The 55,430-nt window shown below is 72.1% G+C and carries 54 protein-coding genes and 3 pseudogenes (1 of these 57 running past the window's edge); 25 read left to right on the top strand and 32 right to left on the bottom strand.

Features of this window, described 5'->3' with window-relative positions; translation table 11 throughout:
• A protein-coding gene (locus tag ACFV5H_RS00285) for a MerR family transcriptional regulator (protein WP_385045348.1) crosses the window boundary here: on the bottom strand, positions 1 to 161 show its beginning. It extends 232 nt beyond the left edge of the window; the window shows 161 of its 393 coding nt (coding positions 1–161); its start codon is at positions 159 to 161; its stop codon lies beyond the left edge, outside the window.
• Positions 162 to 564: 403 nt separating this feature from the next.
• On the opposite strand from ACFV5H_RS00285, the gene ACFV5H_RS00280 reads away from it, so the two are divergent.
• Entirely contained in the window at positions 565 to 2,070 is a 1,506-nt protein-coding gene (locus tag ACFV5H_RS00280) for a SulP family inorganic anion transporter (protein ID WP_385045346.1), read from the top strand.
• Between the two features lie 249 nt (positions 2,071 to 2,319).
• Here the strand turns inward: ACFV5H_RS00280 and ACFV5H_RS00275 are convergent, their stop codons facing one another.
• A complete protein-coding gene (locus ACFV5H_RS00275) occupies positions 2,320 to 2,688 on the bottom strand; it encodes a hypothetical protein (RefSeq protein ID WP_385045344.1) in 369 nt (122 codons plus the stop codon).
• A 98-nt stretch (positions 2,689 to 2,786) separates the two neighbouring features.
• Between ACFV5H_RS00275 and sigJ the strand changes: the two genes are divergently transcribed.
• The gene (gene sigJ / locus ACFV5H_RS00270; protein ID WP_385045342.1) at positions 2,787 to 3,704 is read left to right on the top strand and encodes an RNA polymerase sigma factor SigJ; all 918 of its coding nucleotides are present in this window, start codon (positions 2,787 to 2,789) and stop codon (positions 3,702 to 3,704) included.
• 94 nt (positions 3,705 to 3,798) lie between these two features.
• A complete protein-coding gene (locus tag ACFV5H_RS00265) occupies positions 3,799 to 3,978 on the top strand; it encodes a hypothetical protein (protein ID WP_385191887.1) in 180 nt (59 codons plus the stop codon).
• Between the two features lie 12 nt (positions 3,979 to 3,990).
• Here the strand turns inward: ACFV5H_RS00265 and ACFV5H_RS00260 are convergent, their stop codons facing one another.
• Complete coding sequence (locus ACFV5H_RS00260; protein ID WP_385191885.1) at positions 3,991 to 4,824, bottom strand: alpha/beta fold hydrolase; 834 nt, start codon at positions 4,822 to 4,824, stop codon at positions 3,991 to 3,993.
• Between the two features lie 62 nt (positions 4,825 to 4,886).
• Between ACFV5H_RS00260 and ACFV5H_RS00255 the strand changes: the two genes are divergently transcribed.
• Positions 4,887 to 5,342 carry a MarR family winged helix-turn-helix transcriptional regulator gene (locus tag ACFV5H_RS00255; protein ID WP_385191882.1) on the top strand — a complete coding sequence of 152 codons (456 nt, stop codon included), beginning with the start codon at positions 4,887 to 4,889 and terminating at the stop codon, positions 5,340 to 5,342.
• Positions 5,343 to 5,421: 79 nt separating this feature from the next.
• On the opposite strand, the gene ACFV5H_RS00250 is transcribed toward ACFV5H_RS00255, so the two are convergent.
• Together ACFV5H_RS00250 and ACFV5H_RS00245 are read right to left on the bottom strand one after the other, a co-directional pair.
• Complete coding sequence (locus tag ACFV5H_RS00250) at positions 5,422 to 7,680, bottom strand: heavy metal translocating P-type ATPase (RefSeq protein ID WP_385191880.1); 2,259 nt, start codon at positions 7,678 to 7,680, stop codon at positions 5,422 to 5,424.
• A gap of 86 nt (positions 7,681 to 7,766) precedes the next feature.
• Complete coding sequence (locus ACFV5H_RS00245) at positions 7,767 to 8,039, bottom strand: heavy-metal-associated domain-containing protein (RefSeq protein WP_385191877.1); 273 nt, start codon at positions 8,037 to 8,039, stop codon at positions 7,767 to 7,769.
• Between the two features lie 183 nt (positions 8,040 to 8,222).
• Here ACFV5H_RS00245 and ACFV5H_RS00240 point away from each other — a divergent pair, with 183 nt between their 5' ends.
• Positions 8,223 to 9,179 (top strand): hypothetical protein, encoded by a 957-nt coding sequence (locus ACFV5H_RS00240; RefSeq protein ID WP_385191874.1) that lies wholly within the window; start codon positions 8,223 to 8,225, stop codon positions 9,177 to 9,179.
• A gap of 253 nt (positions 9,180 to 9,432) precedes the next feature.
• Here ACFV5H_RS00240 and ACFV5H_RS00235 read toward each other — a convergent pair whose 3' ends face one another.
• The gene (locus ACFV5H_RS00235; RefSeq protein WP_385191871.1) at positions 9,433 to 9,780 is read right to left on the bottom strand and encodes a winged helix-turn-helix transcriptional regulator; all 348 of its coding nucleotides are present in this window, start codon (positions 9,778 to 9,780) and stop codon (positions 9,433 to 9,435) included.
• Between the two features lie 96 nt (positions 9,781 to 9,876).
• Between ACFV5H_RS00235 and ACFV5H_RS00230 the strand changes: the two genes are divergently transcribed.
• Complete coding sequence (locus ACFV5H_RS00230; RefSeq protein ID WP_385191868.1) at positions 9,877 to 10,758, top strand: NAD(P)-dependent oxidoreductase; 882 nt, start codon at positions 9,877 to 9,879, stop codon at positions 10,756 to 10,758.
• 187 nt (positions 10,759 to 10,945) lie between these two features.
• On the opposite strand, the gene ACFV5H_RS00225 is transcribed toward ACFV5H_RS00230, so the two are convergent.
• The 5 genes from ACFV5H_RS00225 to ACFV5H_RS00205 all read right to left on the bottom strand — a co-directional run bounded on the left by ACFV5H_RS00225 (position 10,946) and on the right by ACFV5H_RS00205 (position 16,510).
• On the bottom strand, positions 10,946 to 12,211 hold the full coding sequence (locus ACFV5H_RS00225; protein WP_385191865.1) for an ArgE/DapE family deacylase: 1,266 nt from the start codon (positions 12,209 to 12,211) through the stop codon (positions 10,946 to 10,948).
• Between the two features lie 360 nt (positions 12,212 to 12,571).
• Positions 12,572 to 14,008 (bottom strand): ATP-binding protein, encoded by a 1,437-nt coding sequence (locus tag ACFV5H_RS00220; protein WP_385054254.1) that lies wholly within the window; start codon positions 14,006 to 14,008, stop codon positions 12,572 to 12,574.
• The gene (locus tag ACFV5H_RS00215) at positions 14,009 to 14,737 is read right to left on the bottom strand and encodes a response regulator transcription factor (protein WP_385191862.1); all 729 of its coding nucleotides are present in this window, start codon (positions 14,735 to 14,737) and stop codon (positions 14,009 to 14,011) included.
• A 73-nt stretch (positions 14,738 to 14,810) separates the two neighbouring features.
• Complete coding sequence (locus ACFV5H_RS00210) at positions 14,811 to 15,419, bottom strand: FMN reductase (protein WP_385054248.1); 609 nt, start codon at positions 15,417 to 15,419, stop codon at positions 14,811 to 14,813.
• A complete protein-coding gene (locus ACFV5H_RS00205; protein WP_385191859.1) occupies positions 15,416 to 16,510 on the bottom strand; it encodes an LLM class flavin-dependent oxidoreductase in 1,095 nt (364 codons plus the stop codon). Before ACFV5H_RS00205 ends, ACFV5H_RS00210 begins: the two co-directional genes overlap by 4 nt.
• A gap of 164 nt (positions 16,511 to 16,674) precedes the next feature.
• On the opposite strand from ACFV5H_RS00205, the pseudogene ACFV5H_RS00200 reads away from it, so the two are divergent.
• The 4 genes and pseudogenes from ACFV5H_RS00200 to ACFV5H_RS00185 all read left to right on the top strand — a co-directional run.
• Positions 16,675 to 16,863: pseudogene (locus ACFV5H_RS00200) on the top strand (hypothetical protein); the annotation flags it as partial.
• Between the two features lie 110 nt (positions 16,864 to 16,973).
• Positions 16,974 to 17,750 (top strand): SDR family NAD(P)-dependent oxidoreductase, encoded by a 777-nt coding sequence (locus ACFV5H_RS00195; RefSeq protein WP_385191857.1) that lies wholly within the window; start codon positions 16,974 to 16,976, stop codon positions 17,748 to 17,750.
• Positions 17,750 to 17,890, top strand: a complete 141-nt coding sequence (locus tag ACFV5H_RS00190) for a hypothetical protein (protein ID WP_385054238.1) — start codon at positions 17,750 to 17,752, stop codon at positions 17,888 to 17,890. The genes ACFV5H_RS00195 and ACFV5H_RS00190 overlap by 1 nt, the downstream gene beginning before the upstream one ends.
• 195 nt (positions 17,891 to 18,085) lie before the next feature.
• Positions 18,086 to 18,913, top strand: coding sequence for an LAGLIDADG family homing endonuclease (locus ACFV5H_RS00185; protein ID WP_385191854.1), 828 nt, complete (start codon positions 18,086 to 18,088; stop codon positions 18,911 to 18,913).
• 46 nt (positions 18,914 to 18,959) lie between these two features.
• Here ACFV5H_RS00185 and ACFV5H_RS00180 read toward each other — a convergent pair whose 3' ends face one another.
• Positions 18,960 to 20,153 (bottom strand): RtcB family protein, encoded by a 1,194-nt coding sequence (locus ACFV5H_RS00180; protein WP_385191852.1) that lies wholly within the window; start codon positions 20,151 to 20,153, stop codon positions 18,960 to 18,962.
• A gap of 216 nt (positions 20,154 to 20,369) precedes the next feature.
• Here ACFV5H_RS00180 and ACFV5H_RS00175 point away from each other — a divergent pair, with 216 nt between their 5' ends.
• From ACFV5H_RS00175 to ACFV5H_RS00165, 3 genes are all read left to right on the top strand, one after another.
• Positions 20,370 to 21,176, top strand: a complete 807-nt coding sequence (locus tag ACFV5H_RS00175) for a DUF3558 domain-containing protein (protein WP_385191849.1) — start codon at positions 20,370 to 20,372, stop codon at positions 21,174 to 21,176.
• 120 nt (positions 21,177 to 21,296) lie between these two features.
• The gene (locus tag ACFV5H_RS00170; protein ID WP_385054227.1) at positions 21,297 to 22,166 is read left to right on the top strand and encodes a DUF3558 family protein; all 870 of its coding nucleotides are present in this window, start codon (positions 21,297 to 21,299) and stop codon (positions 22,164 to 22,166) included.
• Positions 22,167 to 22,256: 90 nt separating this feature from the next.
• Entirely contained in the window at positions 22,257 to 23,588 is a 1,332-nt protein-coding gene (locus ACFV5H_RS00165; protein WP_385191846.1) for a DUF2637 domain-containing protein, read from the top strand.
• 82 nt (positions 23,589 to 23,670) lie between these two features.
• Here the strand turns inward: ACFV5H_RS00165 and lysS are convergent, their stop codons facing one another.
• Complete coding sequence (gene lysS / locus ACFV5H_RS00160; protein WP_385191844.1) at positions 23,671 to 25,413, bottom strand: lysine--tRNA ligase; 1,743 nt, start codon at positions 25,411 to 25,413, stop codon at positions 23,671 to 23,673.
• Positions 25,414 to 25,659: 246 nt separating this feature from the next.
• Here lysS and argS point away from each other — a divergent pair, with 246 nt between their 5' ends.
• Entirely contained in the window at positions 25,660 to 27,414 is a 1,755-nt protein-coding gene (argS, locus tag ACFV5H_RS00155; protein WP_385191841.1) for an arginine--tRNA ligase, read from the top strand.
• Positions 27,415 to 27,696: 282 nt separating this feature from the next.
• Here argS and ACFV5H_RS00150 read toward each other — a convergent pair whose 3' ends face one another.
• From ACFV5H_RS00150 to ACFV5H_RS00135, 4 genes and pseudogenes are all read right to left on the bottom strand, one after another.
• A complete protein-coding gene (locus ACFV5H_RS00150; RefSeq protein WP_385191839.1) occupies positions 27,697 to 28,911 on the bottom strand; it encodes a PLP-dependent aminotransferase family protein in 1,215 nt (404 codons plus the stop codon).
• A gap of 153 nt (positions 28,912 to 29,064) precedes the next feature.
• Positions 29,065 to 29,409: pseudogene (locus ACFV5H_RS00145) on the bottom strand (SAM-dependent methyltransferase); the annotation flags it as partial.
• 82 nt (positions 29,410 to 29,491) lie between these two features.
• Positions 29,492 to 30,451: a hypothetical protein gene (locus ACFV5H_RS00140; protein ID WP_385192257.1), complete on the bottom strand. Its 960-nt coding sequence runs from the start codon at positions 30,449 to 30,451 to the stop codon at positions 29,492 to 29,494.
• Between the two features lie 588 nt (positions 30,452 to 31,039).
• Positions 31,040 to 31,117: pseudogene (locus ACFV5H_RS00135) on the bottom strand (hypothetical protein); the annotation flags it as partial.
• A gap of 291 nt (positions 31,118 to 31,408) precedes the next feature.
• On the opposite strand from ACFV5H_RS00135, the gene ACFV5H_RS00130 reads away from it, so the two are divergent.
• Entirely contained in the window at positions 31,409 to 32,128 is a 720-nt protein-coding gene (locus ACFV5H_RS00130) for a DUF4232 domain-containing protein (RefSeq protein WP_385054215.1), read from the top strand.
• A 2-nt stretch (positions 32,129 to 32,130) separates the two neighbouring features.
• Here ACFV5H_RS00130 and hemB read toward each other — a convergent pair whose 3' ends face one another.
• Complete coding sequence (hemB, locus tag ACFV5H_RS00125) at positions 32,131 to 33,132, bottom strand: porphobilinogen synthase (RefSeq protein WP_385054213.1); 1,002 nt, start codon at positions 33,130 to 33,132, stop codon at positions 32,131 to 32,133.
• A 129-nt stretch (positions 33,133 to 33,261) separates the two neighbouring features.
• Between hemB and ACFV5H_RS00120 the strand changes: the two genes are divergently transcribed.
• The 4 genes from ACFV5H_RS00120 (at position 33,262) to ACFV5H_RS00105 (ending at position 37,258) form a co-directional block, all read left to right on the top strand.
• A complete protein-coding gene (locus tag ACFV5H_RS00120; RefSeq protein ID WP_385191837.1) occupies positions 33,262 to 34,029 on the top strand; it encodes an alpha/beta fold hydrolase in 768 nt (255 codons plus the stop codon).
• Between the two features lie 65 nt (positions 34,030 to 34,094).
• A complete protein-coding gene (locus ACFV5H_RS00115; protein ID WP_385054207.1) occupies positions 34,095 to 35,054 on the top strand; it encodes a D-2-hydroxyacid dehydrogenase family protein in 960 nt (319 codons plus the stop codon).
• Between the two features lie 69 nt (positions 35,055 to 35,123).
• Positions 35,124 to 36,305: a hypothetical protein gene (locus tag ACFV5H_RS00110; protein ID WP_385054204.1), complete on the top strand. Its 1,182-nt coding sequence runs from the start codon at positions 35,124 to 35,126 to the stop codon at positions 36,303 to 36,305.
• 305 nt (positions 36,306 to 36,610) lie between these two features.
• On the top strand, positions 36,611 to 37,258 hold the full coding sequence (locus ACFV5H_RS00105) for a DUF4232 domain-containing protein (protein ID WP_385191834.1): 648 nt from the start codon (positions 36,611 to 36,613) through the stop codon (positions 37,256 to 37,258).
• A 27-nt stretch (positions 37,259 to 37,285) separates the two neighbouring features.
• Here ACFV5H_RS00105 and ACFV5H_RS00100 read toward each other — a convergent pair whose 3' ends face one another.
• The 6 genes from ACFV5H_RS00100 to ACFV5H_RS00075 form a co-directional block, all read right to left on the bottom strand.
• Positions 37,286 to 37,744, bottom strand: a complete 459-nt coding sequence (locus tag ACFV5H_RS00100) for a hypothetical protein (protein WP_385191832.1) — start codon at positions 37,742 to 37,744, stop codon at positions 37,286 to 37,288.
• Between the two features lie 40 nt (positions 37,745 to 37,784).
• Entirely contained in the window at positions 37,785 to 38,096 is a 312-nt protein-coding gene (locus tag ACFV5H_RS00095) for a peptidoglycan-binding protein (protein WP_385054198.1), read from the bottom strand.
• Between the two features lie 87 nt (positions 38,097 to 38,183).
• A complete protein-coding gene (locus ACFV5H_RS00090; RefSeq protein ID WP_385191830.1) occupies positions 38,184 to 38,612 on the bottom strand; it encodes an ATP-binding protein in 429 nt (142 codons plus the stop codon).
• 87 nt (positions 38,613 to 38,699) lie between these two features.
• Positions 38,700 to 39,902 (bottom strand): ATP-grasp peptide maturase system methyltransferase, encoded by a 1,203-nt coding sequence (tgmC, locus tag ACFV5H_RS00085; protein WP_385191828.1) that lies wholly within the window; start codon positions 39,900 to 39,902, stop codon positions 38,700 to 38,702.
• Positions 39,899 to 40,879 (bottom strand): ATP-grasp ribosomal peptide maturase, encoded by a 981-nt coding sequence (gene tgmB / locus ACFV5H_RS00080; protein ID WP_385191826.1) that lies wholly within the window; start codon positions 40,877 to 40,879, stop codon positions 39,899 to 39,901. Before tgmB ends, tgmC begins: the two co-directional genes overlap by 4 nt.
• A 3-nt stretch (positions 40,880 to 40,882) precedes the next feature.
• Positions 40,883 to 41,209 (bottom strand): putative ATP-grasp-modified RiPP, encoded by a 327-nt coding sequence (locus ACFV5H_RS00075; protein WP_385191824.1) that lies wholly within the window; start codon positions 41,207 to 41,209, stop codon positions 40,883 to 40,885.
• 145 nt (positions 41,210 to 41,354) lie between these two features.
• Between ACFV5H_RS00075 and ACFV5H_RS00070 the strand changes: the two genes are divergently transcribed.
• Entirely contained in the window at positions 41,355 to 42,188 is an 834-nt protein-coding gene (locus ACFV5H_RS00070; protein WP_385191821.1) for a helix-turn-helix domain-containing protein, read from the top strand.
• Positions 42,185 to 42,364 carry a DUF397 domain-containing protein gene (locus ACFV5H_RS00065; RefSeq protein WP_385054181.1) on the top strand — a complete coding sequence of 60 codons (180 nt, stop codon included), beginning with the start codon at positions 42,185 to 42,187 and terminating at the stop codon, positions 42,362 to 42,364. The genes ACFV5H_RS00070 and ACFV5H_RS00065 overlap by 4 nt, the downstream gene beginning before the upstream one ends.
• A gap of 62 nt (positions 42,365 to 42,426) precedes the next feature.
• Here the strand turns inward: ACFV5H_RS00065 and ACFV5H_RS00060 are convergent, their stop codons facing one another.
• From ACFV5H_RS00060 to ACFV5H_RS00050, 3 genes are all read right to left on the bottom strand, one after another.
• Positions 42,427 to 42,555, bottom strand: coding sequence for a hypothetical protein (locus ACFV5H_RS00060; protein WP_385054178.1), 129 nt, complete (start codon positions 42,553 to 42,555; stop codon positions 42,427 to 42,429).
• A 30-nt stretch (positions 42,556 to 42,585) separates the two neighbouring features.
• Positions 42,586 to 43,293 carry a class I SAM-dependent methyltransferase gene (locus ACFV5H_RS00055; RefSeq protein ID WP_385191819.1) on the bottom strand — a complete coding sequence of 236 codons (708 nt, stop codon included), beginning with the start codon at positions 43,291 to 43,293 and terminating at the stop codon, positions 42,586 to 42,588.
• Between the two features lie 99 nt (positions 43,294 to 43,392).
• Positions 43,393 to 43,860 carry a hypothetical protein gene (locus ACFV5H_RS00050; RefSeq protein ID WP_385054175.1) on the bottom strand — a complete coding sequence of 156 codons (468 nt, stop codon included), beginning with the start codon at positions 43,858 to 43,860 and terminating at the stop codon, positions 43,393 to 43,395.
• Between the two features lie 186 nt (positions 43,861 to 44,046).
• Between ACFV5H_RS00050 and ACFV5H_RS00045 the strand changes: the two genes are divergently transcribed.
• Entirely contained in the window at positions 44,047 to 45,336 is a 1,290-nt protein-coding gene (locus tag ACFV5H_RS00045; RefSeq protein WP_385054173.1) for a helix-turn-helix domain-containing protein, read from the top strand.
• A 167-nt stretch (positions 45,337 to 45,503) separates the two neighbouring features.
• On the opposite strand, the gene ACFV5H_RS00040 is transcribed toward ACFV5H_RS00045, so the two are convergent.
• From ACFV5H_RS00040 to ACFV5H_RS00020, 5 genes are all read right to left on the bottom strand, one after another.
• Positions 45,504 to 47,201, bottom strand: coding sequence for a uroporphyrinogen-III synthase (locus tag ACFV5H_RS00040; protein ID WP_385191817.1), 1,698 nt, complete (start codon positions 47,199 to 47,201; stop codon positions 45,504 to 45,506).
• Entirely contained in the window at positions 47,198 to 48,193 is a 996-nt protein-coding gene (gene hemC / locus ACFV5H_RS00035; RefSeq protein WP_385054167.1) for a hydroxymethylbilane synthase, read from the bottom strand. Before hemC ends, ACFV5H_RS00040 begins: the two co-directional genes overlap by 4 nt.
• Entirely contained in the window at positions 48,190 to 49,908 is a 1,719-nt protein-coding gene (locus tag ACFV5H_RS00030; RefSeq protein WP_385191814.1) for a glutamyl-tRNA reductase, read from the bottom strand. Before ACFV5H_RS00030 ends, hemC begins: the two co-directional genes overlap by 4 nt.
• The gene (locus ACFV5H_RS00025) at positions 49,905 to 50,669 is read right to left on the bottom strand and encodes a redox-sensing transcriptional repressor Rex (protein ID WP_385191812.1); all 765 of its coding nucleotides are present in this window, start codon (positions 50,667 to 50,669) and stop codon (positions 49,905 to 49,907) included. The genes ACFV5H_RS00030 and ACFV5H_RS00025 overlap by 4 nt, the downstream gene beginning before the upstream one ends.
• Before the next feature lie 301 nt (positions 50,670 to 50,970).
• Positions 50,971 to 51,258, bottom strand: a complete 288-nt coding sequence (locus ACFV5H_RS00020; protein WP_385054160.1) for a glutaredoxin family protein — start codon at positions 51,256 to 51,258, stop codon at positions 50,971 to 50,973.
• A 95-nt stretch (positions 51,259 to 51,353) separates the two neighbouring features.
• Between ACFV5H_RS00020 and ACFV5H_RS00015 the strand changes: the two genes are divergently transcribed.
• The 3 genes from ACFV5H_RS00015 (at position 51,354) to ACFV5H_RS00005 (ending at position 55,381) form a co-directional block, all read left to right on the top strand.
• Positions 51,354 to 52,265 (top strand): HAD family hydrolase, encoded by a 912-nt coding sequence (locus tag ACFV5H_RS00015; RefSeq protein WP_385054158.1) that lies wholly within the window; start codon positions 51,354 to 51,356, stop codon positions 52,263 to 52,265.
• A gap of 760 nt (positions 52,266 to 53,025) precedes the next feature.
• Complete coding sequence (locus tag ACFV5H_RS00010) at positions 53,026 to 53,877, top strand: ECF subfamily RNA polymerase sigma factor, BldN family (protein ID WP_385054156.1); 852 nt, start codon at positions 53,026 to 53,028, stop codon at positions 53,875 to 53,877.
• A 250-nt stretch (positions 53,878 to 54,127) separates the two neighbouring features.
• Entirely contained in the window at positions 54,128 to 55,381 is a 1,254-nt protein-coding gene (locus tag ACFV5H_RS00005) for a DUF5667 domain-containing protein (RefSeq protein WP_385054153.1), read from the top strand.
• Positions 55,382 to 55,430: the final 49 nt, after the last annotated feature.

The raw sequence follows: 55,430 nt of genomic DNA, 5'->3' as shown, positions 1-55,430 counted from the left end.
ACCATGAGCCGGGCGACATCGGTCTCGGTGTAGAGGCGGAACCCGCCCTGGGACCGGGCGGAAGGAATGACCAGGCCGGTCTCCTCGTAGTGCCGGATCGTGCGCAGGGACAGCTCGGTCCGCGCGGCGACCTCGCCGATCTGCATGTGCTTGTCGTCCACGCCGTTCTCCTGGCTCTTCCCGTCGTGGCGGGCCGCGTCCTGCGCGACCCCGCCGACCTCTACCCTAACGTTAGGGTAGAGTCGGTGATGGTGAGGGCGGTCCCGGCTGCCCCGCCACTGCCGTTCCGAGGCCGATGACGCCCCCGGCGAAGATCCGATACCCGCAGGAGAGAGCGTGCGCGAGCCCATGACGCCGATCGCCGCCGCCTGCCCGCCGTGACCCTTCGCCTCCGGATGTGAGCCGTCCGGCCCGCGTACCCGCGTCGGCCCCGCCTCGCCTCCTCCCCCTGACTTCCGGCCCGCCCCGCGGGTCGCCCGCGGGGTGCCGGCCCGGCCCCCGCGCTCCTTCCCGCACGCCCGGCCTGGCAGTGGGTGTGCCCGAGCACGACAGGTACACATCTCCTTGTCCTCCGCTGCTGTGACTCCCGCCGCGCGGCTGCGCGGCCTCAAGCCCGACTGGCTGAACGACCCGAAGGTCTGGCGCACCGAGATCCTGGCCGGCCTGGTCGTCGCCCTGGCCCTGATCCCCGAGGCGATCTCGTTCTCGATCATCGCCGGGGTCGATCCCGCGATCGGCCTGTTCGCCTCGTTCACCATGGCCGTGACGATCTCCGTCGTCGGCGGACGCCGCGCGATGATCTCCGCCGCCACCGGCGCCGTCGCGCTCGTCATCGCCCCCGTGAACCGCGAGCACGGCCTGGGCCACCTGGTCGCGACCGTCATCCTGGCCGGCGTCTTCCAGATCGTCCTGGGCGCGGTGGGCGTGGCCAAGCTCATGCGGTTCGTGCCCCGCTCGGTGATGACCGGCTTCGTCAACGCCCTCGCCGTCATGATCTTCATGGCGCAGGTGCCGGAGATGCACGACGTGCCCTGGCCGGTCTACCCGCTGACCATCGGCGGTCTGGCGCTGATGGTGTTCTTCCCCAAGGTCACCAAGGTGATCCCGGCACCCCTGGTGTCCATCGTCATCCTCACCGTGATCACCGTCGCCGCCGGGATCGCGGTGCCCACCGTCGGCGACAAGGGCGAACTGCCGTCCTCGCTGCCGGTGCCGGGCCTGCCCGACGTGCCCTTCACCCTCGACACCCTGACCACCGTCGCCCCCTACGCCCTCGCCATGGCGCTGGTCGGCCTGATGGAGTCGCTGATGACCGCCAAACTGGTCGACGAGATCACCGACACCCACTCCTCCAAGACCCGCGAGTCCGTCGGACAGGGCATCGCCAACATCGTCACCGGCTTCTTCGGCGGCATGGGCGGCTGCGCCATGATCGGCCAGACCATGATCAACGTGAAGGTCTCCGGCGCCCGCACCCGCGTCTCCACGTTCCTGGCGGGCCTGTTCCTGATGGTGCTGTGCATCGTCTTCGGGCCCGTCGTCTCCGACATCCCCATGGCCTCGCTGGTCGCCGTCATGGTCATGGTCGCCTTCGGCACCTTCGACTGGCACTCCGTCGCGCCCAGGACCCTCAAGCGGATGCCCGCCGGTGAGATCGCCGTCATGGTCATCACCGTGATCGTCGTGGTCGCCACCGACAACCTCGCCGTCGGTGTCGTCGTCGGCACCATCACCGCCATGGTCATCTTCGCCAGGCGTGTCGCCCACCTCGCCGAAGTCACCGCCGTCACCGACCCCGACGGCAGCACGGTCGTCTACCGGGTCACCGGCGAGCTGTTCTTCGCGTCCTCCAACGACCTCGTCGGCCGGTTCGACTACGCGGGCGACCCGGAGAAGGTCGTCATCGACCTCTCGGCCGCCCACGTCTGGGACGCCTCCTCCGTCGCCGCCCTGGACGCGATCGAGACCAAGTACAGGCAGCGGGGCAAGACCGTCGAGATCACCGGTTTGAACGATCCCAGCGCCGACCTCCACGGCAGGCTCACCGGCGAACTCGCCGGCAGCCACTGACCCACGGCGCCACGACACGAGAGGACCCCGGCCGGCCGGGCCGGGGTCCTCCGGCCTTCACCCGGGGCCTGCGCCCGCGAAGGTCCCCGGCAGGTGCCGGACGCGCGGGGAGGTCCACCGAGCAGGCGTGGGTCGTCCCCGGACGAGGGGCAGGCAGACCTCACCGGACCGCCGAGGGGGCAGTACTCCCCGCGGCCGGCCTCGCGCCGGGCATGACGGAGCCGGGGCCGGCCTGTGGATCCGGCGGACTCAGCGCCGGGCCAGTGCCAGCACGCTCAGGCCGAACATCAGGACGCCCAGGGGGAGGTGGACCGACGGGACGTGCGCGATGCCGAGTACGACCTGGGCCGAGGCGAGTGCGAGGAAACCCGACGCGTGCCAGACGGGCCGGGGCGAGCCGCCGCCCGGCTTCCACGCCAGGACCGCCGCGAGCACGTACAGCATCGACGCCCCGTACATCACACGGGCTCCGACGCTGTGCAGCGTCTCGCCGTAGGCCGAGGTCAGCAGCAGTCCGGCGGAGACCGCCTGAAGGAAGATGGTCAGGGTCTGCAGGGCGATCGCGATCCGCAGGAACGAGAAGCCGCGCTCCGTGTCCGCCGTCACCTGAGTGGCCATGTCACAGTCCCCTTTTCCGCCCTCGGGCAGCAAATCGATAATGGTCTCACCAGCCCGACGACGCGGGCCTGCGAAAGGTAAGGCGGGGGGCCGAAAGCATGGGGACTGTCGGGGCCGGCACGGATGCGGTGGCCGCCGAGCGAGGCCAACTGATCAATGTCGCTTACCGGTTGCTCGGGTCGGTGACCGAGGCCGAGGACGCCGTGCAGGATGCCTACGCGCGCTGGTTCGGGCTGCCGCGGAGCCGGCAGGAGGAGATCCTGTCCCCCGGCGCCTGGCTGACGACGGTGACCGGACGCATCTGCCTGGACCTGCTCGGCTCGGCGCGGGCCCGTCGTGAACGTTATGTCGGCGCGTGGCTGCCCGAGCCGCTGCCCGACCGCACCGAGTGGGACCACGAGGGCGGCACCGGCCCCTCCGGCCCCGCGGACCCCGCCGACCAGATCGTCCTGGACGAGTCGGTGGCCATGGCCTTCCTCGTCGTCCTGGAGTCGATGACACCGGCCGAGCGGGTGGCGTTCGTCCTGCACGACGTCTTCCGGTACCCGTTCGCCGAGATCGCCGACGTCCTCGGCCGGACCCCCGCGGCCTGCAAACAGCTGGCGGCGTCCGCCCGGCGGCGGTTGACCGTCGCGCGCGCCGAGGTGACGGCGAACGGCCGGGCCGACGTGGTGAGGCGGGTCAAGGAGGCGTGGGAGACCAAGGACATCTCGGCCCTCGTCGGCCTCCTCGATCCGGCCGCCGTGATGACCGCCGACGGCGGCGGCATGGTCGGTGCCGTCCTGCGCCCGGTCGAGGGCGGCGCGCGCATCGCCCAGTACATGGTGGCCATCGCCGACAAGGCTCCGGGGCTCGAACTCCTGGAGCGGTCGGTCAACGGGGTGCCGGGCCTGGTGGCCCGGCGTGCCGGCGTCGTCATGACCGTTGCCTCGTTCGACGTCTCCGACGGGCGCGTCAGCCGGATCTGGGCGGTCCGCAACCCGGAGAAGCTGCGGCCGTGGGCGCGGGACGGCTGAGGCCTGTGCGTCGGTACGCCGCGAACGCAGGACGAGGAACGAGCAGTCGTCGAGAGGGCCGGGAACGATGGTGGCGGGACGCACGGCAGTGGCGGTGCCGGTCACGTGGGCCGCGCTGATCCTGCTCCCGCTCGCGCCTTCGCTCCTGCCGGAGCAGTGGCACCACTACGTCTACTCGCCGGCGAGCGTGGGCCTGTGGATGCCGGCCATGGTCGTCGCGCCCGTCGTGGTCTGCGCCGTTCTCCGGCGCCGGCTCAGGACGGGCGGCAGGTGACGTCCGGCGTCGTCAGCCCAGGAAATCCATCAGCCGGTCGTTCAGCTCCTTCGGCTCGGTGAGCGGCAGGGAGTGGTGGGTGGCTCCGGGGAGCAGTGCCACCTCGCCCCGCGGGAGGGTCCGGCGGGCCCTGTCGGCGACCTTGGCGGCGTCGTGGGCGCGACCGCGTCCGGCGAGCAGGACCAGTACCGGCATGCGGAGACCGGCGGCCCGGGGGCGGGTGCCGGCGATGAGTTTGCGGCCGGGGACGGTGGTGGCCAGCGCGTAGAGGCGCTGCCAGGTCTCGTCGGGGTGGGTGTCCGCCGTCTCCCAGGCGAGGAAGGCGCGGGTACGGGCCCGGCTCGGGCGGATCAGGGTGGGCAGCGCGCGCAGCAGGTAGCCGGGGCGGAACCCGGCGAAGACCTGGGTGGGATCGACGAGGGCGAGGCGGTCGACCCGCTGTGGTGCGTGCAGGGCGTATCCGACGGCCATCCAGGCGCCGTAGGAGTGACCGCACAGGTGTGTGCGGTCGAGCCCTAGCCCGTCCAGCAGCGCGTCCAGCCAGGCTGTCAGGTCGTCGGCGTTCTTCAGCGGTGTGCCCCGGCGTTCGGTGCGGCCGGCGTCGCCCAGCAGGTCGACCGCGTGGACCCGGTACCGCCCGCCGAGGGCCGGTGCGTTGGCGAACCAGACCAGGCCGGTGGCGGAGCCGCCGGGCAGCAGCACGAGCGGGCTGCCGTCCGCCGGGCCGTACACATGGACCCGGGTGCGCCCGTACGGCGTGGCGACGTCACGCTCCTCGGTGGACTCGGGCCAGCGGGCGCGGAGTTCGTCGTAGGCAAGGTCGAAAGCCGACAGGGACACGGGCATTCCTCTCGCTCAGCGATAATCTCGTTCAGCGAGATACTATGCAAGGGTCCGAGGGAGTGTGCATGGACGATCAGAGTCCGGTGATGGGACTGGTTCACTCGCTGCGCGCGGTGACCGTGGAATTCGACCTGCTCGGCGCCGAGTTCGCCGCGCGCCACGGACTGCATCCCACCGATGTGCGCGCGCTGATCCACCTGTTGGACGCGGCACGGGCCGGCACCCGTGCCACGCCCGGCCGGCTCGGCGAGCAACTGCGCCTGAACTCGTCCGGGACCACCGCCCTGGTGGACCGGCTGGAGCGGCTCGGCTGGGTCCGGCGCAGCAGGGACACGGCCGATCGGCGACGCGTGCTGCTGGAGGTGGAGGAGGAGGCCGCACGGCTCGGGTGGGCCTTCTTCGGGCCGGTGATCGGCGAGGTGGTGACGGCCGCGGAAGGCTTCGAGGAGGGCGAACTGGAGACGGTACGCCGCTTTCTGGCCTCGGTGCTGGAGTCCACCCGGCGGGCGCGTTCGGCCTGACCGGGCCCCGCCCCGCCGGCCGGCCGCTCCTCGAGCGTCGTACCGGATGCGGTGCGGGACTCCGGAAAGGGGAAGCGTCTCAGCTCGCTGCCCTGAAGCCGCGCAGGCGCAGGGAGTTGCCGACGACGAAGACCGAGGAGAAGGCCATGGCGGCTCCGGCGATCATCGGGTTGAGGAGTCCTGCGGCGGCGAGCGGCAGGGCGGCGATGTTGTAGGCGAAGGCCCAGAAGAGGTTGGACCTGATGGTGCCGAGGGTCCTGCGGGCGAGGCGGATGGCGTCGGCGGCGGCGCGCAGGTCGCCGCGGACGAGGGTGAGGTCGCCGGCCTCGATGGCGGCGTCGGTGCCGGTGCCCATGGCCAGTCCCAGGTCGGCCTGGGCGAGCGCGGCGGCGTCGTTGACCCCGTCGCCGACCATCGCGACCGAACGGCCCTCGTTCTGGAGGCGCTTGACGACGTCTGCCTTGTCCTCGGGCATGACCTCGGCGACGACGTGCTCGGGAGCGATGCCGACCTCCGCGGCCACCGCCTCGGCGACGGCCCTGTTGTCCCCGGTGAGGAGGATCGGGGTCAGGCCCAGGGCACGCAGCCGGGTGATGGCTTCGGCGCTGGTGTCCTTGACGGCGTCGGCGACCTCGACGACCGCCCGCGCCTCGCCGTCCCAGGCGACGGCGATCGCCGTACGGCCCGCCGCCTCGGCATCGGCCTTGGCGCGTGCCAGACCGGCCGGCAGGTCCATGGCCCACTCGGCGAGCAGCTTCTCGCGGCCGACGAGGACGGCGTGGCCGTCGACGACGCCCTGCACGCCGAGACCGGGGACGCCCGCGAAGTCCTCGGGCACGGGCAGGGTGCCCACGCGGTCGGCGGCGCCCGCCGCCACCGCCCGGGCGATCGGGTGCTCGGAGGCGTGTTCCAGGGCGCCCGCGAGGCGCAGCACCTCGGCCTCCTCGGTGCCGTCGGCGGTGTGCACGGCGAGCAGGGTCATGCGGCCGGTGGTGACGGTGCCGGTCTTGTCGAGGACGACGGTGTCGACGCGGCGGGTGGACTCCAGGACCTCGGGGCCCTTGATGAGGATGCCGAGCTGGGCGCCGCGCCCGGTGCCGACCATCAGCGCGGTCGGCGTGGCAAGCCCGAGGGCGCACGGGCAGGCGATGATCAGGACGGCGACGGCGGCGGTGAACGCGGCCGTCAGGCCCGCGCCGTTGCCGAGCCAGAAGCCCAGGGTGCCCAGCGCCAGGGCGATGACCACGGGGACGAAGACCCCGGAGATGCGGTCGGCGAGCCGCTGGGCGGCGGCCTTGCCGTTCTGCGCGTCCTCGACCAGCTTCGCCATCCGCGCGAGCTGGGTGTCCGCGCCGACCCGCGTCGCCTCGACCACCAGTCGGCCGCCCGCGTTGACCGTGGCGCCGGTGACCGTGTCCCCGACGCCGACCTCGACCGGCACCGACTCGCCGGTGAGCATCGACGCGTCGACGGCCGAGGCGCCCTCGACGACCGTGCCGTCGGTCGCGATCTTCTCGCCCGGACGGACCAGGAAACGGTCCCCGGCCTTCAGCTCCCCGACCGGCACCTGCTCCTCACGGCCCTCCCGGAGCACCGTGACGTCCTTGGCACCCAGTTCCAGCAGGGCCTTCAGCGCGGCCCCGGCCCTGCGCTTGGAGCGGGCCTCGAAGTAGCGGCCGGCGAGGATGAAGGCGGTCACCCCGGCGGCGGCCTCCAGGTAGATGTTCCCGGCGCCGTCGCTGCGGGCGATGGTCAGCTCGAAGGGGTGGGTCATGCCCGGCGTGCCGGCGGTGCCGAGGAACAGCGCCCACAGCGACCACAGGAACGCCGCCGACGTCCCGACCGAGATCAGCGTGTCCATGGTGGCCGCGCCGTGCCGGGCGTTGGTGAGGGCGGCCTTGTGGAACGGCCAGGCGGCGTACGTCACCACGGGCGCCGCCAGCGTCAGCGACAGCCACTGCCAGTACTCGAACTGCAGCGCCGGCACCATCGCCATCGCGATGACCGGGACGGCCAGCAGTACTGCGGTGACCAGCCGCTCCCTCAAGGGCCGCAGTCCGTCGGCGGGTTCGGCACTCTCCGTGCCGGGCGCGGTCCCGGTACGTACCGGCTCGGGCTCACGGGCGGTGTACCCGGTCGCCTCGACCGTGGCGATCAGCTCCGGGACGGACACGTCACCGCTGTAGTGGACCTTGGCCTTCTCCGTCGCGTAGTTGACGGTGGCGGTGACCCCGTCCATCCGGTTGAGCTTCTTCTCGATCCGGGCGGCGCACGAGGCGCAGGTCATGCCGCCTATGGCGAGTTCGACCTCGGCTGTGTCGGGGACCGTGGTGGCCATTGCTGCTCCTCGGGCTGATCAGGACAGAGGGAACGTGGGGAGAAGAGGGCCGGGCCCTCGGGCGGACCCGGCCGGTGTGCGGCCCTTCAGGCCGCGCGGCCGGTGAGTTCGTAGCCGGCGTCGTCGACGGCCTTGGCCAGCAGCGCGTCGTCGGGCTCGCCCGCCGTGGTGACGGTGACCCGGCCGGCCTCGAGGTCGACGTCGACCGCCAGGACACCGTCCAGGGCGCCGATCTCCTTGGTGAGCGTGGCCTTGCAGTGCCCGCAGGTCATCCCGGAGACGTCGTAGACGGTGGCGGTGCCCGCCGTGGCCGCAGTGGTGCCGGTGGAGCAGCTGCCGTCAGGGGTGCAGCAGGACATGGTTCCTCCTGGACGAAACGATGAAGTACCCCCGGGGGGTACTGCCGACGCCAACCAGATATACCCCCTCAGGGTATGTTTGGCAAACGTCGACGCCTCACTTGCACATACCCCCCAGGGGTATATAGTCGGAGTTCAGTCCAGCAGAAGCGGCGACACGACACCCACACGAGAGGGCACGTCATGAACACCGGCATGAGGATCACTGCTTTCGCCGCCGCGCTCGCGGCCACCTTCGGCACCGCCTACGGCGTCGGCGCGGCGGTCGACCCCGCCGCCCCGGACCAGGAGCCGGCGGCCCACGCGGAACACGAGGGCCCGGCGCCCTCCGGCCACGGCGGACACGCGGACACGGCCCCAGCGGGCCTGCAGATCTCCCAGGCGGGATACACCCTGGACCTCGGGACGCCCCGCGTGACCGCGGGAGAGGAGAGCGAACTCCGTTTCACCGTCCGCGACCGGGACGGACGCCAGGTGACCTCCTACCGGCGCGAGCACGGCAAGGAGCTCCACCTCGTCCTCGCCTCACGCGACCTGGTCACCTACCGGCACCTGCACCCCACACGGGCGGCCGACGGCACCTGGAGCACCCCCGTCGACCTGCCCGCCGCCGGCACCTACCGGGTCTTCGCCGACTTCACCCCGGCCGCCGGAGGCGCCGGCAACCTCATCCTGGGCGCGGACCTCGCAGCCTCCGGCACGTACGAGGCCCCCGCCCTGCCCGAACCCGCCGCCACCGCCTCGGTCGACGGCTACACCGTCGCACTCCGCGGTGACCTGCGCCCCGGCAAGGCCTCCGAGCTGACCTTGAGCGTCAGCCGCGACGGCCGCCCGGTCACCGACCTGGAGCCCTACCTCGGCGCCTACGGCCACCTGGTCGCCCTGCGCTCCGGCGACCTCGCCTACCTCCACGTCCACCCGAACGGCGAACCCGGCGACGGCACCACCGAGCCCGGCCCCGACGTCTCCTTCACCGCCACCGCGCCCACCGCCGGGACGTACCGCCTCTTCCTCGACTTCCAGCACGACGGCACCGTCCGCACCGCGGCCTTCACCGTCCACGCCGGAAAGGTCTCACCCGACAGCGCACCGGAGCCGACGACCGGTGAGGAGCACGGCGACGGCGACCACCGGCACTGACTCCGCGAGAAGGAGGACGGACGGGAGGCCGGTGGCCGGTGGCCGGCGGCTGCCGCGACGGCGCCCGGTGCTCGCCGCGGCCGGCGGGCCGCTGCTCCTCGCCGGCGCGGGCACCGCGGCCCGGCGGTGGTACGCCGACGACGGCGCCCGGAGCGACACGGCCTCCGACTCCCTCGCGGCGACGCCCGGACACGCCCACGTCCTCCGGGCGGGCGCGCTCACGGCACTGCCCCCGGGAAGTCGACCCCGGTCTTCACAGGCCCCGGGGGGCCGTCCGCCCGCGTCCCCAGGCGGCCAGTGGCCGGAGTGCGTCGTTGAGGCGCTCGCCGTCCTCGGTCAGCGAGTATTCGACGCGGGGCGGCACCTCGTCGTAGGAGACGCGGTGCACGACGCCGTCCGCCTCCATCTCGCGCAAGTGGGAGGCGAGCACCTTCTCGGTGATCCCCGGGAGCAGCCGGCGCAGTTCGCCGAAGCGGCGGTGGGGGTGCTCGTGGAGCGCCCAGAGGATCAGCACCTTCCACTTGCCGCCGATCACCTCCATCGCGGTGTCGATCCCGCAGACGTGTCCGTCCGGTGCGCCCGGCCGGTTCAGCGTCGTCATGCCCCACCCCTCCGACGTGCTCGCTCACTCCGGGGTAACCACCCACTCCGAAGTACGTACTTGATCGTCTCCGGGCCTGCTCCCAGCCTAGTCGGCATGACACACACCACTGTCGAGAAGACGTCCGTCACGCTGCTGGGCCTCGGCGCGATGGGCACCGCGCTGGCCCGTACCTGGCTCGCCGCCGGCCACCCGGTCACCGTCTGGAACCGCACTCCGGCCCGCTCCGCACCGCTCGCCGCCGAGGGGGCGAGGGTCGCGGACGACGCCGCTGCCGCCGTCGCGGCGAACACGCTGGTCGTCGTCTGTCTGCTGGACGACGCCTCGGTCGAGGAGACACTGGCCGGCACCGACCTGGCCGGCCGGGACCTGGTCAACCTGACCACCGGCACCCCGGCCGAGGCCCGTGCCCGCGCCGAGTGGGCCCGCGAGCGCGGCGCCCGCTACCTGGACGGGGGGATCATGGCCGTCCCTCCGATGATCGGCGTCCCCGAGGCCGGCGGCTACGTCTTCTACAGCGGCTCGCGGGAGCTGTTCGAGCGGCACGCGGAGACACTGCGCGTACCGGCCGGCACCACCTACGTCGGTGAGGACGCGGGCTTCGCGGCGCTCCACGACATGGCCCTGCTCAGCGCCATGTACGGGATGTTCGCCGGGGCCGCGCACGCCTTCGCCCTGATCCGCAAGGAGGACATCGACCCCGCGTCACTCGCCCCGCTGCTCGCCGACTGGCTCACCGCGATGGCCCCGGCCGTTCACCAGACCGCCGACCAACTGCGCAGCGGCGACTACACCAAGGGTGTCGTCTCCAACCTCGCGATGCAGGTGGCCGGCACACCGACCTTTCTGAGCACCGCCGAGCAACAGGGCGTCAGCCCCGAACTGCTCTCCCCTTACTTCGCGTTGATGCGCCGCCGCCTGTCGGAGGGCAGCGGCGAGGAGGACCTGACGGGCGTGATCGACCTCCTCGTGCGCTGACCGGCCTTCCCCCGCTCCTTCGGCGGACTCGCGGTCGCCGGCGGGTGCGGCGGTGACGGAGCGGACCTGCTCGTAGCCGGTCGTCGCGAGGAAGGCGGGCGCGCGGCCGCAGGACTTCATGGCCGGCCGGGTGAACGTCCTTCTCCGGCTCCGGACGGAGAGCCCGTTCACGCCGTGCGGGGCGTCCTCACTTCGTCTCGACCGTCCGCAGCACCGTCAGGACCAGCGTCCGGGCCGCCTCCGCAGTCTCCCGCAGGGACACGTGTTCGCGGTCGCTGTGGGCCACCGCGATGTCCCCGGGGCCGTACTGCAGCGTCGGTATCCCGGCGCCGGTGTAGTGCCGCAGGTCGCTGCCGTACGTGGCGCCGCGCCGCCTGGGCCGGGGACGGCCCGTCGCGTCGGCGTACGCGGAACCGGCCACGTCCGCGAGGACGTGGCCCTCGGGCAGCCGGCCGCTCGCGAACTGCCCGCCCGGCCAGGTCACGGTCGCCGGACGGTCGCGCAGCCAGGGGTCGGCGGCGCACGCCCCGGCCACGCACCGCTCCAGCGCGGCGCGCGCGTCCGCCGGGTCCTCGCCGAGGCGTACGCCGAGCCGGCCCTCGGCGACCAGCAGGTCGGGCACGCTGCTCGCCCAGTCCCCGGCGCGCACGGTGCCCACCGACAGGGCGTACGGGATCGGGTACTCGGCGAGCAGCGGGTCCGGGTCCCGGTTCCGTTCGGTCTCCAGCGCGGCCAGCGCCCGGTGCAGGGGAAGGTAGGCGTCGACGGCGCTGACCCCCTGCTCCCGTGAACTGCCGTGCGCCGCCCTGCCGGGCACGGCGATGCGGAACGTCAGCGCCCCCGCGTTGGCGGTGATCAGGGTGGAGGCCGTGGGCTCGGCGATGACGCAGGCGTCGCCGCGGTGACCGCGCCGCAGGGTGCCGAAGGCGCCGAGACCGCCGTCCTCCTCGCCGACGACGCAGTGCACGGCCACCCGGCCGCGCAGCCGTATGCCGGCCGCGCGTATCGCGGCGAGCGCGGCGAGGTGCGCCGCGAGACCGGCCTTCATGTCGCAGGCCCCGCGCCCGTGCACGAGGTCCCCGGTCACCCGGGGTACGAACGGGTCGCCGTCCCAGGCCGCGAGGTCACCGGGCGGTACGACGTCGACGTGGCCCTGGAGGATCAGGGTGGGCCCGTCGCCCCCGTCGGGGGTGGTCCCGACCAGCCCCCACGCCTCCTCGCGGGGCGCCTCCGTACCCGGGAAGTCCGGGTGGGCGCGCAGCGCGGGCAGGTCCATCGACCACAGGTCGACATCCATCCCGAGCCACTCCAGCCGCCCGGCCAACTGGTGCTGGAGCTCCGACTCGGCGGCGCTCCCGGTCACGCTGGGCACGGAGACCAGCTCCAGCAGGGTCCGCCCCAGCGCCGCCTCGTCGACCGCCGCCAGCGCGGCGGCCTCCTCACCTGTCAGCACGCTGCCCTCCCCTCACCGGGAAACGGCACTCCACCGCCCCCGCCCACATACCTGCACCCCACACCCCCCACCTACGCCTACCGCGCCCCCGCGCCCCCGCGACCCCGCATCCCCGCGCCCCCGCGCCCCCGCGACCCCGCATCCCCGCGCCCCCGCGCCCCCGCATCCCCGCATCCCCGCGACCCCGCGACCCCGCGACCCCGCGACCCCGCATCCCCGCGACCGCACGCCCCCGCATCCCCGCGACCGCGGGCAGTCGTGCCGCTGGGGCGGCACGGGTGGGCGCGACGGCACCCCGCGAGCGCCGGGCGGCGCGACCCACCCCCGCCGCACCACCACACCCGGCACCGGGAACACCGCTCATCCGTCCGACGGCCGCCCGGCCACACCCCCCACCGTGAACCCGGTCACCGTCCCCCCGCCCTCCCGCCGGAAGGCGTACGGCGCCCCACCATGGGCAAGGGCCACCTCCCGCACGATGGACAGCCCGAGCCCCGACCCCGGCAGGGACCGCGCGTCAGCGGCCCGGTAGAACCGGTCGAAGACCCGTGTCAGATCGTCGTCGGCGATGCCGGGCCCCCGGTCCCGCACCTCCACCCGCACCGCCCCCGCCCGAGCCCGAGCCGGCCCCGCGACACGGATCTCCACGGGAGCACGACCCCCCCGGTCGAACTTCACCGCGTTCTCGACGAGATTGGACAGCGCCCGCGTCAGCATCCCCGGCCGCCCGTCGGTCGTGGTGTCACCACTCGCCTCGACCACGATCTCCCGCCCGGTACGGCGCCGCGCAAGACCCGCCACCTCCTCCGCGAGGTCCGCGAGGTCGACCCGCTGCGGCGGCTCGGTGTCGGACTGCCCGGCCGCGAGGTCGACGAGTTCGTTGACGAGGTCGGTCAGCTCGCGGGCCTCCTGCGTGAGGTCGGCGACGAGTTCCTCACGGGTGCCGGGCGGCAGCTCGTCGATGCGGCGCAGCAGGGAGATGTTGGTGCGCAGCGAGGTGAGCGGCGTACGCAGCTCGTGCCCGGCGTCCTGGACCAGCCGCCGCTGGTCCTCCTCGGACTGGGCGAGCCGCCCCAGCATCCGGTCGAAGGCACGGCCGAGCCGCCCCACCTCGTCGTAACCGGCCACCGGCACCTGGATGCCCAGCCGCCGCGTACGGGCGACGGCCTCGGCGGTGTTGGTGAGGACGACCAGGCGCCGGGTGATCCGCCGGGCCACCCACCAGCCGAACAGCCCCGCCCCGACCACCACCGCCGCCATCAGGATCAGCGTGCGCCGCTGAAGCGCCCGCAGCAGGTCCTCGGTGTCGCTGAACTCCTGCGCGACCTGCACCGCACCCCGCTCGCCGCCCAGCGCGACGGTCGCCACCCGGTAGACGTCGTCGCCGACGTCGACGCCCGCGTGCACGACCACCCGCCCCGCGGTCGCGTCCCCCGCGACCCGCCGGTCGGCGTCGACCACCGGCAGGCCGGGGTCGCCCGGGTCGAAGACACTGCCGTCGGGGCCGAGCACCTGCACATCGGTCCGCGCGGGCCGTACGAGATCGTGGCCGGGCGCGGCGGAGGAGAAGTCGAGCGGCGACATCCGGTTCTCCCGGACCTCGTCCCGCAGGTCCTGCACGACCTCGTCGAACACGGACTGCTGGTCCACCCGCACCAGCCGGGCCGCCGCGTTGTACGACAGGATCCCGACCAGCACGGTGACGGTGGCGGTCACCGCGGCGAACGCCACCGCGAACGTGGTCCCCAGCGACAGCAGCCGCAGCCGCCTCGGGGAGACCGGCCGCCCGTACGACACTCAGCCCTCCCGCAGCACGTAACCCACCCCGCGCACGGTGTGGATCAGCTGCGGCGCGCCGGGCTCGTCGAGCTTGCGGCGCAGATAGCCGACGTAGACGGCGAGGTTCTTGGAACCGGGGCCGAAGTCGTAGCCCCAGATGCGGTCGTAGATGGTGGAGTGGTCCAGGACGATGCCCGCGTGGCGGATCAGCAGCTCCAGCAGCTCGAACTCGGTGCGGGTCAGCTCCAGCTCCCGTCCGCCCCGCCAGGCCCGGCGCGCCTGCGGGTCCATGCGCAGCCCGGCCGCCTCCACGAACCGGCCGGGGATCTCCGGCCTCGTCTCCGCGACGGGCTCGGGCACCGGCTCCGGTGCCGGTGCCGGGGCCACCCGGCGCAGCAGCGCGCGCAGCCGGGCGAAGACCTCCTCGACGTCGAACGGCTTGACGACGTAGTCGTCGGCGCCCGCGTCCAGTCCCGCGATCCGGTCGGCGGTCTCCACCAGCGCGGTCAGCATCAGCACCGGCGTGCGGTCGCCCTCGGCGCGCAGCACCCGGCACACCTGGAGCCCGTCGATGCCGGGCATCATCACGTCCAGGACCAGCACGTCGGGCCGGCTGCGGTGGGCCTGCGCGAGGGCCTCGACGCCGTCGGCGACGGCCGTGACCCGGTAGCCCTCCAGGGTGAGGGCGCGCTCCAGGGCGTTGCGGATGGCGCGGTCGTCTTCGGCGAGCAGAAGGGTGTGCGGCACACGCCCAGTCTGCCAACCGCCACCGTCCCGCGGCCCCGGTGGACGGCACCGGGACCCGCTTCTTACTCCGCTCTCACCCGGTGGGCCGCAGCGCCGCGAGCCGCTCCTCGAACGGGGTGACCTCCTCGAAGGAGTCCCGCCGGGACAGCGGGCGGGCGGTGGCCGGCCCGGCCGTCAGCGCCACCAGCTCCCCGGCCGCCCGTTCGACACGACCGTCCAGTCCCTCGGCGCCCCAGTCCTCGGAGGCGGCGTAGACGCCGGTCGGGACGACGACCGCCTTGAGGTGGGAGAAGAGCGGACGCAGCGCGTGGTCCAGCACCAGCGAGTGCCGCGCCGTACCGCCGGTCGCCGCGATCAGCACCGGCTTCCCGGCGAGCGCCTCGGGGTCACTGACGCTCAGCGCGTCGAAGAACGACTTGAACAGCCCGCTGTACGACGCCGAGAACACCGGCGTGACCACGATCAGCCCGTCGGCCCCGGCCACCGCGTCGAACGCGCCGGCCAGCGCCCGGCCCGGGAAGCCGTTGGTGAAGTTGTGCGCGATCTCCACGGCGAGGTCGCGCAGCTCGACCACCTGGACGTCGGCCGGGGCCTGCGCGGCGGTCGCGGCGGCCAGCCGGTCGCCCAGCAGCCGGGTGGAGGACGGGACGCTCAGCCCCGCCGAGACGACGACGAGCTTCATGCCCGCGCTCCTTCCTTGTCCTTCGCACCGGCCAGCAGCGAACTGTGGGTGGGCGCGTCCGGCACGCCGGCCGGGCGGTCCTTGGCGAACTCCTTCCGCAGCACCGGCACGACCTCCTCGCCCAGCAGGTCGAGCTGCTCCAGCACGGTCTTCAGCGGCAGACCCGCGTGGTCCATCAGGAAGAGCTGGCGCTGGTAGTCACCGGCGTACTCGCGGAAGGACAGCGTCTTCTCGATGACCTGCTGCGGGGAGCCCACGGTCAGCGGGGTCTGCTCGGTGAACTCCTCCAGCGAGGGCCCGTGCCCGTAGACCGGCGCGACGTCGAAGTACGGCCGGAACTCGCGCACCGCGTCCTGCGAGTTCTTCCGCATGAACACCTGCCCGCCGAGCCCGACGATCGCCTGCTCCGGGGTGCCGTGCCCGTAGTGGGCGTACCGGGCCCGGTACAGCTCGACCATGCGCTTGGTGTGGTCGGCCGGCCAGAAGATGTTGTTGTGGAAGAAGCCGTCGCCGTAGTACGCGGCCTGCTCGGCGATCTCCGGCGAGCGGATCGAGCCGTGCCAGACGAACGGCGGTACGCCGTCCAGCGGGCGGGGCGTGGAGGTGAAGCCCTGCAGCGGGGTGCGGAACTTCCCCTCCCAGTCGACGACGTCCTCACGCCACAGCCGGTGCAGCAGGGCGTAGTTCTCGACCGCGAGGTTGATGCCCTGGCGGATGTCCTGCCCGAACCAGGGATAGACCGGGCCGGTGTTCCCGCGCCCCATCATCAGGTCCACCCGGCCGTCGGCCAGGTGCTGGAGCATCGCGAAGTCCTCGGCGATCTTCACCGGGTCGTTGGTGGTGATCAGGGTGGTGGAGGTGGAGAGGACCAGCTTCTCCGTGCGCGCCGCGATGTAGCCGAGCATGGTGGTCGGCGAGGACGGCACGAACGGCGGGTTGTGGTGCTCCCCGGTCGCGAAGACGTCCAGGCCCACCTCCTCGGCCTTCAGCGCGATGGCGACCATGGCCTTGATCCGCTCGCGCTCGGTCGGCGTACGCCCCGTGGTCGGGTCGGGCGTGACATCCCCGACGCTGAAGATCCCGAACTGCATGGCCGCTCACCCTCCAGATTGTTGACGGTTCAACTATACCCCTGGAACGGCCCCCGGCCCTCTCCTATTCCCTCCCCCGGCACCCCGGCCACACGGCTACGACACCAGCACCAGCCGACCCCGCACCCCACCCTCCGCCAACCGCACCAGGCACCCTCCACCAGGTGACCCCCGCGCGCGAGGCTGCCCGCATACCGATCCTCCGCTCCGCCACCCTGTTCGTCCTCACCGCGCACGGCGGGATCTTCGTCGCCGGTTCGATCCTGTGGGGCGTGGCCGCCGACGGCCACCGCCCGGACCGCCGGGACACCACCGGCGCGCCGGTCCGCCTCGCCGGCACGGCCGTGGCCATGTGGGCCCCGCGCAACGGCCGACGGCCTCCCGCCCCCGGAGCCGCCGCCCGCCCCCGCCTATGCTGGCCGCACAGGTCCCACCACGCACCAGCCCGCCCGAGGAGCAGCCCATGGCCACCGCCGTACCGCCCGCCGCGTCCCGTATCGCCGTCGTCACGGGTGCGAGCAGCGGCATCGGCGCCGCCACGGCCCGCCGCCTCGCCGAGGCCGGCTACCGCGTCGTCCTCACCGCCCGCCGCAAGGACCGCATCGAGGCCCTCGCCGAGGAGATCACCGCCGCCGGCCACCAGGCCACCGCCTACCCGCTCGACGTCACCGACCGCGCCGCCGTCGACGAGTTCGCCACCGCCTTCAAGACCGTCGGCGTCCTCGTCAACAACGCCGGCGGCGCGCTCGGCGCCGACCCCGTCGCCACCGGCGACCCGGACCAGTGGCGCACGATGTACGAGACGAACGTCCTCGGCACCCTCAACCTCACCCAGGCCCTGCTCCCCAAGCTGGACGCCGGCGGCGACGGCACGGTCGTCGTCGTGTCCTCCACCGCCGGCCACGCCACCTACGAGGGCGGCGCGGGCTACGTCGCCGCCAAGCACGGCGCCCACGTCCTCGCCGAGACCCTGCGCCTGGAGATCGTCGGCCGCCCGGTGCGCGTCATCGAGATCGCGCCCGGCATGGTCAGGACCGACGAGTTCGCCCTCACCCGCTTCGGCGGCGACACGGAGAAGGCCGCCAAGGTCTACCAGGGCGTCGCCGAACCCCTCACCGCGGACGACGTCGCCGACACCATCGCCTGGGCGGTCACCCGCCCGCCCCACGTCAACATCGACCTGCTGGTCGTCCGCCCCCGCGCCCAGGCCTCCAACACCAAGGTCCACCGGGAGCCCTGATGCCCGAAGACACCGAACAGCGCCGCCTGGCCCTGGAGAAGAAGCGCGAACGCTACGTCTGGTACTACCTCGGCTACTTCCTCTTCGGCATCCACATCGTCGCCTTCGTCATGATCTACGCGGTGACGCACGCGAAGTAGCGGGCTCCCCGGAAGGAGTCGTTCCCCTACGGGCCGCCGACCAGCCCCATTAGCCCACGCGGGTGATGAACATCGATCACCCGGCCGGAGCGTGAACATTCGACCTAGGCTCGCCATCAAGTCAACAGAACGGCCCTCGACCGGGATTCCAGTCCCGTCCGAGGGCCTGACCGACAAGGAAGTGGAGGCTTCCCCGTGGCTGACTGCGAGCCTATCGCCCACCAGTTCATGCATCTCACGGTGCCGGAGTACGCGTACATGTTCGGCTTTCTGCAGGCAGACGGTCATCTGGCACAAGGACCAGGCCAGAAAGGGCGCCTGACCGTCGAAATCAGTGCCCGCGATATCGAGATCCTGCATGAGTTTCGGAGGCTGACCCCGTACTACAGCAGTGTCATCGAGCGTACGCGGTCGACCAACTTCGCCAAGACGCACACCTCGGCCATCTGGACCTTGTGCGCCCTCGCCGCCAGAACCCGGCTCAACGAACTCGGTCTTCCCTACGGGAGTAAATCCAAGGGCATTACACCACCATGCGTCCCATTTTCCAGTCGAGACTACGTTCGAGGACTCATCGACGCTGACGGATCTGTTGGATTCACCGCGCAAGGATGGCCCTTTATCTCGTTGACAACAGCCAGCGAAGCCATCTACTTGTATTTTCGCTTCTACGCTCAACATGCCACAGGAGTGCAGCGCACCCTCAAGCGCAATGCGCGCGACGGCATCTACAACATTCTCTACACGAAGGAGAGCGCCCAAAAACTTGCAGCGCAACTCTACTACTCAAAGTGCCTCTCCATGAAGAGAAAGCAAGCCGCTGCCGACTCGCTGGCCTCTTGGTCCCGCCCGGTGGGCATACAGCGCAAGCCAGGACGCATCGAGTGGACGCAGGAGAAGGACGAGATCCTTCTCGCAGCGCCCACCATCGCTCACGCAGCCGTGAAATTGGGTCACACCGCGAATGCTTGTCAGGCACGACGCTGGCGACTGCTGCATGACGTAGCGGACCGGCCAAACTGAACGACTCAGTGGGCACGGCACACAAACATCGTGCCCACTGCCCCTTCTAGCCCTTCACACAGACGACCTGCTTCAGCTTCGCGACGACCTCCACGAGGTCCCGCTGCTGGTCGATGACCTGCTCGATCGGCTTGTAGGCGCCCGGGATCTCGTCCACGACGCCGGAGTCCTTGCGGCACTCCACGCCCCGCGTCTGCTCCTCCAGGTCCTTCGTCGAGAAGCGCCGCTTCGCCGCGTTCCGGCTCATCCGCCGGCCGGCGCCGTGCGACGCCGAGTTGAAGGACTTGGTGTTCCCGAGGCCCTTGACGATGTACGAACCCGTGCCCATGGAGCCCGGGATGATCCCGTACTCGCCGGAACCCGCGCGGATCGCGCCCTTGCGGGTCACGAGCAGGTCCATGCCGTCGTAGCGCTCCTCGGCCACGTAGTTGTGGTGCGCGCTGATCTCTGGCTCGAAGGCCGGCCTGGCCTTCTTGAACTCCTTGCGGATCACATCCTTCAGGAGCGCCATCATGATCGAGCGGTTGTACTTCGCGTACTCCTGAGCCCAGAACAGGTCGTTGCGGTACGCCGCCATCTGCGGGGTGTCCGCGATGAAGACGGCGAGGTCGCGGTCGACCAAGCCCTGGTTGTGCGGGAGTTTCTGAGCGATGCCGATGTGGTGCTCGGCCAGTTCCTTGCCGATGTTGCGGGAACCGGAGTGCAACATGAGCCACACCGAACCGGACATATCGACACAAACTTCACAGAAGTGGTTTCCCCCGCCTAGCGTCCCCATCTGCTTGACTGCGCGCTCCTCGCGGAATTTGACCGCGTCCGCCACCCCGCCGAACCGGCCCCAGAAGTCGTCCCAGCCGCCGGTCGCGAAGGCGTGGAAGCGGGACGGGTCGACCGGGTCGTCGTGCATACCGCGGCCGACCGGGATCGCCTGCTCGATCTTCGAGCGGAGGCGGGACAGGTCACCCGGCAGGTCGTTCGCCGTCAGGGACGTCTTCACCGCCGACATGCCGCAGCCGATGTCGACGCCCACCGCCGCCGGGCACACCGCGCCCCGCATCGCGATGACCGATCCGACCGTCGCGCCCTTGCCGTAGTGCACGTCCGGCATGACCGCCAGGCCCTTGATCCACGGCAGGGTCGCCACGTTCCGCAGTTGCTGGAGCGCGCCTTCCTCCACCGTCGCCGGATCCGTCCACATCCGGATCGGCACCTTCGCACCCGGCAGTTCCACGTACGACATAACGTCCCCGTTCCCCCATAAGGCCAACAGAATTCCTGAATCGCAAAACCGGTGCCAAGGTCGGTGAAAAGGGATGACGGACCGGCGTCCACGGTGTTGCGTGCGATACACATTGTCTGCAGGGGGCGCCCCCGTGCGGCAAGCGATTAACCAGCGGGGACACTGGGGAGACCCGGCGGGCACCGGCCCGTACCCACCGTCGAGAGGAGCCCGAACGTGCAGCGGAAGGCGTACGTACCCGGCGTCGCCGCGCTCCTGGCGGCCGTCCTGGCCGGCTGCACCGGCAGCCCGGACGACGGCGGCCAGTCGGACAACTCCAACCCGGGAAGCGCCGGTACGGCCACCCAGGCCGCCCAGCCCGGCAGGTACGCCACGCTCCCCGAGCCCTGCGGTGTGGTCGAGGACGCGACGCTCGACCAACTCCTGCCCGGCATCGGGGAGATGACCGACGAGGCGCAGCGCGAGAAGGCGTACGCGGGCGAGGCGACCCTCACGTACGACACCGACCGCAAGGTGGGTTGCCGCTGGAAGGTGGAGTCGGCGGAGGCGACCGACCACCTGCTGGTCGACTTCGAGCGGGCCGTCTCCTACGACAACGCCGTCAGCGACGACACCCAGGCCGAGGAACTCTTCGCGGAGAAGCGGGAAGCGGCGCAGCTCCCGGAGCCGACGGTGACGGCCACGGAGTCCGCCACTCCGTCCATCGGCCCTTCCACGAACCCGAGTTCGTCCCCCTCGTCCGGGTCGTCCGCCACCGCCTCGCCGTCCGCCGCCCCTTCCGATCTCCAGCCCCGTCTGCTGGAGGACCTGGGTGAGGAGGCGTTCCTCGACGACGAGCTGAACAGCTCCGGTTCGACCGCCGAGCAGCGCACGGTGACTGTGGCGTTCCGCACGTCCAACGTGATCGTGACCGTCGAGTACGCGGAGCAGCCGGTGACCGTCGGAGTCGTCCCGGACAGCAAGGAATTGCAGGACAGGGCACGGAAACTGGCCTTGGAGCTGGCCGATTCGCTGAGCGGCTGAGCGCCGTCCGGGGTCCCTTCGGCCTCCTGCGCGAAGCACGTGAAGGGCGACCGCGCGGATGGCTCACCGCGTACCGTGACCCCTCGGATCCCGTTCCGACCGCAGGGAAACACGAGCGTCATGAGTGAAGGAACCATGCAGCGACGAGTACAGCGAGACCCGCGATCACCGCGAGCGAAGCGCCTTGCCCGCGTCCTTGTCTGCGCGGTCGCCGTCCCCTTGGTCGTCGCCGGCTGCTCCTCGGACTCCGGCTCCGACGACGGCAAGGACAAGGGCGCCTCCGCCTCCGCCTCGCAGTCCGCGAGCCCGTCCCCGACGGTGCGGGCGGCGGCGTACAGGACGCTTCCGGAGCCGTGCGCGGTGTTGTCCGAGAAGACCCTGGACGACCTGGCGCCGAAGGCGAAGTCGGGCAAGGAGGGCTCCTCGGACGACGTCTCCACCCGGAGCAGCTGCTCCTGGAGCAGCCTGGACAACAACGGTGTGAAGGGCTCGCAGTTCCGCTGGCTGAACGTGTCGCTGCTGCGCTTCGAGTCGGACACCACCCGTGGTGCGGGCGACGAGCTCGCCCAGGGGTACTACGACAAGCAGGTGCGGGACGCGCAGTCGTCCGAGGGCGCGAAGAGCACCAAGTCGGAGCCGGTCGGCGGGGTCGGTGACGAGGCGACCGCGGTGCGTTACGACCTGAAGAAGAAGGAAGGCACCTTCAAGCAGCAGACGGTCGTGGCGCGCGTGGAGAACGTGGTCGTCACCCTCGACTACAACGGTGCCGGTCTCGCCGGTGACAAGACGCCGGACGCCGACGATCTGATGAAGGACGCGCAGAAGGCGGCCAAGGAGGTGGTGGCCTCGGTGACGAAGGCGAACGGCACGGGCGCCGCGCCGTCCGGGTCGGCGTCCGCGTCCCCCTCGAAGTCGGCGTCGAAGTCGGCCTCGAAGTCTCCTTCCGAGTCTGCCTCGAAGTCCGCTTCGAAGGCGTCGAGCAAGAGCTGACCCGGCCCTGAACGTGAACCGGCCACCCGTCCTCCGCACGCATGTGCCACTCTGTTGCGCGCAACAACACGCACTGGGAGGGGAGTACGGGTGGCCGCGCCACTGCAGCTGACACGGATGCACCGGGTTCTCATCGGCGTGGTCGTCTTCGGTGCCGTGATCATCGCCGGAATCGGCTTCGCGGGTTCGTACGCGGCCGTCCGTGAGCTCGCCCTGCAGAAGGGCTTCGGGAACTTCAGTTACGTCTTCCCGATCGGCATCGACGCCGGTATCTGCGTCCTGCTGGCCCTGGACCTGCTGCTGACCTGGATCCGCATCCCGTTCCCGCTGCTGCGGCAGACGGCGTGGCTGCTGACGGCGGCGACGATCGCGTTCAACGGCGCGGCGGCGTGGCCCGACCCGCTGGGCGTGGGCATGCACGGGGTGATCCCGATCCTGTTCGTGGTCTCGGTGGAGGCCGCCCGGCACGCGGTCGGCCGGATCGCCGACATCACCGCCGACAAGCACATGGAGGGTGTCCGGCTCACCCGCTGGATGCTGTCGCCGGTGCCGACGTTCCTGCTGTGGCGCCGGATGAAGCTGTGGGAGCTGCGCTCCTACGAGCAGGTGATCAAGCTGGAGCAGGAGCGCCTGGTCTACCAGGCCCGTCTCCGTTCCCGCTTCGGCCGTGCCTGGCGCCGCAAGGCCCCGGTCGAGTCCCTGATGCCGCTGCGCCTCGCCAAGTACGGCGTTCCCCTGGCCGAAACGGCCCCGTCGGGCCTGGCGGCGGCAGGCATAGAACCGGCCCTGATACCCCCGGCTCCGGCGCCGGCGCCGGAGCTCGAGGCGTCCGCGGCCGTAGCCGCGGGTGGCTACGCCGACGCAGCCGCGGGCAGTCGTGCCGCTGGGGCGGCACGGGTGGGCGCGGCGGCACCTCATAGCGAGCAGCGCCTGGAAATCGAGGGCAACCCCGACCCTGAGCCCCAGGACGACACCGCCGGCAACCCTTGGCTGCACGCCCGCGACCCGCAGACCGTCGAGTACCACGGTGGCTACGACCCCACCTACGACCCCGACGAGGAGTACGCCCGCTGGTACGCGGAACAGCAGCAGGCCGAGCAGTACGAGGACCAGTACCAGGAGGAGCCGCCCCTCCAGGAGCCCTCCCCGGAGGAGACCGGCAGTTTCCCCATCCCCGTGGTCCCCGGCCGCACCCGTGAGCTGGGCGACGGCGGCGGCACCCCCCTCACGGACCCGGACGAGGAGGCGTACTACCAGGTGTTCCGCCAGTCGATAGACGGCAGCTACCCCACGCCCCGCGTCCTCGGTGACAACATCCAGGCGACCTACGGCACGACGCTGAACCCGAGCGAGCTGAAGACCCTCGCCGAACGCTTCCAGCAGCGCCACACGGCGGAACTGGAAGAGGACCACATCGCGTGAGGCGCTAAGCGCGGGGCGCGAACACGACGACAGGGGGCGTCCGGCCGGCACCGGACGCCCCCTGTCGTCGTACGGGTGGGAACTACTCCCCGAGCAGCACCCGCACCCGCTCCTGCCCCACCGCCAGCAGCAGCGTGGGCAGCCGCGGTCCCGTGTCCCGCCCGACCAGCAGGTGGTACAGCAGAGCGAAGAACGACCGCTGGGCGGTCTTGATCTCCGCCGGCAGTTCCTTGGGCGTGGCGTCGGCGGAGAAGCCCGCCTGGACCTTGGGCACGCCGTAGACGAGGTGGGTGAGTCCGTCCAGCGACCAGTTGTCGGCGAGTCCGTCGAGCAGCAGCCGCAGCGACTGCCGGCCCTGCTCGTCGAGCGACTTCAGCAGCTCGGCGTCGGGCTCCGCGCGGACGATGGTGCGCTGGTCGGCGGGGACGTGGGTGTTGATCCACGCCTCGGCCTTGTCGTACCGGGGCCGGGCCTCGTCCAGGGAGCCCAGCGGGTCGGACGGGTCGAGCTCGCTCAGGATCCGCAGCGCCTGGTCCTCGTGCCCGGCGGTGATGTCGGCCACCGAGGCGAGCGTGCGGTACGGCAGCGGCCTGGCCGTCCGCGGCAGCTCACCGCTCGCCGTGCGCACCGCGCGGGAGTGCGCGGCGGCGTCGGCGGGGAGGGCGCTGCCGTCGGCGACCTTGGCGTCGAGGCGGTCCCACTCGTCGTAGAGGCGCTGGATCTCCTGGTCGAAGGCGATCTTGAAGGACTGGTTGGGCCTGCGGCGGGCGTAGAGCCAGCGCAGCAGCTGCGGCTCCATGATCTTCAGCGCGTCGGCGGGCGTGGGCACCCCGCCCCGCGACGACGACATCTTCGCCATGCCGCTGATGCCGACGAACGCGTACATCGGGCCGATCGGCTGCTTGCCGTCGAAGATCCCGACGATCTGTCCGCCGACCTGGAACGAGGACCCGGGGGACGAGTGGTCGACCCCGCTCGGCTCGAAGATCACGCCTTCGTACGCCCACCGCATGGGCCAGTCGACCTTCCAGACCAGCTTGCCGCGGTTGAACTCGTTCAGCCGGACGGTCTCCGAGAAGCCGCACTCCGTGCAGGCGTAGGTCAGCTCGGTGGAGTCGTCGTCGTACGCGGTGACCGTCGTCAGGTCCTTCTCGCAGTTGCCGCAGTACGGCTTGTACGGGAAGTAACCGGCGGCGCCGGAGCTGCCGTCGTCCTCGGCGGCGGCGCCGGAGCCCTCGGCGGCCTCCAGCTCGGCCTCGTCGACCGGCTTCTGCTGCTGCTTCTTCGCCGGGGTCTTCTTGGTGCGGTACTGGGCGAGGATCGCGTCGATGTCGGCGCGGTGCCGGACGGCGTGCAGGATCTGCTCGCGGTAGACGCCGGAGGTGTACTGCTCGGTCTGGCTGATCCCGTCGAACTCCACGCCCAGCTCGGCCAGCGACGCGGTCATCGCGGCCTTGAAGTGCTCGGCCCAGTTCGGGTGGGCGGAGCCCTTGGGGGCGGGGACGGAGGTCAGCGGCTTGCCGATGTGCTCGGCCCACGACTCGTCGACGCCGGTGATGCCGGCCGGGACCTTGCGGTAGCGGTCGTAGTCGTCCCAGGAGATCAGGTGCCGGACCTGGTGGCCGCGGCGGCGGATCTCGTCGGCGACGAGGTGGGGGGTCATGACCTCGCGGAGGTTGCCCAGGTGGATCGGGCCGGAGGGCGACAGCCCGGACGCGACGACCACAGGTTTGCCCGGGGCCCGACGCTCCGACTCCTCGATGACCTCATCCGCGAAACGGGAGACCCAGTCGGTGGTCTCGGTGCTCTGAGCCACGATCGGCACGTCCTTCTTTCTGCTCGGGCAGCCGGTACGGTCGCACGGCTGACCGCTCCATTCTCCCAGCAACGGCGGCAACGGCGAAAACGCCTTTTCGCCGGCGCCCCGAGGGGCGCGGGCCGTGTCGATGTGCGGCTCCGCCGCGCGGGCGCGACCAGCCCCCACCGCCCCGCGGCCGAGAAAATCGCTTCGCCCCCCGTGGGATACTGACCGTGTCTATCTGAACCCACGAGGAGAACGGCACCCACTCCTATGGCCTCGGTCACATCGCTCACCGATCTCGTCAACCAGCAGCTCACGTCCGCCCTCTCGGCCACCCGGCCGGAGGCAGCCGCGGACCCGCTGCTGCGACGAAGCGACCGGGCGGACTTCCAGGCCAACGGCATCCTCGCGCTGGCCAAGAAGGCGAAGGCGAACCCGCGGGAGCTGGCGACCGAGGTCGTCGCCCGCATCGCCACCGGCGACCTGATCAAGGACGTCGAGGTCTCCGGCCCCGGCTTCCTCAACATCACCCTCGCCGACCGGGCGATCACCGAGAACCTCGCCGCGCGGCACGCGGACGGCGAGCGCCTCGGCGTGCCGCTGAAGGAGGACGCGGGCGTCACGGTCGTCGACTACGCCCAGCCGAACGTGGCGAAGGAGATGCACGTCGGCCACCTGCGGTCGGCGGTCATCGGCGACGCCCTGCGCGGCATGCTCGACTTCACCGGCGAGAAGACGATCGGCCGGCACCACATCGGCGACTGGGGCACCCAGTTCGGCATGCTCATCCAGTACCTGTTCGAGCACCCCGGCGAGCTGGCCCCGCCGGAGGACGTCGACGGCGAGCAGGCCATGTCGAACCTGAACCGGGTGTACAAGGCGTCGCGTGCGCTCTTCGACTCGGACGAGGAGTTCAAGGAGCGGGCCCGCAAGCGGGTCGTCGCCCTGCAGTCGGGTGACAAGGAGACGCTGGAGCTGTGGCAGCAGTTCGTGGACGAGTCGAAGGTCTACTTCTACTCCGTCTTCGAGAAGCTCGACATGGAGATCCGTGACGAGGAGATCGTCGGCGAGTCCGCGTACAACGAGGGCATGCCCGAGACCGCCCGTCTCCTGGAGGAGATGGGCGTGGCGGAGCGCTCCGAGGGCGCGCTCGTGGTGTTCTTCGACGAGATCCGCGGCAAGGACGACCAGCGGGTCCCGCTGATCGTGCAGAAGGCCGACGGCGGCTTCGGCTACGCGGCGTCCGACCTGACCGCGATCCGCAACCGCGTCGTCGACCTGCACGCGACCACGCTGCTGTACGTCGTCGACGTGCGCCAGTCGCTGCACTTCAGGATGGTCTTCGAGACGGCCCGCCGGGCCGGCTGGCTCGGCGACGACGTCACCGCGCACAACATGGGCTACGGCACGGTGCTCGGCGCGGACGGCAAGCCCTTCAAGACGCGTGCGGGCGAGACCGTACGGCTCGAGGACCTGCTGGACGAGGCGGTGCAGCGGGCGGCGGAGGTCGTACGGGAGAAGGCGCGGGACCTCACCGAGGAGGAGATCCAGGAGCGGGCCGCGCAGGTCGGCATCGGGGCCGTGAAGTACGCGGACCTGTCGACGTCGCCGAACCGCGACTACAAGTTCGACCTGGACCAGATGGTCTCGCTCAACGGCGACACCAGTGTGTACCTCCAGTACGCCTACGCCCGGATCCAGTCCATCCTCCGCAAGGCCGGCGAGGTCCGCCCGGCCGCTCACCCGGAGCTGGAGCTGCACGGGGCGGAGCGCGCGCTGGGCCTGCACCTGGACGCCTTCGGGGACACGGTCTTCGAGGCCGCCGCGGAGTACGCCCCGCACAAGCTGGCCGCGTACCTGTACCAGCTGGCGTCGCTGTACACGTCGTTCTACGACAAGTGCCCGGTGCTGAAGGCCGAGTTGCCGGAGCAGGTGGCCAACCGCCTGTTCCTGTGCGACCTCACGGCCCGCACGCTCCACCAGGGCATGGCCCTGCTGGGCATCCGGACGCCCGAGCGGCTCTGACTCGGCGGCGGAGCGGGGGAGTTGCCAGTGCCGGGACCTACGGTCACCGGCATGGCGCCTCTCCCCCGTCCGCTGCCCCGGCAGGCAGCCGACCCCGGCGGGCGTTCCCCCGGGCTGCGGCTGCCGCCCGGCAGGCTCGTCGACGTGACGGAGGACGGGCCGTGGTCCGAGCCGTTCCTGTGGCACGCCGGGAAACCCGCCGGGCCCGGCCGGTGGGCCGCGTTCGGCGGGCCGGCGGCCCGGGCGGGGCTGCTGCCGGTCCGGTGGGACCGAGCGGCCGGCCTACGCCACCCCGAAGCCCCGTGCCAGCCTGCGCAGTCCCTCCGCGATCTCGTCCGGTGTCTGGGTGACGAAGCAGAGCCGCAGCGTGGCCCGGTCGGGCTCGTCGGCGTGGAAGGGCGCGCCGGGGACGTACGCCACGTCGTGCCGGACCACGTCGGGGAGCAGGGCCGTGGTGTCGTACGGCTCCGGGAGGCGGGCCCAGAGGAACATGCCGCCCTCGGGGCGGGTCCAGGTCGAGCCGGCCGGGAGGGCGGCGGGCAGGCCCGCGAGCATCGCGTCCCGGCGGGCGCCGTAGGCCGCGGCGACCCGCGCGACGTGGGCGTCGAGGTCGTTGTCGGCGAGGTAGCGGGCCGCGGCGAGCTGGTTGACGGTGGGGGTGTGCAGGTCGGCGGCCTGCTTGGCGACGGCACAGGCGCGGCGCAGGCCGGCGGGGGCGCGCAGCCAGCCCAGGCGCAGGCCGGGGGCCATCACCTTGGAGAAGCTGCCGAGCAGCACGGTGCGGTCCTCGGCGCCGGGGTGGGCGGCGATCCAGGGAACGCGTTCGCCCTCGTAGCGCAGTTCGCCGTACGGGTCGTCCTCGACGATCCACAGTCCGCGCCGGGCGGCGACCTCCGCGACGGCGGCGCGGCGGTCGGCGGGCAGGGTGCGGCCGGTGGGGTTCTGGAAGGTGGGCACGGTGTAGAGGAGTTTGGGGCGTTCGCGCGCCACCAGTTCGTCCAGCGCGTCCGGGTCGAGGCCGTGCTCGTCGCCGGGGACGGCCACCACGCGCGCCCCGGCGAGGGAGAACGCCTGAAGTGCCGCGAGGTAGCAGGGACTTTCGACGAGGACCGTGTCGCCGGGTTCGAGCAGCACGGTGGCGAGGAGGGAGAGGGCCTGCTGGGATCCGGTGGTGATGAGCAGGTCGTCGGGGGTGGTGGGCAGGGAGCGGGCGGCCGTGCGGGCGGCGAGGGCCGTCCGTAGCGCGGGCTCGCCCTCCGTCGTGGAGTACTGCAGGGCCCGCGCGGGTGTTTCGGCGAGCACCGCGCGGTACGCCGCCGCGATGCCGTCGGTGTCGAACAGTTCGGGGGCCGGGAGCCCGCCCGCGAAGTTGATCACCTCGGGGCGGGCGGTGACGGCCAGGATGTCCCGTACGGGTGAGCCGCCGACCGTGCGGGCCCGTGCCGCGAACGGCGGCGTGGGGGCGAGGGCGGAGGTGGCGGGCTCGGTGACGGTCATGGCACGGCTCCTCGGTCTGCGGTGACGACGCGTGCCCGCAGCCTAGGAAATTGCGTGCCCTCTACACGCGGCTTTCCGCGATCCGGACAGCCGGGCCCGCCTCAGCCCTTCGTGGCGACGGCCCCGTGGACGTTGATGTCGGCGTCCGTCACGCGGGTCGTTGTCGACGTACACGACCCGGGAGCCGGGGGCGACGCGCTGGGCGATCTGGTGCACGTTCTCCGCGGTGGGCAGGCCGGTGCCGATGCCGAGGAACTGCCGGATGCCGTCGTCCGTCACCAGCGTGTTCACCGCGCGCCGCAGGAAGTCCCGGTCGTGCCGCACGTCGAGGTACCCGCGCGGGTTCGCCGCCGGCCCCGCGGTCGCCGCCGACAGGTCCGCGGGGTAGTGGTCCTCGCCCCCGAGGAAGACGTCGTAGACCCGGGCCGGATGCGCCTTGCCGCTGTCGATCCGCCGCTGCAGCTCGGCGGGATCCTGACTGGGCGCGTCACCGGTCATGGGCGTCTCCCTGGGGGTCCCGGGCATCGGCCGACGTTCAACCACCCAACGTGCACGGCGATTTGACGGTGCCCGGTCGGCTCTATCCGAGGTTCGTCGTGCCCTCCGGGACCCACTCCTCGCCGCCCAGCGGGAACTCGTACGCCGGGCGCCCGCTGTTGCCGCTGGTGCGGAAGGGGCGGCCCTTGTCGTCCACGGTGAGCGTGCCGCTGCGGGAGCCGCTGGACCACTTCAGCTCCAGGTACCAGCTCACGTCGTAGGCGGAGGCGTCGGCGGTGATGTAGTAGACCTCGGGGTCCGACTCGCTCACCGAGAACGGGAAGTCCCGCTGCCCGGACGCCGGGGTCACGGCCGGGCGGGCGGCGTCGAGGGCGACCGTGAAGGAACGCGTGGGCACGTTGCCGCCGCAGCCCACGCCGGGGTAACCCATCACGAAGTCGTTCCAGGCCAGCGGCGACCGCTTGCCCGCCACCCGCACGGTGAGTCCTTGCACGACCACCGTCTCGTCCCCGGTCCCCTGCACGGTGAGCTGCACATACTGCTGCCCCGACGAGACGGCCCCGAACGAACTGGCCCACGCCGTCGCGCCCTGCTCCTGCGGCGGCGGCTTCACCTCACTCGCCGGCCTGTTGACCAGATACCGCTGCGAGCAGGGGCTCTCCCACGCGTACGGGTGGGTCTGCACGGTCAGCGGCACGGCGTCTCCGGCGCCGTCGTCCTCCGGGGTGGCGGAGGCGGTGGCCGGAGCGCGGGGTGCCTCCTTCTCGTCCTTCGCGGACGGGGACGGAGACGGGGACGCGGAGGAAGAGGGGGAGGAAGAGGCGGAGGCGGAGGGCGACGCGGTGACGTCCTTGTCCTTGCCCGCCCCGACGGTCGCGGAGCCCACCGGGCCCTTCCGGTCGCTCCCGCCCCCGTCGCCGTCCGGCATGCCCAGGGCGAACGTGACCCCACCGAGCACGGCGGCCACGGCGACCCCCGCGAGGACGGCGGTACGGGTACGACGGCGGGGGCGGACACGGACCTCGCCGGAACCGGTGACCACCGGGATCCCGGCCTCCTGGGGCCCTGCTTCCGGGGTTCCCGCTTCCGGGGCCCCTGCCTCCAGGGACCCCGCTCCCGAGGAGCCTGCTCCCGGAGCCCCCGCTCCCAGGGACCCCGCTCCCGAGGAGCCTGCTCCCGGAGCCCCCGCTTCCAAGGACCCTGCTTCCGGGGTTCCCGCTTCCGGGGCCCCTGCTCCCGGAGCCGTCGCCTCCCGGGACCCCGCTCCCGGAGCCGTCGTCTCCCGGGACCCCGCTCCCGGGGCCTCCGCTCCCGGAGCCCCCGCTTCCGGGCCCCCGGCCTCGGGCTGCCCGGCCGTCGGTTGCCCGGCCACCGGACGGCCGTCTGCTTCCTGGGCCCGGACCGCCGCCTCCTCCACCGTTTCACCGGCAGGTGCCGGTCCGCCGACGCGCGCCGGTTCACCGGCAGGTGCCGGTGCGCCCACGGACGCCGCTCCCCCGGCGGGCGCCGCTCCCTGTGACGGCGCCCCCTTCCGTCCCCGGGTCACATCCGCCAGCACCCACTTCCGGTGCAGCTCGACCAGTTCCTCGGGGCGTGCCTTGCACAACCGGGCCAGCCGTTCGACCGGCGCGTACTCCGTCGGCACCGCGTCCCCGTTGCAGTACCGGTGCAGGGTCGACGTACTCATGTGGAGCCGTTTGGCGAGCACCCCGTAGCTCAGCCCGGACCGCTCCTTCAAGGTCCTCAACTGCGCGGCGAAATCCGCCGCGGCCGTGTTCTCCGACACTGTTCCTCCCGCCCCCGTGTTCCATTCCGCCGTTCCAGGGGACGGTCGTTTCCCCAGGTCACAGCGTTCCGCGCGTTCCAGCGTCCCGGATCCCCCGCCAGGTGTGGCGACCGGGACGGATCGGCGGACAAGCTCTGGTCATCCAAGCACGCCGCTCCCGGCTCCCGGTCGAGTGGCCACGCCGAACCCCTGAACCACGTAAAGGAATTCACCATGCGCACCTCTCACATCCGCCTCGTCGCCGCCGCCGGAGCCGCCCTCGCCGCCCTCGCCCTCACCGCCTGCGAGGACGGCACGGGCACCCAGGACGAGGGCGCCCCCAAGCCCGCGGGGGCGGCGGAGAGCGTCGAGTCCCCCTCGGGCTCCGCCCAGCCCGACAAGGGCCAGAGCGCCGGCAGCGGCAGCGGCACCACGGAGCAGGACAAGTCCGGCGGCAGGACCGGCGACAAGGGGACGTCCGCCAACACCGGCGGGGACTCCGGCGATTCCGATGACCCCGGGGTCACCCGGCTCTCCTGCAACGGCTCCAACACCACCGTCGACGCCCAGCCGGTGTCCCGCCCCGTCAACCACATGCTGATCACGGTCAAGAACTCGGGTTCGCAGAACTGCAACCTCACCTACTACCCGGTGCTCCGCTTCGACGAGATGCAGTGGGTGCCGCAGCCCGTCGAGGCGTCGAAGCCGCAGGCCGTGGTCACCCTCGCCCCGGGTGAGACGGCGTACGCGGGCGTGCTCCTGTCGGCCGCCGACGGCAGCGGGGACGGCGGCACCACCGCCCACAAGCTCACCGTCGCCTTCCAGGGCTCCACCCCGAACAGCGACGGCGGCCCGTCGGCCATCCCGGCCCTGCCGGCGGACGGCGTGTACTACGACAGCAGCATGGCGGTGACGTACTGGCAGCAGTCGATGGACGACGCCCTCACCTACTGAACCTACTGAACGGCACCCAGCTTCTGGGCCACCTCGGTGGCCCAGTAGGTGAGGATGTTGCGCGCACCGGCCCGCTTGATGCCGGTCAGCGCCTCCAGGATCGCCCGGTCCCGGTCGATCCAGCCCTTCTCGGCGGCGGCCTCGATCATCGAGTACTCACCGGAGATCTGGTACGCCGCCACCGGCACGTCCACCGAGTCCGCGACCCGGGCGAGGATGTCCAGGTACGGGCCCGCCGGCTTCACCATCACCATGTCGGCGCCCTCCTCCAGGTCGAGCGCCAGCTCGCGCATCGACTCACGGACGTTCGCCGGGTCCTGCTGGTACGTCTTGCGGTCGCCCTTGAGCGAGGAGCCGACGGCCTCCCGGAACGGCCCGTAGAAGGCGGAGGCGTACTTGGCGGTGTACGCGAGGATCGCCACGTCCTCCCGGCCGATCTGGTCGAGTGCGTCGCGGACGACCCCGATCTGCCCGTCCATCATCCCGCTCGGCCCGACGACGTGGGCGCCCGCGTCGGCCTGCACCTGGGCCATCTCCGCGTACCGTTCGAGCGTGGCGTCGTTGTCGACGCGCCCCTGCTCGTCGAGGACCCCGCAGTGCCCGTGATCGGTCGTCTCGTCGAGGCACAGGTCGGACATGACGAGCAGGTCGTCCCCGACCTCGGCCCGCACGTCCCGCAGGGCCACCTGGAGGATCCCGTCCGGGTCGGTGCCGGGCGTCCCGACCGCGTCCTTCTTGGACTCCTCCGGCACGCCGAACAGCATGATCCCGGAGATCCCGGCCGCCACGGCCTCCGCCGCCGCCTTCTTCAGGCTGTCCCGCGTGTGCTGCACGACACCGGGCATCGCCGCGATCGGCACCGGTTCGTCCGCGCCCTCGCGCACGAAGGCCGGGAGGATGAAGTCGGCGGGGTGCAGCCGGGTCTCGGCGACCATGCGCCGCATGGCGGGGGTGGTACGCAGACGCCGCGGCCGCGTGCCGGGGAAGGATCCGTACGTCGTCATACCACCTACGCTACGCCCGCCCCTCCCGTGCCTTTACCGACGCGGAGTCGGCCCGGACCTCCGGGGCCGGTCACCGGGGGTATACGGTGCTCGTCGCCCGTCATCACGCCACCCGAGGGGGACCCGACCGTGCACAGCGCCGCCGTAACGGCCGAGGGCGACCGCATCCGCTGGGTCGAGCTGCCCGGCCGGGACCCGGCCCGCGTCTACGTGCACGGACTGGGCGCCACCTCCCCCGCGTACTTCACCGCGACCGCGGTCCACCCGCTCCTCGCGGGTCACCGCTCGCTCCTGGTGGACCTGCTCGGCCACGGCCACAGCGACCGCCCCACCTCGTTCGCCTACACCCTGGAGGACCACGCCGACGCGCTCGCCGCCGCCCTGCGCGCCGCCGACGTCACGGGGGCCGACGTGGTCGCCCACAGCATGGGCGGTTCCGTCGCCGTCGTCCTCGCGGCCCGCCACCCGGAGCTGGTGTCGCGGCTGGTCCTGGTCGACGCCAACCTCGACCCGCTGCCCCGGGTGCCCGGCGCCCTCGGCAGCAGCGGCATCGCGGCGTACCCGGAGGAGGATTTCGTGGCCGGCGGCTGGCGTGAGGTCCGCGACCGCGCGGGCGCGCACTGGTGGTCGACGATGCGGCTGGCGGGCCTGGAGGCCCTGCACCGCAGCGCGTCCCACCTGGTCGACGGCACCGTCCCGACGATGCGCGAGCTGCTGCTCGCCCTGCCGGTCCCCCGCACGTTCCTGTTCCCCGAGGCCGACGGCCCGTTCCCCGGCACGGACGGACTGACGGCCGCGGGTGTTTCGGTGGTCCCGGTCCCCGACTGCGGCCACAACGTCATGCTGGACAATCCGGAGGCGTTCGCCCGAGCCGTGGCGGAGGCACTGGCCCCGTAGGTCCAGGAGGCCTCGTAAGTCCCTGGACCTCGTAGGTCTCGCAGGTCTCGCAGGAAAGGACTGTCATGCGGCTTCGCTGTGCCGTGCTCGACGACTTCCAGGACATCGCCACCACGATCGCCGACTGGAGCCCCCTCCACGACCGCGTGGAGGTGACCGCCTTCACCGGGCACTTCGCCACGGAGGACGAACTGGCCGCGGCGCTCGCGGACTTCGACATCGCGGTGACGCTGCGGGAACGCGTCCCGTTCCGCGCCTCCCTGCTCGACCGGCTCCCCCGGCTGAAGCTGATCGTCGCGTCCGGCATGCGCAACTCGGTCATCGACCACGCCGCCGCCGAACGCAACGGCGTCACGGTCTGCGGCACCCAGAGCTCCCCCACCCCGCCGGTGGAGCTGACCTGGGCGCTGCTGCTCGGGCTGGCCCGCGGCATCGTCCCGGAGAACAACGCCCTGCGCGCGGGCGGCCCCTGGCAGTCGACGGTCGGCGCCGACCTGCACGGCCGCCGCCTCGGCCTGCTCGGACTGGGCAGGATCGGCAGCAGGGTGGCACGGGTGGGCCTCGCCTTCGGCATGGAGGTCACGGCGTGGAGCCCGCACCTCACCAAGGAGCGCACGGACGAGGTGGGCGTCGAACTCGCCCCCTCGAAGGAGGAGTTGCTCCGCACCGGTGACTTCGTGTCGCTCCACCTCGTACTGGGCGACACCACCCGGGGCATCCTGGGCGCCCCCGAACTGGCCCTGATGAAGCCGACCGCCCACCTGATCAACACCTCCCGCTCGGCACTCGTCGACCAGGACGCCCTGCTCACCGCACTGCACGAGGGCCGGATCGCGGGCGCGGCCGTCGACGTCTTCGACACGGAGCCCCTCCCCGCCGACCACCCGGTGCGCACCGCCCCCCGCCTCCTGGCCACCCCGCACCTCGGCTACGTCTCCGAGCTCAACTACCGCACGTACTACGGCCAGGCGGTCGAGGACATCGAGGCCTACCTGTCCGGCACCCCGATCCGCCGCCTCGGCTGAGGTAACGGGGCGCTAGAATGTGCGCGTTGGCCTTCGGCGCCCCGACGGGTGCGCTCGGAGGCTTTTTTCATGCCTTCCGACACCTCCGAACCCACCACCACATACCGCGCGTTGCTCGGCAACCGCGAGTTCACCGGCCTGTACGTGAGCTTCACCCTCACGGTCGCCGCGAGCACGCTGTCGGGCTTCGCGCTCGCCACGCTGGTCGACCGGCGGACCGGCTCCCCGTTCCTGACCGCCGTGAGCATGTACGGCGCCACCTTCGCGACCGTGCTCGGCGCGATGACGCTGATGTCGGTCGCGGACGGGAACCGCCCCCGCCGCACCCTCGTCGCGCTCCAGTGCGTCTCGCTGCTGGGCGTGGCCGCACAGGCGGTCCCCGGACTGCCACTTGCCGTCCGCTTCACCCTCCTCCTGGTACTGGGCTTCTTCCAGTCCCTGGGCACCGGCACCCGGATGGGGCTGCTCGCCGAGGTGGTGCCGGCCTCCGCGTACGTCCCGGCGCGTTCGCTGATGAACATCACCTCGGGCGGCACGGCCGTCCTCGGCTACGCGCTCGGCGCCGTACTGCTGCGGCACCTGAGCCCGCAGGGCGTCTTCGTCGCCGCGACGGCCCTGACCGGCGCCGGGCTGGTCGTGGTGGCGGCGACCGTCCGGGAACGCTCGATCCGCCCGCCCCGCCGCCCCGGCCTGCGGCAGACCTGGACGACGAACACCGCGCTCCTCTCCCGTTCCGGCCCGCGCGCCCTGCTGCTGAACCTGTGGGTCCCCAACGGCCTGATCGTCGGCTGCGAGGCCCTGTTCATCTCCTACGCCCCCGACCACGCCGGTGTCCTCCTGGCCGCCGGATCCGCGGGCATGCTCCTCGGCGACCTGACCGTCGGACGGCTCCTCACCCCCGAACGGCGACGCCGCTGCGCGTTCGCCCTGCGCCTGCTGCTCGCCGCCCCCTACCTGCTGTTCGTCCTCCACCCGCCCCTGCCGGTGGCGGCGGCCGCCGTGTTCGTGGCCGGTGCCGGTTTCGCCGCCACCCTCCCCCTCCAGGAACGGCTCCTGGAGCTGACCCCCGACCCGGTCCGCGGCCAGGTCCAGGGCGTCGAGTCGGCCGGGCGCATGACGTGGCAGGGCATCGGCGCCGCGCTCGCGGGCGGCATCGCCCAGCACCTCACCCCCGCCACGACGATCACCACGCTCGCCGCGGTCTCCGTCGCCGTCACGGTCCTCTCCCGCCCCTTCGTGGCCCGCACCTGAGCCGCCGCCCGACGGGGGTGGTGGGCAGGTCGGGCACCCCGCGGCTTTTGGACCGGTCGGACCGGTGCCTTTTGGCTCTGTCCTTCGGACCATGGCCGCAGCAGGCCGGGAGGACCCTCGGTCAAGCCCTGTGTAAGCCGGCCCGGCGCTCCTGAGCCCCGTGTCACCGTCTCTCTCCGTCTGTAACAGGGGTGTATTAGCGGGTGGTCGGGCGAAACGGCGGCCGGGCCGGACGGCTCTTGATGCTCAGAAACGCTCGCCCGGACCGACGGGCCGGCACCCCGACCGACACCGAGGAAGACACCATGCGCGTCAACAAGCTCACCATCGCAGCCCTGGCCGTCGTCGCGGGCCTCTCGCTCACCGCCTGCCAGAACGACGACGACGCCGCCGCCACGGGCCAGAGCGACTCGCCCGCCTCTTCCTCCTCTTCCTCCTCTTCCTCTTCGAGCGGCGGTTCGGACTCGGACGGCTCGGCCCAGGGAACCGCGGAGGACTCCGCCGGGGAGAGCTCGGGCCAGGAGCAGAGCGCGACCGGCAAGTGCCGCACCGACGAGCTGGAGGTCACGGCGCAGGACAACACCATCGACGGCGACGAGGACAACACCGTCGCGGTGACGTTCACGAACGGCGGCGGCCGGGACTGCTCGATCGCGGGCTTCGCCGGTGTCGACCTGAAGACCAACTCGGGGACGGTGTCCGCGGAGCGCACGGGTGAGCCGGCTCCCGCGACCGTCCTGAAGGACGGCAAGTCGGTCTCCTTCTTCATCTCCTACCCGGCCAACGACACGGGCGGCTCCGGCGTCCGCATCACCGGGCTCGTGGTGACCCCGCCGAACGAGACGAAGTCGGTCACCCTCGACTGGCCGGGCGCCGCCTCGCTGCCCGTCACGGACGGCTCCGGCACCCCGGTGAAGGTCGGCCCGATCGGCAGCGCCGGCCAGGGCGACTGACCCGCACCACCGGTACCGGGGGCACCGTCAGTGGATGGTGTACTCGCACAGGTGCTTGCCCTCGGCGCCGCCCTGATCCTCGACGACCTTCTTCCCGTCGACGGTGATCGAGCAGGGGGCCGCCCCCAACTGACCGCTGGACAGCTTCACCGATCCCGGAACGACGGACACCGTGATCCCGACCTTGCGCTCGGTGGAGTTCAAGGTCATCTCGTCCGTCTTCTTCCACGGCAGCGTGACCTGTTCGGTGCTGTTCGTACCGAGGGTGTAGTAGACGCTGGACTTGCCCGCGCCGCCCACTTCGAGGGTGACCTCGTACGTCTTGTCCTCACCCTCGGAGGACGCCCCGGACGACGCCTCGGAGGACGAGGCGGCCGTGCTCCCGCCGGCACGCTCCTTCTCGTCACCGTCGCCGCTGCCGCCGCCGCACGCCGTCATCAGCCCGGCCGCCGCGATGAGCGCCGTCACGGTCGTTGCCCTGCGCATGTGTGTTCTCCCACGTGGTACGGATATGACCCGATGTGCGTCATGGGTCATACGAAGCATCGTATGCATGGCACCGACCGGCATCGCAGGGTGCCGGTGGGCCGCTCACCGGGCGAGGTCCGGGGTAGTCGTAGTTGATGATGTCCTCGCCGTAGATGTTCGTGCCGTCGGCCCTCAGGTACTGGCCCGCCTTGGTGAACGTCTTCGGCCCCGCCACCCAGTCGGCCACGAGGCCGTGGTCCTTCTGCCACTGCTTGGTGGCCGCCAGGGCGTTGGCGCCGAAGGAGCAGTCCACCGCGACGGAGTGGTTGGTACCCAGGTAGCCGTCGGCCCGGAGAATGGTCTGCCACACCGCCGGGCCGAGTGCAGGCGGGAACTGGCCGGCCTCGCGGCCCGGCCTGCCCCTCCCCGAGGACGTCGACGCCCTCTGCCGCCGAGGTCACCGGAAGCGGCCGGCCTCCAGCTCGGCCCACACGGTCTTGCACGGGAACGGCCCCGGCGGCACACCCCAACGGTCGGCCGACTCCTCCACCAGCAACAGCCCGTAACCCGACTCTGCGGGCTCCGGCGGAGCGTCCCGAGCCACGGGCGCGCTCTCACCCCTGGGGTCGGTCACCTCGATGCGCAGCACCCCGTCCACGGTGACGGTGAGGGTGAGCCGGAAACCCCGGCCGGGGACACGGCCGTGCACAACGGCGTTCGTGGCCAGTTCGGCGACGATCAGCCGGGCCGGGTCCAACGGCAGCCCCCAGGAACCCAGTTGCTCGGTGGCGAGCAGGCGGGCGAGACGGGCGCCCCGACGCGTGGCGGAGAGCGGCACGGTGAACTGGTGGAGCGGGGTGCGCGGTGCGGCGATTCCTTGACTCATGTCACTCAGCGTGTTCAGGCGCGCGCCTGTTGTGAAGGTGAGTGGCCCGTGCGACCGGAGGCTGTCCGGCTCCGACCGGGCCGCCCTTCAGGGCGACGGCAGCGGAAGGCAGGGCATGTGCGGGTGCCGCAGGTGCTGTCCGCCGTCGTGGACGCACAGGGTGAAGGTCTCCGGCCCCGGCCGCCCTGCCGTGTCGTAGGCGTCGAGAACGTGCTCGACCCGTTCCCACAGCCGCACCGGACCGCCCTCCCGCACCCGCCAACCACCATCGCCGTCCGGCGTCAGCACGGCGGCCGACCCGCTCACCACGTCGATCAGGTACAGGACATCGCCGACGGTGGCCAGCTGGGCGTCGGGTACCGCACTCTGTACGAGGAAGCGCAGGTGGAAGGCATCCTCGGTCGCGGCGGTGATCTGCTCGGGACCGTGCCGGGCGATCCGCGCCTCCCCCGGCGGCTCCGCCGCCCAGTGGGCGGGGTTGCCGAAGGCCGGCGCCGCATGGGTACGCGCCGACATGAAGGAGACCGTGCCGCCCAGCAGACGACCCTCGGCGGTGCCGTCCCCGGCGACCGTGAGCATGACGCGGGCGTACCCGTAGAGCCAGCCGGAGAGCGTCAGCAGGATCTTCCCGCCCGGCCGGGTCTGGGCGACCAGGGCCGGGGGCACGGCCCTGAAGGAGCAGGCCGCGACGATCCGGTCGAACGGGGCCTCGGGCCAGTACCCGTACAGCCCGTCCGCGACCGCGAGGGTGGGCGCGTAACCGCAGCCGTGCAGCGCGCCCGCGGCCCGCTCCAGCCGGTGCGGGTCCACCTCGACGCTCGTCACGGCGGCCGATCCGAGGCGTTCGCAGGCGAGCGCGGTCGAGTACCCCGTCCCCGTGCCGATCTCCAGCACCGAGTGCCCTTCCCGCACGTCGGCGTCGGCCCACATCCGCACCACGAGCGACGGCAGGGTGGAGGACGAGGTCGGGGCCCCTCCGTGCCGCTCGGCCGGGTGCTCCCAGTCGGGTTCGTCGCCGTCGAACTGCGTGATGAGCGTGGTGTCGGAGTACGCGGCGGCCAGCCAGCGCCCGGAATCGAGTGCGGCGGTGACCGGCTGCCACCGGGTCAGCCCCTGCCCGTCCCGCTCCTCGCCGGGCAGGTAGAAACCGGGCACGAACCGGTGCCGGGGCACCGCCTCCACCGCCGCCCGCCAGGCCGGATCGTCCAGCACCCCGCGTGCGGCGAGGTCCTCCGCCATGATGGCGCGCAGCCGCGCGGCATCGGTGTCGAGGTCTACGGGCATCGTCATGGACGGCCCTTCCTTTCCACGGTGAGAAGGTCGGCGAACGCCTCGGTGATGTCCTCGGCGTCGGGAAGCCAGCCCCACTGTCCGTTCGGGTTGCACTCGATCGCCGTCCAGTGTTCCGGGTCGTCCCCGTCACCGGTGAGGGCGAAGTCGAAGCAGCCGAAGACGAGACCGAACGAGGCCAGGTAGGTGTGCAGCGCCGCCTCGACGGGCGGCGGCACGGTGATCGGGGCGTGGAGCAGGGCGCCCCAGTCGCCCCGGCGCCAGTCCAGCGCGCCGTCGGGTGCGGCGATCTGCTGGGCGAAGACACGACGGCCGACCACGGTGACGCGTACGTCACCGGTCTTGGGGATCTCGGCCTGGAACAGGTGGGCGGTCACGGTGAGCGTGTCGTCGAAGGTCTCCGGGTCGACCCGCTGGGTCCAGATCGCCCCGGCGCGCCCGTCGTCGCCGGTGGGCAGGCCGCGGAACGTCTTGCAGACGACGGGACCGTGGACGGCAGCGAACTCCTCTGCGGTCCTGCGGTCGTTGGTGACCAGCGTCGGAGGAATCCTCAGCCCGAGCCGGGCGAGCCTGCGGAGCTGGGCGGGCTTGGACTCCGCGCGGGCCACCGCGGCCGGGTGGTTGACGTACCGGGCGCCGGGCAGGGCGTTCAGGACGCCGCCGAGCCCGTGCCGCGCCTCGGCGGCGGCGAAGTCCCTTTGCTGCCGGGGCAGATGCGCGAACCGGGTGCCGTAAGGAGTGGGGCGGCGGTAGTACACCGCCGCCACCTCCTCCGGCTCCACCTCCCGGCTCGCCGTACGCAGTCGTCCGCTCCACGCCGGACGGTCCGCACCGATGCGGAAGCCGAACGTCAGGGCGGGTCCGATGTCGGCGGGGTCGACGCGGACGACGGGCACCTCGCGCTCGTTCAACGCGGCGACGACCCGGTCCGCCGTGACGTCCTGCAGCGCGGTGACGACCAGGACGGTGGAAGCCATCGGTCAGTCCGATTCGTAGTCGGTGGTGCTGTCGTCCTGCGTCTGGGACTGCGGACCGTTCCCGTCACCGCCCCCGGACACGGAGGCGGTACCGGTCGTCCTCGACGTCCCGTGCTTGCCCATCTCGACCGGTCGCCCGGCGGTGTCGGCGTAGCGGGCGGTCTGCGTGACGGGGTCGAGCGTCACGGTCGCGTACGGCGGCGGCCCGACCGGCAGCCGGTCGGTGACCAGGCGCAGCGCCCAGGGGGTCCCGGGGGCGAGTGTCGTCATGGAGGTCCTTCCTCTGTCCGCGATGCGGAGTTCCAGATTCTCGCCACTCAGTGTGCTCATGTGCGTGCAGACTGTGAATACGGGCAGCTCGTACGGCCAGTGGCTGTACGCCGGCTGTCCGGTTTCTGTCCGCCTTGCCCGGGGTGACCGGGCGCGGGCGGCCGGAGTTGGTCCGGGGAAGGGCGCGCGACGGGAGGCGGCGAGCATGGGTGAGTGGGAAGCGGGGCTGGACGACGAAGAGGCCGGGGCCGTGATGCGCACGGTCACCCGGCAGCTGAAGCTGTGGCGGGAGGCGGCAGGGCTTACGCAGGCGGAGTTCGGGGCGGCGATCAAGTACGGGGAGGAGACGGTCTCCTGCGTGGAGCGGGGGCGACGGATCCCCCGGCCGGAGTACCTGGACGCGGCGGACGAGGTGTTGGGCGCGGGCGGCAAGATCGCCGCGATGAAGAAGGACGTGTCGGAGGTCCGGTACCCGAAGAAGGTACGGGACTTGAAGAACCTGGAGGCGGAGGCCACCGAACTGTGCGCCTACAACAACTCCGTCATCCATGGACTGCTGCAGACCGAGGAGTATGCACGGGCAGTACTCAGCGCTCGCCGCCCGCCCTTCACTGCCGACCAGTTGGAACAGCAGGTGTCGGCACGCGTGGCGCGACAGGAGATCCTCAGCGACACGACAGCCGAGGCCGTCTTCAGTTTTATCCAATGCGAGTCGACGCTTCGTCGGCCCATCGGGGGCAAGATGGTGATGCGCAGGCAGCTCGAACGACTGTTGGAAGTCTGCGCGTTCCGCAACGTCGACCTTCAGGTACTACCTCTGAGCCGCGAGGAGAACTCGGGGCTCGACGGCTCGTTCAGGTTGCTCAGGCTCAGGGACGGCACCACGGTCGGTCACGTCGAGGTGGCGCACATCAGTCGCGTGATCGCGGAGCCGAAAGAGGTGCAGCTCCTGGACATCCAGTATGGAATCATCCGGGCACAGGCTCTCAGCCCACGGGAGTCGATGGCCCTCATCGAGAAAGTGCTTGGAGAGACATGAAGCTGGAGTGGATAAAGAGCAGTTACAGCACGTCCAGCGGCCCCGATTGTGTTGAGGTGGCCACCCCGGACGAGAGTCACGTCTTCGTCCGCGACTCCAAGAACCCGAACAGCCCCCACCTCGTCCTCGCTGCCACCACCTGGGCGACCTTCGTGCCGTACGCGTCCGAGCACTGACGTCGCACACACGTTGCCCGCACCCGAATGCACGGGTGCGGGCAACGGGCCACCGCTGCGTGTCAGTCGGCGACCGGAGCCGCCTCCTCCGCCACGTCCTCTCCCCGCGCCTGCTGCAAGGTCTCCGCGATCGCGGCGAACTCCTCCAACTGTGATGAGCAGGGCATCCCGAGCCGCCGGGGCAGGCTCATCACCGACGCAGCGACCGTCCCCGGCGGCGTTTACGGCAGCGGACCGCGCCATGCGGTGAACAGCAGTGTGTCGGCCGCTCGCGGCCCCTGCCCGGCGGGCAGGAGGTCACCGCTGATCCGGGTGAATCCGGCCTCGTCGAGGAGTTTGGCCCACACGTGTTCCTGGAGCACCCAGCGGCGCATCGTGGCCGGCTCCCCGTCCGGGGTCCTGGCCGGAATGTCGGCATGCTCCACGTCGGGCTGTGCGGGCGCCCCGCCGAGATAGTGGGCGAGGGTGGAGAACACCAGCCGTCCGCCCCGCCGCAGCGCGGACGCCGCCGCCGGCAGCAGTTGGCGCGGCTCGGTGAAGTCGACCGCGCCGAACATGCTGTAGAGCACGTCGTACGTGTCGGGCGCCGCCCGCAAGTGCTCCACGACGTCCGACCGCACCAGCTGCAGGCGCGGCGCGAGATGGCCGTACAGGTCCGTGGCCATGGCGTGCTGGGCGGGTGAGGCGTCGACGGCGACGACCCGGGCGGGCCGGTGGCGGACGGCCAGGTGGGCGGCGTGCCGGGCGGCGCCCGCGCCGAGGTCGGCGACGCACAGTCCGGACAGGTCACCGAGGATGTCCGGACCGGGCCCGCAGTCCTGGCCCCAGGCCCACCGGAACGTGTCGGGCACGGTCCGGTCGGTGGCGTGGTGGGTGCGGCCGTAGTGGTGCCACAGGTCTGTAGAGGTGAGGGCTGTCACCCGCTCCATGGTGGCGGGCACAGCTGCCAGACGGGCCGGTTCGCGGAATCTCACCCGGACGTGCCCCGGACCCCGGCGGCCGGCCGGAGCCCGGGGCACCGGGGCGGCTCAGTGGGAGTCGCTGCCAGGGTGACACGGGCTGCACTTGGCGGCGTCCTGCCACAGCGACAGGTCGACCTCCCAGCCGTCGGCCGCGACCCTGTGCGCGGTCTTCATCACGGAGCCGTCGTTCTTGAAGTCGACCTCGGGCACGTGGTGCAGGAAGTGCCCGCCGTTGAAGCGGTCGCACAGCTCGGCGTACGCCACGGTGTCCAGGATGATCGTGTGGACGCCGATGTCGACGAGCGAGCTCGGCGCCAGGCCCAGCTTGTCGCCCCGGTGGTTCATCGCGGTCAGCAGGTAGGCGTAGCCCTGCCCCAGCACCCGGGCCGCCATGACCGAGTCGTACGGGTGGTCCCGCATGAGGAGACCGACCTGCTTGTTCCACAGGGCGGCCGGCACGACCTCCCGCGCGGAGCGGATCGGGCCGGTCGTCGGGCAGGCGGCCGGGACGGTTGCAGCGGTGCTGGTTGCCATGGTGCCTCCGATGGACGGCGCCCCGCGGATCGGGGCGATGCACCCAGGGCACCGCACCGGCCACGCCGACTGTGATCAATTCTCGCCGCTCGCATGGCGTTTGCACGGTGTGAAAGCGGTCTCGACGCGGCCCGTGCAGCGCCTCTACCGTGGGACGCCCCCGGTAGTGCGGCGTGGGAGGGTCCGGTGTTCGTCGACCCGCTCTGGAACAGCACGAGAGCACGCGAGTTAGCCGCCCAGCGCCGCCCCGGCGCGCTGATCCGGCTCGGCCGCGAGCACCGAGCGTGGACACTGGCCGTACTCGGCGGCCGCATCGGCTGCTCGCCGGCCACCGTCTCGCGGCTCGAACGCAGTGCGCGGGTGGTCGACTTGGCCCTGGTGCACCGTGCCGCGCTGGAAGTCGGCGTGCCCCGACACATGCTGGTGGCTTCTCTCGCGCCGCCGTCCCCCGCAGCTCCGGCGGCCACTAGAGTGACGGCCAGTCCGCGTGACGCCGAGGAGGACCCCATGCGCCGCCGTACGCTGCTCACCGCCACGGCGGCCGCCGGACCGGTCGCCCTGCTGACCGGCCTGGACGACGCGCTCGCCAACACTCCAGCCCCTGTCGGCACCGGGCCCCTGGACGCTCGCCTGTCCTCCGCCCGGACCCTGTACGACAAGGGCGGACACGGTCAGCTCCTCGCCGCGCTGCCCGCCCTCATCGCCGACGGGCACAGCGCAGCCGCGTCCCGGCAGAGCCTCGACCAGGCCCGGCTCTCCTCGGTCTACAGCCTCGCCTCCGCCGTACTCATCAAGCTCGGCTCCTACGACCGCGCCCGCCTCACCGCCGACCGCGCCCGTACCTGGGCCGAAGTCTCGGGCTCGCCCCTCGCCGCGGCGGCCGCCGCGAGGGAACTGGCGATCGTGCTGCGCCACCAGGACCGTCACGCCGACGCCCAGCGGCTCATGACATCGGCGGCCGCCACCGTCGAGGCCACCGGGCTGCGCACGGAGGCAGCGGCGGCCGCCTACGCGCAGATGCTGTGCACCCTCGCCTACACCGCCGCCCGGGGCGGGCAGCGTGCCGACGCACTGGCGATGACCGAGGAAGCCCGCCGAGCAGCCTGCCGGCTCCCCGGCACCGCCCCGGCAGGCCGCCTGTTTCCGATCAGCCCAGCCGCCGTCGACCTGTACGCAGTCGGCGTGCACTGGGCCCTCGGCGACGCGGGCGCCGCCCTGGACGCGGGGAAGAACCTGCGCGCCGACCAGTTCCCGACCGCCGAACGCAAGGCCCGCATGGGCACCGACATGGCACGCGCCTGGTGGGCGTGGAACCGGCCAGAACAGACGGCCCACGCCCTGCTCGACGCCTACCGGGCCAGCCCCGGCGAAGTACGCGACCGGCCGGCGATCCGCAGCATCGTCGACGAGCTCGCCGAGCGGCACCCGCGGACCACGGGCGTACGGGAACTCCACACCGCCATGACCCGAGCCTGAACAGGCGCTGCAAGACACAGTGGCCGCTTGCCGGATGTCCGAGGGCCGTCACCCATCTCCCGAACCCGCTGCGGCGCCTCGGCGTAACGCGGTGGACGGGGTGCCGCGGCGGTGACGTCGGGGGCCGGACGAAGAAGGACGCCCCCGAAAGGGCGCCCCTCCTCACCTCAGGTCGTCGACCGACGCCTCCGCGCCCCCGGCCGCCGCTCGCTCGGCCGGGTCACCGGGTCGCCGGCGTCCAGCGCGGCCAGCCGGCGCCGCGTGCCGAAGTCGGCCAGGGCCTCCGCCAGCTTGTGGACCGACGGCTCGGGAGCCATCACGTCCACCCGCAGGCCGTGTTCCTCCGCCGTCTTCGCCGTCGCCGGGCCGATACAGGCGATCACCGTCACGTTGTGCGGCTTGCCCGCGATGCCGACCAGGTTCCGGACCGTCGAGGACGACGTGAACAGGACCGCGTCGAAACCGCCGCCCTTGATCGCCTCACGGGTGTCCGCCGGGGGCGGCGACGCGCGGACCGTGCGGTAGGCGGTCACGTCGTCGACCTCCCAGCCCAGCTCGATCAGGCCCGCGACCAGCGTCTCCGTGGCGATGTCGGCGCGCGGCAGGAAGACGCGGTCGATCGGGTCGAAGACCGGGTCGTACGGCGGCCAGTCCTCCAGCAGGCCGGCGGCCGACTGCTCACCGCTCGGCACCAGGTCCGGCTTCACGCCGAAGGCGATCAGCGCGTTGGCCGTCTGATCGCCCACCGCCGCGACCTTGATGCCCGCGAAGGCACGGGCGTCGAGGCCGTACTCCTCGAACTTCTCGCGGACCGCCTTCACCGCGTTGACCGACGTGAACGCGATCCACTCGTAGCGGCCCGTCACCAGGCCCTTGACCGCCCGCTCCATCTGCTGCGGGGTGCGCGGGGGCTCCACCGCGATCGTCGGGACCTCGTGCGGCACGGCGCCGTACGAGCGGAGCTGGTCGGAGAGCGACGCCGCCTGCTCCTTCGTACGCGGGACGAGCACCTTCCAGCCGAACAGCGGCTTGGACTCGAACCACGACAGCTGGTCGCGCCGGGCGGGGGCACTGCGCTCGCCGACCACGGCTATCACCGGCCGGCCGCCGTCCGGGGACGGCAGCACCTTCGCCTGCTTCAGCGTCTGCGCGATCGTGCCGAGCGTCGCCGACCAGGTGCGCTGCCGGGTCGTCGTACCGGCGACGGTCACCGTCAGCGGGGTGTCGGGCTTGCGTCCGGCGGACACCAGTTCGCCCGCCGCGGCGGCCACGGAGTCGAGCGTGGTGGAGACGACCACCGTGCCGTCCGACGCCCCGACCTCCGTCCAGCAGCGGTCCGAGGCCGTACGCGCGTCCACGAAGCGGACGTCCGCGCCCTGGGCGTCACGCAACGGCACACCGGCGTACGCGGGTACGCCGACCGCCGCCGCGACACCGGGGACGACCTCGAACGGCACCCCGGCCGAGGCGCACGCCAGCATCTCCTCGGCGGCGTACGCGTCGAGCCCGGGATCACCGGACACCGCACGCACGACCCGCCTGCCGCCCCGCGCGGCCTCCATGACAAGATGTGCCGCATCCCGCATCGCGGGGGCACTGGTGGTTGTTGACGCGCCGTCAACGACCGTCAGCTGGGGCGTGCCCGTGCCCGGATCCGACGTGTCGGAGTCCGTGTGCACTTCGGCGACGCCCTGCCTCGCGTGCGTGCGTACGACGTCGAGCACCTCGTGCTCGGCGACGAGGACGTCCGCGTTCGCCAGCGCCTCCACGGCGCGCAGGGTCAGCAGTCCCGGATCCCCGGGTCCGGCACCGAGGAAGGTGACGTGCCCGTGTTCCGGAGGGGCGGGAAGGGTGGTGGGGCTCACTGTGCTCGCTCCCCCATCAGACCGGCCGCGCCCTGCGCGAGCATCTCGGCGGCGAGTTCGCGACCGAGCGCCGTCGCCGCCTCGTGCGTCTCGGGCACGGGACCGGTGGTGGACAGCTGCACCAGCGTCGAGCCGTCGGTCGAGCCGACGACGCCGCGCAGGCGCATCTCCTTGACAATCTGCCCGTCGGCCTGGGGGTCCCCCCGCTCGAGCGGAGCCGAGAGTGGGGGAAGGTCGGCCAGCGCGCCCACGGGGGCGGAGCAGCCGGCCTCCAGGGCGGCGAGCAGGGAACGCTCGGCCGTCACGGCGGCCCGCGTGAGCGGGTCGTCGAGCTCGGCGAGCGCGGCGATCAGCTCCGCGTCGTCCGCGGTGCATTCGATCGCCAGTGCCCCCTGGCCGGGGGCGGGCAGTACCGTGTCGACCGACAGGAAGTCGGTCACCTCGTCACTGCGTCCGATCCGGTTCATTCCGGCGGCGGCCAGCACCACGGCATCCAGTTCGCCCTTGTGGACGTACCCGATGCGGGTGTCGACGTTGCCCCGGATCGGAACCGTCTCGATGTCCATGCCGTGGCTGCGCGCGTACGCGTTCAGCTGCGCCATGCGGCGCGGCGAACCCGTGCCGATGCGGGCGCCGCGCGGCAGGTCCGTGAGCTTCAGCGCGTCGCGCGTGACCATCACGTCGCGCGGGTCCTCGCGCACCGGAATGGCCGCCACGACCAGTTCGTCGGGCTGCGTGGTCGGCAGGTCCTTCAGCGAGTGCACCGCGAAGTCCACCTCGCCCCGCACCAGTGCCTCGCGCAGCGCGGCCACGAACACACCCGTGCCGCCGATCTGCGCGAGGTGCTCGCGCGAGACGTCACCGTACGTGGTGATCTCGACGAGCTCGACGGGCCGTCCGGTCACCTGGCTCACGGCTTCCGCCACCTGCCCGGACTGGGCCATGGCGAGCTTGCTGCGCCTGGTCCCCAGCCTCAGTGCCTTCTCAGTCATGCCGGCCCTCGGTTCCTTGCGTTCTTCTCGGTGCTTTCCTCGGCTCGGGAGACGGAGGCCACCGTCTCGGGGTCGAGGTCGAACAGGGTGCGCAGCGCGTCCGCGTACCCGGCGCCGCCGGGCTCGGCCGCGAGCTGCTTGACCCGTACCGTCGGCGCGTGGAGCAGCTTGTCGACCACCCGCCGCACGGTCTGGGTGATCTCCGCGCGGTGCTTGTCGTCCAGGCCGGGAAGCCGCCCCTCCAGACGGGCGATCTCGCCGGCCACCACATCGGCCGCCATGGTGCGCAGGGCGACGACGGTCGGCGTGATGTGCGCCGCCCGCTGTGCCGCCCCGAACGCGGCGACCTCGTCGGAGACGATACGCCGCACCTGGTCCACATCGGCAGCCATCGGAGCGTCCGCGGAGGCTTCCGCGAGCGATTCGATGTCGACGAGGCGCACGCCGGCCAGCCGGTGCGCCGCCGCGTCGATGTCGCGCGGCATCGCCAGGTCCAGCAGGAACAGCACGGGCTCGGGGCGCGGCGGCTCGGCCACCGGCTCCGGGCGGCGCCGCTCGGGGATCCGGCCGACGGTGGACGCGGTCGCGGCGAGCGCGCCGATCAGCTCGGCGTCGGCCTCCGGACCGCCGCGGCCGGTCCGACGGCGGTCGACGGTCGTGCCCGCGGCCCACGCGGCGTGCTGCTCCAGCGTCGCCGCGTCCATGCCGGCGACGGCGGCCTCCCCCATCACGGAGAAGCCGGGCCGTACGGCGGACAGGTCCAGCGGGCAGCCCTCTTCCGTGCCCACGGAGGTGGGCGGGAGCGGTGCCTCCTCGACCGGGACGGTCCCGACGGCCGGCTGCTCGCCGACCCGGCCCTCGACGCCCGCGGCGATCGCGTCGGCCGTGAGGACCAGTCCCGTCGCACCGGTGCAGGAGACGACGACGTCGGCACGTGTCAGCTCGAACGGCACCGATCCCATCGGGACCGCGCGGGCCAGCACGTCCGTGTCGTCACCCTCGGCGAGACCCTGCCCGCGCTGCTCTTCGAGCAGGTGTGCGAGACGCTCGGCACGCTCGGGCGTGCGGTTGGCGATCACGATCTCGCCGACACCGGCCCGCGCGAGCGTGGCCGCGGCCAGCGAGGACATCGAACCGGCGCCGATGACCAGCGCCTTCTTGTCCCGCGCCCACGTCTCGACGGGCGCGCCGACGGCGAGCTGCTCCAGGCCGAAGGTGACCAGGGACTGCCCGGCGCGGTCGATACCGGTCTCGGAGTGGGCCCGCTTGCCGACCCGCAGCGCCTGCTGGAACAGGTCGTTCAGCAGCCGTCCGGCGGTGTGCAGTTCCTGCGCGCGGGCGAGCGCGTCCTTGATCTGGCCGAGGATCTGGCCCTCGCCCACGACCATCGAGTCAAGGCCGCAGGCCACCGAGAACAGGTGGTGGACGGCCCGGTCCTCGTAGTGCACATAGAGATAAGGAGTGAGCTCCTCCAGGCCGACCCCGCTGTGCTGGGCGAGCAGCGTGGACAGCTCGGCGACGCCGGCGTGGAACTTGTCCACGTCGGCGTAGAGCTCGATGCGGTTGCAGGTGGCGAGGACCGCGGCCTCGGCGGCGGGCTCCGCGGCGACCGTGTCCTGCAGCAGCTTGATCTGCGCGTCCACGCCCAGCGAGGCCCGCTCCAGCACGCTGACCGGCGCGCTGCGGTGGCTCAGTCCGACGACGAGGAGACTCATGCCGGCATCACGGCGGGTACGTCCCCGTCGGGCCCCTGGTCGGTGGCGGACTGCTTGCGGGGGGCGGCCGGGGCGGCGACGGGCTCGGCCGTGGCCTCCTCGCCGGCCTTGCGCTGCTCGTGGAAGGCGAGGATCTGCAGCTCGATGGAGAGGTCCACCTTGCGCACGTCGACACCGTCCGGGACGGTCAGCACGGTCGGCGCGAAGTTCAGGATCGAGGTGACACCGGCGGCCACGAGACGGTCGCAGACCTGCTGGGCGGCGCCGGCGGGGGTCGCGATCACGCCGATCGACACGCCGTTGTCCGTGATGATCGACTCGAGCTCGTCGGTGTGCTGCACCGGGATCCCGGCGACGGGCTTCCCGGCCATCGCGGGGTCGGCGTCGATCAACGCGGCGACCCGGAAACCACGGGAGGCGAACCCTCCGTAGTTGGCGAGGGCGGCGCCGAGGTTACCGATGCCGACGATCACAACCGGCCAGTCCTGGGTCAGGCCGAGTTCGCGGGAGATCTGGTACACGAGATACTCGACGTCGTAGCCGACGCCCCTGGTCCCGTACGAGCCCAGGTAGGAGAAGTCCTTGCGCAGCTTCGCGGAGTTGACCCCCGCGGCGGCCGCCAGCTCCTCCGAGGAGACCGTGGGCACCGAGCGCTCGGAGAGCGCGGTGAGGGCGCGGAGGTACAGCGGAAGGCGGGCGACGGTGGCCTCGGGAATCCCTCGGCTACGGGTCGCCGGTCGGTGAGTTCGGCCAGTTGCCACGGTGCTCCTGCGGGTAGAGCGGGGCTTCAGGCGGTCATACGTCAGGTCATACGTCCCCGGACCGCCCCGTCGAATGCAGGCTATGTCTTTGTGAACGCGTGCACAAAGATTGTGTCCGATTTGCCCGGCCAACGTGACCGGGGTCACGCGCCCCCGGCGCACTCGCGGGGAACCGGCGCACGAGCGCCACCGTTCCTTTTCTTCTGGGGGCAAAACCGCACACTCTCCTCTGTGAATCCCGCCCCCGAGACCAAGCCGCCATCGATCCTAAGCGACTTTCCAGCCGGTTTGGACTGGCCGGTCAGTCGGTGAGGGCCCTGCGGAGACGGTCCTCGTCCACACGCCAGAAGGTGTGCTGGCGGCCGTCGACGAGGACGACGGGGATCTGCTCCCAGTACCGGTCGTGCAGCTCCCGGTCCTGGGTGATGTCCTTGCGCTCCCACGGGACGCCGAGCTCCTCGCACACCTTCTCCACCACCACCTGCGCGTCGTCGCACAGATGGCAGCCGGGCTTGCGCACGAGGGTGACGAGCCGGTCCTGCGGGGCGGCCGGGGTGTTGCGGCGGAAGAGTGGGCTCATACGGGCCATTGTCACGCCCGCCTTAACGACTCGGACCCGGAGAGTTCACGACGCTCGAACCTCTCGGCTCCGGAACATCCGCGCCGACTGGCTATGCTCACGCCATGGCCGCTCTCGGATGGCTCACCCCCCGTAGGCGCTCCGCCACGGCACGCAGCGTGTTGGCAGGCGAGGCCTCGGCGGAGGCAGCGCGCAAGTCCACCCAGGAAGTTTCCGAACGCGAACCGGAGTTCCCGGTCGTCGGGGACGAACGGGCCGCCGCGTTCTTCGACCTGGACAACACGGTGATGCAGGGCGCCGCCCTGTTCCACTTCGGGCGGGGACTGTACAAGCGGAAGTTCTTCGAGACGCGCGACCTCGCCCGGTTCGCCTGGCAGCAGGCGTGGTTCCGGCTGGCCGGGGTCGAGGACCCCGAGCACATGCAGGAGGCCCGCGACTCGGCGCTCTCCATCGTCCAGGGCCACCGCGTCTCCGAGCTGCAGTCCATCGGCGAGGAGATCTACGACGAGTACATGGCCGAGCGGATCTGGCCGGGCACCCGTGCGCTGGCACAGGCGCACCTGGACGCCGGGCAGCGGGTGTGGCTGGTGACGGCGGCGCCGGTGGAGATCGCCACGGTGATCGCCCGCCGGCTGGGGCTGACCGGGGCGCTGGGGACGGTCGCGGAGTCGGTCGACGGCGTGTACACGGGCAAACTGGTGGGCGAACCGCTGCACGGACCCGCGAAGGCGGAGGCGGTACGCGCCCTCGCCCTGGCGGAGGAACTGGACCTCGGCCGCTGCGCGGCGTACAGCGACTCGCACAACGACATCCCGATGCTGTCCCTGGTCGGCCACCCCTACGCGATCAACCCGGACTCCAAGCTCCGCAAGCACGCCCGCCGCATGGACTGGCGCCTACGCGACTACCGCACCGGCCGCAAGGCGGCCAAGGTCGGCATCCCGGCGGCAGCAGGCGTCGGCGCGGTGGCCGGCGGCACAGCAGCCGCCATCGCCCTCCACCGCAAACGCCGCTGACGGCCGGCCACAACCCGCCCGAGACCGCGGACACCCGCCACGCCGCACCCACCGCGGACACCCGCGCACCACGTTCCCGCGCACACCCGCACACCCGCACACCCGCACACCCGCACACCACGTTCCCGCGCACACCCGCACACCACGTTCCCGCGCACACCCGCATACCACGTTCCCGCGGGCAGTCGTGCCGCTGGGGCGGCACGGGTGGGCGCGACGGCACCCCGCGAACGCCGGGCCGCGCGACAAACCCCCGCCCGGCCGCGACACCGGGCACCCGCCGCCCCGCCACACGGGCGGACGCGACGGCATCCGGCGAACGCCGGGCCGCGCGACAAACCCCCGCCCCGACCCCTGGCCCCGTCAACCCCGCCGCAGCACCACGCCCCCGGTCAACCCCCATCCCCCCGCCGAACCGACCACCGGGGACCACTTCCGCCACCCCGCCCCCGAACCCGGCCAATCCAACTGCCTTACCCCACAACCCCCTTGCCCAGTCCTCTTGGCTGCACACGGCCACAACCCGCCCCACACCCACCCGAAACACGAACCATTCCGGTCAACAACCGATCACCACACCGCCCCCGAACGCCCATCAACCGGTTACGGAAACGACGTAATCGATGATTTGAGCAACTCGGTGTAGCAGAGCCTGTACGAAGCGTTATTCTCCTCAGACGCAATTCGGTACCCCCACCTCGCTACGACGGGTGAACGGTCCCGCACTGCACGTGATGGAAGCTCTGCCTCTGGGAGTCCCGTGTACCCACACGTCGGGGTTGACGCCTCGGGCCTGGCTAAGCTGCGCGCGACAGTCGCGACAGCCCGAGACCTGCTGCGCGGCATCGTCCCCACCGCGCACACGGTCCCCGCGTTCGCCACCGCCCCCGCCGCCGGCCCGTGCTACGCCCTCGCCGACGGCAGCGCCGCGGTCGGCGGACGGGGGTGCCGCCCCACAGCGCCCTCCACACCCCCCGCCGCCGCGGCCAGGGGCGCGGCCAGGGGATCCGCCGCCAGGGCGGCCACCGGCACCCCCGCCGCCCGCCGCCCCGCCGCCGACAGCGACAGTGCCCGGATGATGGACCTCGTCGAGCGCGCCCAGGCCGGCGAGGCCGAGGCCTTCGGCCGGCTGTACGACCAGTACAGCGACACCGTCTACCGCTACATCTACTACCGCGTCGGCGGCAAGGCGACCGCCGAGGACCTCACCAGCGAGACCTTCCTGCGCGCACTGCGCCGCATCGGCACCTTCACCTGGCAGGGCCGCGACTTCGGCGCCTGGCTGGTGACCATCGCCCGCAACCTCGTCGCCGACCACTTCAAGTCCAGCCGCTTCCGCCTCGAGGTCACCACCGGGGAGATGCTCGACGCCAACGAGGTCGAGCGCTCCCCCGAGGATTCCGTTCTCGAGTCCCTGTCCAACGCCGCCCTCCTCGATGCCGTACGACGACTCAACCCCCAACAGCGGGAGTGCGTCACGCTCCGATTCCTCCAAGGTCTGTCCGTCGCCGAGACCGCCCGCGTGATGGGCAAGAACGAGGGTGCCATCAAGACCCTCCAGTACCGGGCCGTCCGCACCCTCGCCCGGCTCCTCCCGGACGACGCCCGCTGACCGGACACACCCGCCGACCGGAACACGCTCTGCGACACCCAACTCACGTTACGTGAAACCCGGTTGGCTTCCTCATTCGGTCATCCCGGGTCCGTAACCCAAGTGCCGCGCCACTCGTTGTGCGGGATACAGGCTCCCTGTGGTCACCCCCTGACCGACTTCGATCACTCGATCGTGTGGCCCTGGTCAGGGCGGGAACCCTCAGGACCCCCTGGGGAGTCGACCGTGATGACGAGAGGAGGTGCCGCCAGTGATCGCGAACGTATCGGCGCACCGGCGGGCGAACGCCTTCGCCCAGGCCCTGGAGGAGCAGTCCGACCGGGGCACGGCGGCCGAGCAGTCCGAAGGATCGGCACCGGCCCCGGCCGCCGCCGCGGAGACCGAGCAGGCGCAACTGCTCGCGCTGACCTCCGGCCTCGGCGCGCTACCCAAGCCGGAACTGGACCCCGAGGTCAAGGTCGTCCAGCGGGCCCAGCTGGTGGCCGCGTTCGAGGCCATGCTCCAGGAGGGCACCGCTGCGGGCGAGGCGACGCATCAGGCCGTACCCGAACAGCGCTCGCGCCGGGCCAGGGGCACCCACCGGGCGACCCCGCTGGGCAAGCTGCGACCACGCTCGCGGCTGGCCAAAGGGCTCACCGCGGGCGGACTCACCGTCGGCGTCGCCGCCGGCGCCCTGGGCGGAGTCGCCGTCGCCAGCTCCGACGCCCTGCCCGGTGACTCCCTCTACGGAGTCAAGCGCGGCATCGAGGACGTCAAGCTCGGCCTCGCCGACGGCAACGACGAGCGTGGCCGGGTCTACCTCGACCACGCCTCCACCCGCCTCGGTGAAGCCCGCCGGCTGATGGAGCGCGACCGCGGCGGCACCCTCGACCACGAGTCCCTCGGCGAGATCCGCCGCGCCCTGTCCGGCATGCGGCACGACGCCGCCGAGGGCCACCGGCTGCTGCGCGAGGCCTACCAGCGCGACCCGGACTCCCTGGGCCCCATGCAGGCGCTCTCCTCCTTCTCCCGGACGCACCGCCAGAGCTGGGGCACCCTGCGCGACCGGCTGCCCGTACAGCTGGGGGACGTGAGTGAGCAGGTCTCGTCGGTGTTCGACGCCATAGAGAAAGACGTCGCCCCGCTGCGTTCGCTGCTCCCCCAGCCCTCGACCGACGAGGACGGCGACGGCGCGGAGCGGCGCGGCTCCGAGTCGACACCCGGCACCCCGTCGTCCGGCACGGGCTCCTCGCAGTCCCCCGACACGGGCGACGGCACCTCCGGCGAGAGCGGCACCGGCAGCGCCGACCCCTCCGGTTCCGCCGACACCGGCCGCGAGAGCGACGGCCTGCTCGGTGGCAACACCGGCGGCCTGCTCGACCCGCCCAAGGAAAGCGGCACCGTCTCCACCTCACCACCGGCGGAAGGCCGCATCACCCCGCCCCCCGCCCCCGACATCACCCTCCCACCCCTCCTCCCCGGCCTCCTCCCAGGCCTGGGCATCGACAGCGAGGACGACGAGTAGAACCGAATGCGCAGTTCCCCGCGCCCCTCAAGGGGCGCGGGGAACTGCG

It is taken from the genome of Streptomyces sp. NPDC059787 (assembly GCF_042732315.1).
GTDB lineage: Bacteria > Actinomycetota > Actinomycetes > Streptomycetales > Streptomycetaceae > Streptomyces > Streptomyces atrovirens.
The sequence above is the reverse complement of the archived record's forward strand: the minus strand, read 5'-3'. Positions and strand labels throughout refer to the sequence as shown.

Bases quoted from the DNA above. Each gene is read 5' to 3' on its own strand.
- ACFV5H_RS00235 (WP_385191871.1), bottom strand. From the start codon at position 9,780: ATGACGACGCTGAACCGGCCGGGCGCACCGGACGGACACGTCTGCGGG.
- ACFV5H_RS00110 (WP_385054204.1), top strand. From the start codon at position 35,124: ATGCCTTCCGACACCTCCGAACCCACCACCACATACCGCGCGTTGCTC.
- ACFV5H_RS00020 (WP_385054160.1), bottom strand. From the start codon at position 51,258: ATGGCCCGTATGAGCCCACTCTTCCGCCGCAACACCCCGGCCGCCCCG.
- tgmB (WP_385191826.1), bottom strand. From the start codon at position 40,879: ATGGCTTCCACCGTCCTGGTCGTCACCGCGCTGCAGGACGTCACGGCG.
- ACFV5H_RS00170 (WP_385054227.1), top strand. From the start codon at position 21,297: ATGAGTGAAGGAACCATGCAGCGACGAGTACAGCGAGACCCGCGATCA.
- ACFV5H_RS00195 (WP_385191857.1), top strand. From the start codon at position 16,974: ATGGCCACCGCCGTACCGCCCGCCGCGTCCCGTATCGCCGTCGTCACG.
- hemC (WP_385054167.1), bottom strand. From the start codon at position 48,193: ATGACTGAGAAGGCACTGAGGCTGGGGACCAGGCGCAGCAAGCTCGCC.
- ACFV5H_RS00250 (WP_385191880.1), bottom strand. From the start codon at position 7,680: ATGGCCACCACGGTCCCCGACACAGCCGAGGTCGAACTCGCCATAGGC.
- ACFV5H_RS00100 (WP_385191832.1), bottom strand. From the start codon at position 37,744: ATGCGCAGGGCAACGACCGTGACGGCGCTCATCGCGGCGGCCGGGCTG.
- ACFV5H_RS00075 (WP_385191824.1), bottom strand. From the start codon at position 41,209: ATGAGCACACTGAGTGGCGAGAATCTGGAACTCCGCATCGCGGACAGA.
- ACFV5H_RS00205 (WP_385191859.1), bottom strand. From the start codon at position 16,510: ATGCAGTTCGGGATCTTCAGCGTCGGGGATGTCACGCCCGACCCGACC.
- sigJ (WP_385045342.1), top strand. From the start codon at position 2,787: ATGGGGACTGTCGGGGCCGGCACGGATGCGGTGGCCGCCGAGCGAGGC.
- ACFV5H_RS00260 (WP_385191885.1), bottom strand. From the start codon at position 4,824: ATGCCCGTGTCCCTGTCGGCTTTCGACCTTGCCTACGACGAACTCCGC.
- ACFV5H_RS00180 (WP_385191852.1), bottom strand. From the start codon at position 20,153: ATGTCGTACGTGGAACTGCCGGGTGCGAAGGTGCCGATCCGGATGTGG.
- ACFV5H_RS00060 (WP_385054178.1), bottom strand. From the start codon at position 42,555: ATGAGCCTGCCCCGGCGGCTCGGGATGCCCTGCTCATCACAGTTGGAG.
- ACFV5H_RS00275 (WP_385045344.1), bottom strand. From the start codon at position 2,688: ATGGCCACTCAGGTGACGGCGGACACGGAGCGCGGCTTCTCGTTCCTG.
- ACFV5H_RS00255 (WP_385191882.1), top strand. From the start codon at position 4,887: ATGGACGATCAGAGTCCGGTGATGGGACTGGTTCACTCGCTGCGCGCG.
- ACFV5H_RS00050 (WP_385054175.1), bottom strand. From the start codon at position 43,860: ATGGCAACCAGCACCGCTGCAACCGTCCCGGCCGCCTGCCCGACGACC.
- tgmC (WP_385191828.1), bottom strand. From the start codon at position 39,902: ATGACGATGCCCGTAGACCTCGACACCGATGCCGCGCGGCTGCGCGCC.
- ACFV5H_RS00230 (WP_385191868.1), top strand. From the start codon at position 9,877: ATGACACACACCACTGTCGAGAAGACGTCCGTCACGCTGCTGGGCCTC.
- ACFV5H_RS00150 (WP_385191839.1), bottom strand. From the start codon at position 28,911: ATGACCGTCACCGAGCCCGCCACCTCCGCCCTCGCCCCCACGCCGCCG.
- ACFV5H_RS00190 (WP_385054238.1), top strand. From the start codon at position 17,750: ATGCCCGAAGACACCGAACAGCGCCGCCTGGCCCTGGAGAAGAAGCGC.
- ACFV5H_RS00090 (WP_385191830.1), bottom strand. From the start codon at position 38,612: ATGAGTCAAGGAATCGCCGCACCGCGCACCCCGCTCCACCAGTTCACC.
- ACFV5H_RS00240 (WP_385191874.1), top strand. From the start codon at position 8,223: ATGAACACCGGCATGAGGATCACTGCTTTCGCCGCCGCGCTCGCGGCC.
- ACFV5H_RS00115 (WP_385054207.1), top strand. From the start codon at position 34,095: ATGCGGCTTCGCTGTGCCGTGCTCGACGACTTCCAGGACATCGCCACC.
- ACFV5H_RS00065 (WP_385054181.1), top strand. From the start codon at position 42,185: ATGAAGCTGGAGTGGATAAAGAGCAGTTACAGCACGTCCAGCGGCCCC.
- ACFV5H_RS00030 (WP_385191814.1), bottom strand. From the start codon at position 49,908: ATGAGTCTCCTCGTCGTCGGACTGAGCCACCGCAGCGCGCCGGTCAGC.
- ACFV5H_RS00105 (WP_385191834.1), top strand. From the start codon at position 36,611: ATGCGCGTCAACAAGCTCACCATCGCAGCCCTGGCCGTCGTCGCGGGC.
- ACFV5H_RS00130 (WP_385054215.1), top strand. From the start codon at position 31,409: ATGCGCACCTCTCACATCCGCCTCGTCGCCGCCGCCGGAGCCGCCCTC.
- argS (WP_385191841.1), top strand. From the start codon at position 25,660: ATGGCCTCGGTCACATCGCTCACCGATCTCGTCAACCAGCAGCTCACG.
- ACFV5H_RS00015 (WP_385054158.1), top strand. From the start codon at position 51,354: ATGGCCGCTCTCGGATGGCTCACCCCCCGTAGGCGCTCCGCCACGGCA.
- ACFV5H_RS00210 (WP_385054248.1), bottom strand. From the start codon at position 15,419: ATGAAGCTCGTCGTCGTCTCGGCGGGGCTGAGCGTCCCGTCCTCCACC.
- ACFV5H_RS00245 (WP_385191877.1), bottom strand. From the start codon at position 8,039: ATGTCCTGCTGCACCCCTGACGGCAGCTGCTCCACCGGCACCACTGCG.
- ACFV5H_RS00055 (WP_385191819.1), bottom strand. From the start codon at position 43,293: ATGGAGCGGGTGACAGCCCTCACCTCTACAGACCTGTGGCACCACTAC.
- hemB (WP_385054213.1), bottom strand. From the start codon at position 33,132: ATGACGACGTACGGATCCTTCCCCGGCACGCGGCCGCGGCGTCTGCGT.
- ACFV5H_RS00070 (WP_385191821.1), top strand. From the start codon at position 41,355: ATGGGTGAGTGGGAAGCGGGGCTGGACGACGAAGAGGCCGGGGCCGTG.